49 protein-coding genes and 1 pseudogene (1 of these 50 running past the window's edge) are annotated in these 42,629 nt (G+C 63.6%); 29 read left to right on the top strand and 21 right to left on the bottom strand.

Translation table 11 applies throughout. The features are described from left to right. Positions 1-179: 179 nt before the first annotated feature. The 3 genes from NKI08_RS25670 to NKI08_RS25660 form a co-directional block, all read right to left on the bottom strand. Positions 180-1,196: an ABC transporter permease gene (locus tag NKI08_RS25670; protein WP_352685164.1), complete on the bottom strand. Its 1,017-nt coding sequence runs from the start codon at positions 1,194-1,196 to the stop codon at positions 180-182. After that, the gene (locus NKI08_RS25665; protein ID WP_352541163.1) at positions 1,193-2,767 is read right to left on the bottom strand and encodes a sugar ABC transporter ATP-binding protein; all 1,575 of its coding nucleotides are present in this window, start codon (positions 2,765-2,767) and stop codon (positions 1,193-1,195) included. Before NKI08_RS25665 ends, NKI08_RS25670 begins: the two co-directional genes overlap by 4 nt. A gap of 228 nt (positions 2,768-2,995) precedes the next feature. After that, positions 2,996-3,946 (bottom strand): substrate-binding domain-containing protein, encoded by a 951-nt coding sequence (locus NKI08_RS25660; protein ID WP_352472200.1) that lies wholly within the window; start codon positions 3,944-3,946, stop codon positions 2,996-2,998. Positions 3,947-4,263: 317 nt separating this feature from the next. Between NKI08_RS25660 and NKI08_RS25655 the strand changes: the two genes are divergently transcribed. The 6 genes from NKI08_RS25655 (at position 4,264) to NKI08_RS25630 (ending at position 10,904) form a co-directional block, all read left to right on the top strand. After that, positions 4,264-4,488, top strand: a complete 225-nt coding sequence (locus NKI08_RS25655; protein ID WP_352472112.1) for a hypothetical protein — start codon at positions 4,264-4,266, stop codon at positions 4,486-4,488. Positions 4,489-4,575: 87 nt separating this feature from the next. Then, a complete protein-coding gene (gene ligD, locus NKI08_RS25650) occupies positions 4,576-7,074 on the top strand; it encodes a DNA ligase D (protein ID WP_352501210.1) in 2,499 nt (832 codons plus the stop codon). A 218-nt stretch (positions 7,075-7,292) separates the two neighbouring features. Then, positions 7,293-8,207, top strand: coding sequence for a non-homologous end joining protein Ku (gene ku, locus NKI08_RS25645; protein ID WP_352773121.1), 915 nt, complete (start codon positions 7,293-7,295; stop codon positions 8,205-8,207). Beyond that, complete coding sequence (locus tag NKI08_RS25640; protein WP_352773118.1) at positions 8,204-9,298, top strand: tetratricopeptide repeat protein; 1,095 nt, start codon at positions 8,204-8,206, stop codon at positions 9,296-9,298. The genes ku and NKI08_RS25640 overlap by 4 nt, the downstream gene beginning before the upstream one ends. 181 nt (positions 9,299-9,479) lie before the next feature. Further along, the gene (locus NKI08_RS25635; RefSeq protein ID WP_352541160.1) at positions 9,480-10,124 is read left to right on the top strand and encodes an alpha/beta hydrolase family protein; all 645 of its coding nucleotides are present in this window, start codon (positions 9,480-9,482) and stop codon (positions 10,122-10,124) included. Positions 10,125-10,133: 9 nt separating this feature from the next. Beyond that, positions 10,134-10,904: an exodeoxyribonuclease III gene (locus NKI08_RS25630; RefSeq protein WP_352472106.1), complete on the top strand. Its 771-nt coding sequence runs from the start codon at positions 10,134-10,136 to the stop codon at positions 10,902-10,904. Between the two features lie 77 nt (positions 10,905-10,981). Here the strand turns inward: NKI08_RS25630 and NKI08_RS25625 are convergent, their stop codons facing one another. Continuing rightward, positions 10,982-11,407: a GFA family protein gene (locus NKI08_RS25625; RefSeq protein ID WP_352773114.1), complete on the bottom strand. Its 426-nt coding sequence runs from the start codon at positions 11,405-11,407 to the stop codon at positions 10,982-10,984. Positions 11,408-12,224: 817 nt separating this feature from the next. On the opposite strand from NKI08_RS25625, the gene NKI08_RS25620 reads away from it, so the two are divergent. Together NKI08_RS25620 and NKI08_RS25615 are read left to right on the top strand one after the other, a co-directional pair. Beyond that, positions 12,225-12,776 (top strand): isochorismatase family protein, encoded by a 552-nt coding sequence (locus NKI08_RS25620; RefSeq protein WP_352773111.1) that lies wholly within the window; start codon positions 12,225-12,227, stop codon positions 12,774-12,776. Positions 12,777-12,937: 161 nt separating this feature from the next. Continuing rightward, positions 12,938-14,560, top strand: coding sequence for an ABC-F family ATP-binding cassette domain-containing protein (locus NKI08_RS25615; RefSeq protein WP_352773108.1), 1,623 nt, complete (start codon positions 12,938-12,940; stop codon positions 14,558-14,560). Positions 14,561-14,621: 61 nt separating this feature from the next. Here the strand turns inward: NKI08_RS25615 and NKI08_RS25610 are convergent, their stop codons facing one another. Further along, entirely contained in the window at positions 14,622-15,053 is a 432-nt protein-coding gene (locus NKI08_RS25610) for an SAM-dependent methyltransferase (protein ID WP_352773105.1), read from the bottom strand. Between the two features lie 491 nt (positions 15,054-15,544). Here NKI08_RS25610 and NKI08_RS25605 point away from each other — a divergent pair, with 491 nt between their 5' ends. The 3 genes from NKI08_RS25605 to NKI08_RS25595 all read left to right on the top strand — a co-directional run bounded on the left by NKI08_RS25605 (position 15,545) and on the right by NKI08_RS25595 (position 18,245). After that, positions 15,545-16,666: a KamA family radical SAM protein gene (locus NKI08_RS25605; protein ID WP_502895695.1), complete on the top strand. Its 1,122-nt coding sequence runs from the start codon at positions 15,545-15,547 to the stop codon at positions 16,664-16,666. A gap of 195 nt (positions 16,667-16,861) precedes the next feature. Next, on the top strand, positions 16,862-17,116 hold the full coding sequence (locus tag NKI08_RS25600; protein ID WP_352472098.1) for an exopolysaccharide production repressor protein: 255 nt from the start codon (positions 16,862-16,864) through the stop codon (positions 17,114-17,116). A gap of 325 nt (positions 17,117-17,441) precedes the next feature. Next, the gene (locus NKI08_RS25595; protein ID WP_352773102.1) at positions 17,442-18,245 is read left to right on the top strand and encodes a hypothetical protein; all 804 of its coding nucleotides are present in this window, start codon (positions 17,442-17,444) and stop codon (positions 18,243-18,245) included. Here the strand turns inward: NKI08_RS25595 and yghU are convergent. After that, positions 18,242-19,129 (bottom strand): glutathione-dependent disulfide-bond oxidoreductase, encoded by an 888-nt coding sequence (gene yghU / locus NKI08_RS25590; protein ID WP_352453698.1) that lies wholly within the window; start codon positions 19,127-19,129, stop codon positions 18,242-18,244. The genes NKI08_RS25595 and yghU overlap by 4 nt on opposite strands. A gap of 248 nt (positions 19,130-19,377) precedes the next feature. On the opposite strand from yghU, the gene NKI08_RS25585 reads away from it, so the two are divergent. Next, on the top strand, positions 19,378-20,283 hold the full coding sequence (locus NKI08_RS25585) for a S1C family serine protease (RefSeq protein ID WP_023675699.1): 906 nt from the start codon (positions 19,378-19,380) through the stop codon (positions 20,281-20,283). A 15-nt stretch (positions 20,284-20,298) separates the two neighbouring features. Here NKI08_RS25585 and NKI08_RS25580 read toward each other — a convergent pair whose 3' ends face one another. From NKI08_RS25580 to NKI08_RS25560, 5 genes are all read right to left on the bottom strand, one after another. Then, the gene (locus NKI08_RS25580) at positions 20,299-20,910 is read right to left on the bottom strand and encodes a hypothetical protein (protein ID WP_352472095.1); all 612 of its coding nucleotides are present in this window, start codon (positions 20,908-20,910) and stop codon (positions 20,299-20,301) included. Positions 20,911-20,951: 41 nt separating this feature from the next. Beyond that, positions 20,952-21,149, bottom strand: a complete 198-nt coding sequence (locus tag NKI08_RS25575; RefSeq protein ID WP_352472094.1) for a hypothetical protein — start codon at positions 21,147-21,149, stop codon at positions 20,952-20,954. 209 nt (positions 21,150-21,358) lie between these two features. Then, positions 21,359-21,541, bottom strand: a complete 183-nt coding sequence (locus NKI08_RS25570; protein WP_023675702.1) for a DUF3606 domain-containing protein — start codon at positions 21,539-21,541, stop codon at positions 21,359-21,361. 11 nt (positions 21,542-21,552) lie between these two features. Next, entirely contained in the window at positions 21,553-21,861 is a 309-nt protein-coding gene (locus NKI08_RS25565; RefSeq protein WP_352472092.1) for a hypothetical protein, read from the bottom strand. Further along, positions 21,858-22,217 carry a hypothetical protein gene (locus tag NKI08_RS25560; protein WP_352773097.1) on the bottom strand — a complete coding sequence of 120 codons (360 nt, stop codon included), beginning with the start codon at positions 22,215-22,217 and terminating at the stop codon, positions 21,858-21,860. The genes NKI08_RS25565 and NKI08_RS25560 overlap by 4 nt, the downstream gene beginning before the upstream one ends. 226 nt (positions 22,218-22,443) lie before the next feature. Here NKI08_RS25560 and NKI08_RS25555 point away from each other — a divergent pair, with 226 nt between their 5' ends. After that, on the top strand, positions 22,444-23,403 hold the full coding sequence (locus NKI08_RS25555; protein WP_352773094.1) for a prohibitin family protein: 960 nt from the start codon (positions 22,444-22,446) through the stop codon (positions 23,401-23,403). Between the two features lie 52 nt (positions 23,404-23,455). Here NKI08_RS25555 and NKI08_RS25550 read toward each other — a convergent pair whose 3' ends face one another. After that, complete coding sequence (locus NKI08_RS25550) at positions 23,456-24,022, bottom strand: RBBP9/YdeN family alpha/beta hydrolase (RefSeq protein WP_352773092.1); 567 nt, start codon at positions 24,020-24,022, stop codon at positions 23,456-23,458. Positions 24,023-24,134: 112 nt separating this feature from the next. Between NKI08_RS25550 and NKI08_RS25545 the strand changes: the two genes are divergently transcribed. Continuing rightward, the gene (locus tag NKI08_RS25545; protein WP_352453704.1) at positions 24,135-24,608 is read left to right on the top strand and encodes an Lrp/AsnC family transcriptional regulator; all 474 of its coding nucleotides are present in this window, start codon (positions 24,135-24,137) and stop codon (positions 24,606-24,608) included. Positions 24,609-24,613: 5 nt separating this feature from the next. Here NKI08_RS25545 and NKI08_RS25540 read toward each other — a convergent pair whose 3' ends face one another. Continuing rightward, positions 24,614-25,090 carry an Lrp/AsnC family transcriptional regulator gene (locus tag NKI08_RS25540; RefSeq protein ID WP_502897310.1) on the bottom strand — a complete coding sequence of 159 codons (477 nt, stop codon included), beginning with the start codon at positions 25,088-25,090 and terminating at the stop codon, positions 24,614-24,616. Positions 25,091-25,245: 155 nt separating this feature from the next. Here NKI08_RS25540 and NKI08_RS25535 point away from each other — a divergent pair, with 155 nt between their 5' ends. Next, a complete protein-coding gene (locus NKI08_RS25535) occupies positions 25,246-25,998 on the top strand; it encodes a tryptophan 2,3-dioxygenase family protein (protein WP_352773089.1) in 753 nt (250 codons plus the stop codon). Positions 25,999-26,267: 269 nt separating this feature from the next. After that, positions 26,268-26,699, top strand: coding sequence for a DoxX family protein (locus NKI08_RS25530; protein WP_352773086.1), 432 nt, complete (start codon positions 26,268-26,270; stop codon positions 26,697-26,699). 38 nt (positions 26,700-26,737) lie between these two features. Here NKI08_RS25530 and NKI08_RS25525 read toward each other — a convergent pair whose 3' ends face one another. Beyond that, a complete protein-coding gene (locus NKI08_RS25525; protein WP_352472199.1) occupies positions 26,738-27,043 on the bottom strand; it encodes a hypothetical protein in 306 nt (101 codons plus the stop codon). A 713-nt stretch (positions 27,044-27,756) separates the two neighbouring features. Beyond that, complete coding sequence (locus NKI08_RS25520; RefSeq protein WP_352773083.1) at positions 27,757-28,575, bottom strand: class I SAM-dependent methyltransferase; 819 nt, start codon at positions 28,573-28,575, stop codon at positions 27,757-27,759. A gap of 599 nt (positions 28,576-29,174) precedes the next feature. Between NKI08_RS25520 and NKI08_RS25515 the strand changes: the two genes are divergently transcribed. The 11 genes and pseudogenes from NKI08_RS25515 to NKI08_RS25465 all read left to right on the top strand — a co-directional run bounded on the left by NKI08_RS25515 (position 29,175) and on the right by NKI08_RS25465 (position 38,452). Then, positions 29,175-29,579 (top strand): hypothetical protein, encoded by a 405-nt coding sequence (locus tag NKI08_RS25515; RefSeq protein ID WP_352773080.1) that lies wholly within the window; start codon positions 29,175-29,177, stop codon positions 29,577-29,579. Positions 29,580-29,582: 3 nt separating this feature from the next. Further along, positions 29,583-29,987, top strand: coding sequence for a hypothetical protein (locus tag NKI08_RS25510; RefSeq protein WP_352501189.1), 405 nt, complete (start codon positions 29,583-29,585; stop codon positions 29,985-29,987). Between the two features lie 79 nt (positions 29,988-30,066). After that, positions 30,067-30,618: a terminase large subunit domain-containing protein gene (locus NKI08_RS25505; protein ID WP_502899666.1), complete on the top strand. Its 552-nt coding sequence runs from the start codon at positions 30,067-30,069 to the stop codon at positions 30,616-30,618. A 276-nt stretch (positions 30,619-30,894) separates the two neighbouring features. After that, positions 30,895-31,650 (top strand): phage terminase large subunit family protein, encoded by a 756-nt coding sequence (locus tag NKI08_RS25500; RefSeq protein WP_502899665.1) that lies wholly within the window; start codon positions 30,895-30,897, stop codon positions 31,648-31,650. Between the two features lie 82 nt (positions 31,651-31,732). Then, on the top strand, positions 31,733-32,824 hold the full coding sequence (locus NKI08_RS25495; protein WP_352773078.1) for a methyltransferase: 1,092 nt from the start codon (positions 31,733-31,735) through the stop codon (positions 32,822-32,824). Positions 32,825-32,876: 52 nt separating this feature from the next. Then, positions 32,877-33,113, top strand: a pseudogene (locus NKI08_RS25490) (phage terminase large subunit family protein); the annotation flags it as partial. 71 nt (positions 33,114-33,184) lie between these two features. Then, positions 33,185-33,388 carry a hypothetical protein gene (locus NKI08_RS25485; protein WP_023675723.1) on the top strand — a complete coding sequence of 68 codons (204 nt, stop codon included), beginning with the start codon at positions 33,185-33,187 and terminating at the stop codon, positions 33,386-33,388. A 460-nt stretch (positions 33,389-33,848) separates the two neighbouring features. Next, positions 33,849-34,442, top strand: coding sequence for a hypothetical protein (locus NKI08_RS25480; RefSeq protein WP_352773076.1), 594 nt, complete (start codon positions 33,849-33,851; stop codon positions 34,440-34,442). Positions 34,443-34,806: 364 nt separating this feature from the next. Further along, positions 34,807-35,970 (top strand): acyltransferase family protein, encoded by a 1,164-nt coding sequence (locus NKI08_RS25475; protein ID WP_352773074.1) that lies wholly within the window; start codon positions 34,807-34,809, stop codon positions 35,968-35,970. A gap of 269 nt (positions 35,971-36,239) precedes the next feature. Beyond that, the gene (locus NKI08_RS25470) at positions 36,240-38,132 is read left to right on the top strand and encodes a portal protein (RefSeq protein WP_352773071.1); all 1,893 of its coding nucleotides are present in this window, start codon (positions 36,240-36,242) and stop codon (positions 38,130-38,132) included. After that, complete coding sequence (locus NKI08_RS25465) at positions 38,129-38,452, top strand: Bbp19 family protein (RefSeq protein ID WP_352638337.1); 324 nt, start codon at positions 38,129-38,131, stop codon at positions 38,450-38,452. Before NKI08_RS25470 ends, NKI08_RS25465 begins: the two co-directional genes overlap by 4 nt. A 15-nt stretch (positions 38,453-38,467) precedes the next feature. On the opposite strand, the gene NKI08_RS25460 is transcribed toward NKI08_RS25465, so the two are convergent. The 5 genes from NKI08_RS25460 to NKI08_RS25440 form a co-directional block, all read right to left on the bottom strand. After that, the gene (locus tag NKI08_RS25460) at positions 38,468-38,767 is read right to left on the bottom strand and encodes a hypothetical protein (protein WP_352638336.1); all 300 of its coding nucleotides are present in this window, start codon (positions 38,765-38,767) and stop codon (positions 38,468-38,470) included. Between the two features lie 152 nt (positions 38,768-38,919). Then, the gene (locus NKI08_RS25455; RefSeq protein ID WP_352773067.1) at positions 38,920-39,849 is read right to left on the bottom strand and encodes an IS110 family RNA-guided transposase; all 930 of its coding nucleotides are present in this window, start codon (positions 39,847-39,849) and stop codon (positions 38,920-38,922) included. 290 nt (positions 39,850-40,139) lie between these two features. Further along, positions 40,140-40,457 (bottom strand): YMGG-like glycine zipper-containing protein, encoded by a 318-nt coding sequence (locus NKI08_RS25450; RefSeq protein ID WP_352453776.1) that lies wholly within the window; start codon positions 40,455-40,457, stop codon positions 40,140-40,142. 194 nt (positions 40,458-40,651) lie between these two features. Then, positions 40,652-41,053: a type II toxin-antitoxin system HicB family antitoxin gene (locus tag NKI08_RS25445; protein WP_352773065.1), complete on the bottom strand. Its 402-nt coding sequence runs from the start codon at positions 41,051-41,053 to the stop codon at positions 40,652-40,654. Positions 41,054-41,057: 4 nt separating this feature from the next. Beyond that, a complete protein-coding gene (locus NKI08_RS25440) occupies positions 41,058-41,246 on the bottom strand; it encodes a type II toxin-antitoxin system HicA family toxin (protein WP_352773062.1) in 189 nt (62 codons plus the stop codon). Positions 41,247-41,356: 110 nt separating this feature from the next. Between NKI08_RS25440 and NKI08_RS25435 the strand changes: the two genes are divergently transcribed. Next, complete coding sequence (locus NKI08_RS25435) at positions 41,357-41,929, top strand: hypothetical protein (protein WP_352773059.1); 573 nt, start codon at positions 41,357-41,359, stop codon at positions 41,927-41,929. Positions 41,930-41,940: 11 nt separating this feature from the next. Here the strand turns inward: NKI08_RS25435 and NKI08_RS25430 are convergent, their stop codons facing one another. Continuing rightward, positions 41,941-42,363, bottom strand: a complete 423-nt coding sequence (locus NKI08_RS25430; RefSeq protein WP_352472071.1) for a DUF7674 family protein — start codon at positions 42,361-42,363, stop codon at positions 41,941-41,943. Between the two features lie 98 nt (positions 42,364-42,461). On the opposite strand from NKI08_RS25430, the gene NKI08_RS25425 reads away from it, so the two are divergent. Beyond that, positions 42,462-42,629, top strand: the 5' end (the start) of a protein-coding gene (locus NKI08_RS25425) for a hypothetical protein (RefSeq protein WP_352472070.1). It continues 741 nt past the right edge of the window; the window shows 168 of its 909 coding nt (coding positions 1-168); the start codon lies at positions 42,462-42,464; its stop codon lies off the right edge, out of view.

Raw genomic sequence — 42,629 nt, 5'->3', positions numbered from 1 at the left:
ATCAGAAAATCCAAACCATCGACCTCAACCTCGTCGAGAGATAGCATGGAGCACTGTTCGCGATGTCCTCGCACACCTGTTCGCGATGTCTCCGGTCCAAACACCCCCTTGAGGGGGAGATGTCCGGCAGGACAGAGGGGGGTGCTGGCCCGCCGACCTGGATAGGCATGGCACCTGTATCACCGCCTTACCCGCGATTTCAGCCAGCGGTCGAAGGCCACGGCGAGGATGAGGATCAGGCCGATGACGATGCTTTGCGTGTAGGACGAGACGTTGTTGAACTGCAGCCCGTTCTGCAAGACGCCGATCAGTCCTGCACCGACCACCGTGCCGCCGACGCTGCCGATGCCGCCGAACAACGAGGTGCCGCCGATGACGACAGCCGAGATCACCGTCAGCTCGTAGCCGATGCCGGCGACGGCTTCGGAGGAGTTGAGCCGCGCCGACAAAACGAAGGCGGCAAGGCCGGCGAAGAAGCCGACGATGATGTAGACCGAGATCAGGATGCGGTCGACACGCAGGCCGGAGAGTCGTGCCGCCTCGGCATTGCCGCCGACGGCATAGACCGCGCGGCCGTAACGTGTGTAGCGCAGCACGATATGGCAAAGGATCGCGGCAATCGCGAAGATGATCGCCGGCACCGGAACCGGGCCGATCAGGCCGGTACCGAACCAGCGCATCGAGGCGTCGAAGCCGGAGATCGGGCCGCCATTGGAAATCGTCAAGGTCAGGCCGCGAAACACGGTGAGGCCGCCAAGCGTGACGACGAAGGGCGGCACTTTCAGCCTGGTGATGGCAAAGCCCTGGACGCCGCCGGCTACGGCGCCGACGACGACGGCGGCGAGAAGGGCGGCGAACCAGCCATAGCCCTGCGTGCCCGACGTCGACAGCGACAGCGTGTTGGCGGTGCCGCCCTTGGCCACCACCGCCGCGACCATGCCGCAGAAGGCGAGCAGCGAGCCGACCGACAGGTCGATGCCGGCGGTGAGGATGACGAAGGTCATGCCGAGCGCGATCAAGCCGGTGATCGAGATCTGGCGCATGATGTTGAACAGGTTGATCGGGTCGATGAAGCTCGGCTTCAGCACGGTGAAGACGACGATCAGCAACCCCAGGAACATCAGCGGGCCGAAGCTCATCAGCAGGCGCGCAATATTGACGCCGCCGCGCTGGCTCCGTTCGGTCGTGCTGGTCATTGCGTTGCTTCCTGCTTCTGGTCGAGCGCCATCAGTTCCATCAGTTTCTCCTCGGTCGCCTCGACGCCGGGCATCTCGCCGGTAATGCGCCCGCGCCGCATGGTGACGATCCTGTCCGACACCGCAAGCACTTCGGGCAGCTCGGACGAGATCATCATGATGGCGATGCCGCGCGCGGCGAGCTCCACCAGGATCTGGTGCACTTCCGCCTTGGCGCCGACATCGACGCCGCGCGTCGGTTCATCGACGATCAGCACCTTGGGATCGCGCGCCAGCCAGCGGGCGAGGATCACCTTCTGCTGGTTGCCGCCGGACAGGCCCTCGATCGCCTGCTCGGGCGAAGCCATGCGGATCGACAGCATCTTCCTGTAGTTCGCCAGCGCCTCGCGTTCGCGCCGCTCGGCCATGAAGCCGACACTGGAGTAGCGGTCGAGCGCGGCGATCGAGAAATTGGTGAGGATGGCGAGTGCTGCGAAGATTGCCTGGTGCTTGCGGTCTTCCGGAACCAGCCCGATGCCGAGTTCGATGGCGTCGGCGGGTGAGGCGGGCGCGATCGGCTTGCCGTCGAGCCTGATGGTGCCGGCTGCAATGCGGTCGGCGCCGAAGATGGCGCGGGCGAGCTCGGTGCGGCCGGAGCCGACGAGCCCGGCGACGCCGAGGATTTCGCCCGCCTTGAGGTCGAGATCGACGCCTTCGAGCACGATGGCGTGCGGCGCCTGCGGATCGCGCACCGTGCGCAGGCCGCGCACCGAGAGCCGGACGTCGCCGGCGACGTCGCGCTGCGTCGGCCTGGCATAGAGCTCGGAAGCGGCGCGGCCGACCATCTTCTCGATGATCTTCGGCAGTTTGATCGGCCCGCCTTCGCGGTCGAGATGGCCGGCCAGCCTGCCGTCGCGCAGCACCGTCATGCGATCGCAGATCGCCGAGGCCTCCTCCAGCCGGTGGGTGACGAACATGATGGCGACGCCATCCTTGCGCAGCCGGTCCATGATCGACATCAGCCTGTGCACTTCGGTTTCGGTCAGCGCCGAGGTCGGCTCGTCCATGATAATCAAGCGGCTCTTCAGCGACAGCGCGCGGGCGATCTCGACCAGCTGCTGCTCGGCCACCGACAGCGCCGACACCGGCGTCGCCGGGTCGAGGTCGAGGCCGACGCGAGCGATGATCGCGCGTGAGTCTTCCACCATCTTTCGCCAGCTGACCAGCCCGAACCGGCCGAGCGGCGCGCGACCGATGAAGATGTTCTCCGCTACCGTCAGCGTCGGGATCAGGCTCAGTTCCTGGTAGATTGTTACGATGCCGTGGCGCTTGGCATCCTGCGGATTGTGCGGGCTGAATTCGACGCCGTCGAAGACGATGCGGCCGCTGGACGGCGGCATCACGCCGGAGAGTATCTTGAGCAGTGTCGACTTGCCGGCGCCGTTCTCGCCGAGCAGGCCGAGGATCTCGCCGGGGCGGACTTCAAGCGATACGTCGTTCAGCGCGGTGACGCCGGCAAAGCGCTTGGTCACGCCCTCGACGGTGAGCAGGGCGGGAGAGGGTGAAGGCGCTGCGGCTTCGGCTGCGGGCAAAGGTTGCTCCCAATTTGCGATTGATGGCGGGACAGCGCCCCCTCTGTCCTACCGGACATCTCCCCACGAGGGGGAGATTGGATGTCTTTCGCCAATCTTCCTGCGTTGCAGAAAAGGTGCCATCGGCGAAGCTCCCGATTTCCCCCCAAGTGGGGGGAGATGCCCGGCAGGGCAGAGGGGGGGCGCGACAGAATGCTACTTTTGCCGCTGCGCGCCCTTTGTGCAACCTTACTTCGTCTCGCCCAGCCTCTCCGCCTTGTCGAGATTGTCCTTGCCGATGACGATCGGCGTCAAAAGCACCAGCTTTTCCTTCGGCTCGGTCTTGTCCCTGGCGTAAGCGACCGCGATCTGCACCGCAGTGCGCGATTGTTCGCCGGGGAATTGCTCGACCGTTCCGGCCAGCTTGCCGTCGCGCACGGCGACCAGCGCTTCGGGAAGCGCGTCGAAGCCGTAGATCTTGACGTCGGTGAAGTTGCGCGCCGCGCAGGCTTCAACCGCGCCAAGCGCCATGTCGTCATTGGCGCAGATGATCGCGTCGGGCTTGCCGTTGGCGGCAAGGCCGGCCTCGGTGACGGACAGCGCCTCGGCGCGGGCGAAGTTGGCGGTCTGCTCGAAGATGATCTGGTACTTGTCCTTCATCGGATCGAGGACGTTGTGCACACCCTTGTTGCGGTCGATCGCCGGGCCGGCACCGGGCTGGCCCTGCAGATGGAAGATCTTGGCGCCGTTCGGGAATGCCGCCACCATGGCCTTCGCTTCGGCCTCGCCGCCCTTGACGTTGTCGGCGCCGACATGGGCAAGGATGCCCTCGACGCCTTCGACACGGCGGTCGATGGTGACGACGGGAACGCCGGCCTTGACCGCTTCCTCGATGGCTGGGGCCAGCGCATTGACGTCGAGCGGCGAGATGACGATGGCGTTGACCTTCTGCACGAGCGCCGCTTCGATATCGGCGGTCTGCTTGGGCGCCGAATTCTGGCCGTCGCTTTCGACCAGGTTGACGCCCTGCGCCTGGGCTTCCGCCTTGATCTGGTTCAGCATGTGCACGAAGAACGGAAAGCCGAGGCTCGGCACCGAACCCAGGATGGTCAGCTTGTCCTGGGCAAAAGCCAGTTGCGGAGCGGCCAGCGCCAAAGCGCCCATCGCCGCGGTCGACAGCAGGAATTCACGTCTGTTGATCAATTTAGTCTCCTCCCAGATGAGCGCACGACCCCGAAACCGGAATGGGTTTTCCGGAAGGTTCCTTGCGTCGATTCAAAAATGGAGTGTCCTTCGAGCGCCCAACTCGTGTTTGAAGGGACGCAACGGCGCTCCAGCCGGTCCACCGCGACGTTCTCCTCCGCTCGGTGCCTGCCGGCGGATGCTAGCCAAGGCCGGAGCTTTGCGCAAGAACGCGCTACCGCGCGCGGCTCGCAGCGACCGCCAAATTGACAGCCGACACGCTCTCGGCCATCCTTAAGGCACGCCGCCTTGCGGCTTGTGCGTGAGTAACCAGCATGGCCAGTTCCGTCGCCAGTCAGAAATCCAAGCGCGCCGCGGTGCGGAACGCGCTCGACCGCCACAAGGTGTACATCACCGCGCAGCGTTTTTCGGCCGGCAGCTACAGCGCGCGGGTGCTGGTCAACGGCGAGGCCTATTGGGTCGACGAATTCCGGCTCAGCCAGCTGCAGCAGGGCCTGTCGCCGGCCGAGCTCGAATTGACGCCGGCCACCGACGATTGAGCGGCATGACGCCGACCTGCCGCATGCTGACAAAATGATTCAAGACATGCGCATCAAGCCGTTGTTTTTGCGCAAGAGCATGTGGCCGTGACCGCCCCGCCAAAGCTCAAGGCCTATCGCGCCAAGCGCGAGTTCACGAGGACGCCGGAACCCGCCGGCGGGCTGGTTGCCGGGGAAGGTAACCGCTTCGTCGTTCACAAGCACCACGCCACCGCCGACCACTACGACCTTCGCCTGCAGGTCGGCGACGTGCTGAAGAGCTGGGCGGTGCCGCGCGGCCCGTCGCTCAACCCCGCCGACAAACGGCTGGCGGTCGAGACCGAGGACCATCCGCTCGAGTATATCGACTTCGAAGGTGTCATTCCCGAAGGCGAATATGGCGGCGGGCCGATGATCGTCTGGGACACCGGCGTCTGGGCGCCGATGGACGATGTCGAGAAGAGCCTGCGCACCGGTTCCTTCAAGTTCCGCCTCGCCGGCGAAAAGCTGAATGGCGGCTGGATGCTGACGCGGCTGAAACCGAAGCCCGGCGAGGATGCGGGCAAGAAGAACTGGCTGCTGTTCAAGGAGCGCGATCTCGCCGCCGACGCCAAGCTCGACATACTGGAAGCCCGGCCGGAAAGCGTCAAATCCGGACGCCGCATCGAGGAACTGGCGGCAACGCCGAAGCCGGCCGCCAAGCCTGCCAGGCCGGTGGTGCTGAAGCCAGGTGCTTTGCCGGGCGCCGTCAAGGCGCCGCTGCCCACCCGCATCGAGCCGCAACTGGCGACGCAGGTTTCGAAACCGCCGGGCGGCGATGACCCAGCGGCCCGAACGGGCGAAGTCTGGCTGCACGAGATCAAATTCGATGGCTACCGCACCATGGCGCATCTCGCTAACGGCGCAGTCAGGCTGATCACCCGCGCCGGCCTCGACTGGACGAAGCGCTATGGCGACCTGCCCCTTGCCTTCGCCAGGCTGCCGTGCCGCGAGGCGATCATCGACGGCGAGGTCGTCGCGCTCGACGCCAAGGGCATCAGCCGCTTTGCCCTTTTGCAGAATGCGCTGGCCGAAGGCGCCGGCAACAAGCTCCACTTCTACGCCTTCGATCTTCTGTATCTCGACGGCTGGGACCTGAGACAAGCGCCGCTCCGCCGGCGCAAGGCGCTGCTTTCGCAATTGCTGTCCGGTCTCGGCGCCAATTCGGCCATCCAGCTCAGCGATCATGTCGAAGGAGACGGCCAGGCACTTTATGACCAGGCGTCCGAGATGGGGCTCGAGGGTGTCGTCTCCAAGCGCGCCACGGCAATCTACCAGAGCGGCCGTACCAAGACCTGGACCAAGACCAAGGCGCTTCAGACCGGCGACTTCGTCATCGCCGGCTACACAGTTTCCGACGCGGCCGAGGGGCTGGCTGCACTTGGCCTCGGCGAATTCGAGGACGGCGAGCTGCACTATCGCGGCAAGGTCGGCACCGGCTTCGATGCGGGAACCGCCGGCGAATTGCTGGCCAGGCTGGAGCCGCTAAGGGCGGGTGCATCCGCGCCAGAAGGCGTTCCGCGCGAAATCATGCGCGAGATGAAATGGGTGCGGCCGCTGCTTTCGGCGCATATCCACTACGCCAACCGGACCACCGACAATGCGCTGCGCCATGCGGTGTTCCGCGGCCTGCGCGACGTCGGCCTGTCGACGCCGGTTTCGGCCAAGCGCAAGCGGCTGATCGCCGAGGCCGACCTCGCCACCATCTGGGTGACCAACCCGACGCGGCGGCTGTTCGGCAAGACCGGCCCGACCAAGCTCGACATTGCCGTCTATTATGCGCTGGTCGGCGATTTCATGCTGCCGCACATTCTCGGCCGGCCGGTGTCGCTGGTGCGCTGCCCGACCGGCAGGCCGCAGGACTGTTTCTTCCAGCGCCACGCCTTCACCGGCATGCCGTCATCCGTGGCGACTTTCGAAGCGACCAATTCGGAGGGCGAGACCAAATCCTATCTCTCGGTGGAAGACGCCAAGGGCTATCTGGCGCTGGCGCAGTTCGGTGTCGTCGAGTTCCACACCTGGGGCACCCATCGCACGCGGCTCGACAAGCCGGACCTGGTCGTTTTCGACCTCGACCCGGGCGAGGGGATCGCCTGGCGCGAGGTGGTTGAGGCGGCGGTGCACATTAAGGGCGAGCTGGAAGCGCTAGGGCTGGTGCCGTTCGCCAAGACGTCCGGCGGCCACGGCATCCACATATCAGTGCCGGTGACGCAAAAGCAGAACTGGAAGAAATTGCACCAGGCGACCAGCGCCATCTCGACGCATCTTGCCGCCACCGCGCCCGACACTTTCACCACCACCATGGGCAAGGATAACCGCAAGCGGCGCATCTTCATCGATTATCACCGCAATGCGCGCGGCCACACCTCGGCGGCTCCCTATTCGCTGCGCGCCCGCACCAATTTGCCGGCCTCGACACCGGTGAGCTGGAGCGACCTGGCGACCATCGATGCCCCGCAGGATCTGAATTATTCGTCACTGCCGGGCCTGCTGGCGACGTCAGGCGACCCTTGGGCCGACATGGAAGATTTCGCCCGGGATTTGCCGGTGATGGGCACTGCGAGATAGTCCCGCGGGCGCGGCCCCAGACTCCATCGACGCTCCGGAAAATTTGAATTATTCTTCGCCACGGACCTCTTACCTGCAGGGGCTCCGGCGGAGGAAGATTTCGCTAGGGATTTGCCGGTATTGTAAGGGCAATGTAGGATTTCGGCAGCCGCATTCGTCCTCCGGACGAATGAACGCTGCGAACAGTTCGACAGCACAAGGCCGCGTAGGAGTATTTCATGGCGCCCAGGGCAAGTTGGAAAGGTTACCTCAAGCTCAGTCTGGTCAGCTGTCCGGTCCGGCTCTATCCGGCGACGAGCGCCAGCGAGCGCATCAGCTTCAACCAGCTGCACAAGAAGACGCACAACCGCATCAACATGAAGCCGGTCGACCCCGAGCTCGGGCTGGTCGAGCGTTCGGACCTGGTCAAGGGCTACGAATACGAGGACAAGCAGTACATCATCATCGAGGACTCCGATCTCGATGCGGTGCGCATCGAATCCAACCATACGATGAACATCGAGGCTTTTGTCGACGAGCATTCGGTCGACGTCATCTATCAGGACGCGCCCTATTACCTGGCGCCGGACGGCGCAATGGCCGAGGAGACCTTTGCCGTGTTGCGCGAAGCGATGCGCAAATCCGGCAAGCTGGCGATCGCCCGCCTGGTGCTGTCCAGCCGCGAGCGCGTGGTGACGATCGGCGCGCGCGAGAACGGCATGTTCGTCTGCACCTTGAGGAATCCGAACGAAGTGCGTGGCACGGCTGAGTATTTCGGCAATATCCCGGCCGGAAACCCCGATCCCGAAATGCTGCAATTGGCCGAGGCGCTGATCAAGCAAAAGGAAACCACCTTCGATCCGAAGAATTACGAGGACCGCTACGAGATCGCGCTGATGGCGATGATCCGCGAGAAGCTGAAGGGCCATAAGCCGATCATCGCGGCGGCCCCCGAGCGCGGCAATGTCATCAATCTCATGGATGCGCTGAAGGCGAGCCTGTCGCAATCGGCCAAGCCGCCGGCCAAGTCGAAGAGCAAGGCCGATGAAACGGCCAAGCCCGCGGCGAAATCCGCCAAGGCCAGCGCCGCCGCGGTCAAGGAAAACCCGCTCAAGGCGAACCTTCTCAAAGCCGTCGGCAAGAGCAAGGCGTGACGGCTCTCGCCGGCACGGTCTTCGGCATCGTCGGCGCGCTGGCGGCCTTTCCGCTCAGGCTGGCGGCGCGCGAGGTCGAGCGCCAGTACGGCCAGTTGCGGCGCGGCGTCACTCGGCGCACCACACATGTCGTGTTGGGCCGCAAGTTGCTCGCCAAAGCCGGCGATGGCGAGATCGAGCGTCGCGCTGCTGCGGAGCGCGCGGCCGGGCGCAAGCTGGTCAGCGAGAACGGCTTCCTGCGCCTGCTCGGCCTGATGAAAGCGCCGGAGGCTTCGGCGCTGTCGCGGCAGTCGCTGATCGACCAGTCGCGGCTGACCGGCGAGGATCTCGACCTTTTGTCGCTGTTCGATGCCTTCGAGCATGATTGCGAACCGTATTCCTTTCGCGACCTGATCCTCGCCCGCAAATATGCCGGGCTGGTTGCCGGCGGCGCCTCGTGGGGGGCGATTGCGCGCTCGGTGCACCGCTCGGGCCCGGTCGCCTCGCTCACCGCCAAGTCGCTCGCCGTCGGCTCGCAGCACGGGCGGGCCGACGCGATCTATCTCGAGGGAGGCCAGAGCGAACTCGACGGCCAGCTGCTGTTCGATCTGGGAACGCAGGATGACGACACGCTGGAAGAGCTGTTCGCCGATGCCGAGGCGGCGGAAGGGGCTGAAGACCACGAGCAGGCGGCGGCGCTCTACCAGCGCTGCCTGGCCATCGACCCAAGCGATGCCATCGCCGCCTTCAACCGCGCCAACTGCCTGCGCGCCGCCGGCCACGCGGCCGAGGCGGCGCACGACTATGCCCGCGCCATAAAGCTCGATCCCGGCTTCGTCGAGGCCTGGTTCAATCTCGCCGGGCTGATGAGCGAAGAGGGGCGGGTAGCCTCGGCGCGCCGCCATTTGCTGAAGGCGATCGCACTCGATCCCAATTATGCCGACGCGGTGTTCAACCTTGCCAGGCTGGAGTTCGACGCCGGCAATCTCGCCGAGGCGCGGCGTCGCTGGGTGCGCTACCTCGAGCTCGACGCCAATTCCGAATGGGCGCGCACGGCGGGCAAGGGGATACAGTTCGTGGATTTGCAGCTGGCGCGGATGTCGGCGGGATAGGTGGTAGCGCCTCCTTCTCCCCTTGTGGGAGAAGGTGGATCGGCGCGCAGCGCCGAGACGGTTGAGGGGTGTTGGAAGAAATGAGGCGTCGGCGTTCCCTGGAACACCCCTCATCCGACCGAGCTTCGCTCGGTCACCTTCTCCCACAAGGGGAGAAGGGGTCACCAGCGTTGGAGTCCCCATGACAACCTTCCTCTTCGACGGCCCCGACACCGCCGCCATCATCATCCTGCTCGCCCATGGCGCAGGCGCTCCTATGGACTCGCCCTCGATGACCGCCACCGCCAAGGCGCTGGCCGCAGCCGGCTTCCGCGTCGCGCGCTTCGAATTCCACTACATGGCGGCTCGCCGCTACGGCCACCGCAAGCCGCCGCCGCGCGCCGAGACGGTTAACCCGGAATACGTCAAGGCGATCGCCGACCTCCGGGCGAAGGGCGTGAAGGGTCCGCTGATCATCGGCGGCAAGTCGATGGGCGGACGCGTCGCTTCGATGATCGCCGACGAGATGTTTTCGAAGGGCGAGATTTCAGGGCTGCTTTGTCTCGGCTATCCCTTCCATCCGCCTGACAAACCGACGCAGCTTCGGACAAAACACCTCGCCGATCTCAAGACGCCGACATTGATCTTCCAGGGCACGCGCGACGAGTTCGGGACCAAAGACGAGGTCGCGACCTATGCTCTGTCCGACGCAATCGAGATCTTCTGGCTGGAAGACGGCGACCATGATCTGAAGCCGCGCAAAAACATCTCCGGCTTCTCCACCGCCGATCATCTGAAGACGCTCGCTGATGCGGTGAAGGCGTGGACCGAACGCATCGTGCGCTGAAGCAGGCCGATGAAGATCGCCACCTTCAACGTCAACAACATCAACAGCCGGCTGCCGAACCTGCTCGCATGGCTGGCTGCCGCCAAACCCGACATCGCCTGCCTGCAGGAGCTCAAGGCGAGACAGACGCAGTTTCCGCGCACTGCGCTGGCGGCGGCCGGCTACGGCGCGGTTTGGGTCGGGCAGCCGACCTGGAACGGCGTCGCCATCCTTTCGCGTGGCGCAGAACCCGTTCTGACCCGCGAGGCGCTGCCCGGCGACGATAGCGACCAGCAGGCGCGCTACATCGAAGCGGCGGTCAACGGCATCGTCGTCGCCTGCCTCTACGCGCCGAACGGCAATCCGCAGCCCGGCCCGAAATTCCAGTACAAGCTCAACTGGCACGAAAGGCTGGAGGCGCATGCGGCGCAGTTGCTCGACACCGGACTGCCGGTGGTGCTGGCCGGCGACTACAACATCGTGCCCGAGCCGCGCGACATCTACCCGACCCGCTCCTATGACGACAACGCGCTGGTCCAGCCGGAAAGCCGCGCATCGTTCCAGCGGCTGCTCGACCAGGGCTGGCTTGACGCGCTGCGCAAGAAGCACCCGAACGAGACGCTCTACACATTCTGGGACTATCGCCGCAACCGCTGGCCGCGCGATGCCGGCCTGCGCCTCGACCATATCTTGCTCAGCAAGAAGCTGTCGCGCCGGCTGGTAGCGGCGGGCATCGACCGCGACGTGCGCGGCGAGACCGGCGCCAGCGATCATGCGCCGGTCTGGGTGGAGTTGAAGTGAGGCACGGAGGCTGGCGCCGCCTTTCCGGGCGGCAACCAGTCAAGTTGGCCGCGCCGCTTCGCGGGCGAACGCCTCGATCAGAGGTGCGTACCCTCAAGGTCGGGCTGCGTTGCGAAACTGTGGCTAGCGGCGGTCGAAGCCCAGGGCAGCTTTTCCGACGTGAAGACTTCGACGAAAGGCACATACCAATGATGTTCGTCCAGCATGGTCGCACGAACGTTGACGAAAAAGTCCAGTCCATGCGGACGCGTGAACATCCAGTTCTTGCAGTGCGGGCAATAGAGCTGCCGGTGCGGGCCGTGCAGGCCGCCGACCACCGGCTCGCCTTGCGTTATGGCGAAACCGTCGCTGGGCACGGCGATGGTCAGGGAATACGCGCTGGCGCTCAGCTTCTGGCAGCCGGTGCAGTGACACGCCATCGTCAGCAAGGGCGGGGCGCTGATGCGAAAGCGTATTCCGGTGCACAGGCAACCGCCGTCCCAAGGTAGCTTCCAATCGTCCATTGCTGGCCTCGAGCGAGATCCTCGGCGAGCGATCTAGCGCACGACTGGCCTCCGGCAACGCCGCGATGCCTGCGGCAGCTGCCTACGGGCTGGGGTAGACTTCGAGCCATCACCGACAAGCCAGGCGCCGAGCGCCATCATTGCAGAGCGGACAGATGAACAGGTTTGCTGACAGGCTGCTTGCAGCCCTCATGATCGTAATCGGCACGGCTTGCTTCATCGAGGCATATCTGGCGCTGGGCGAGGCGTGCTCGCGAGGTGCCGGACGGCCTCAGTTTCACCGCCGGCAGACCGGCAACCAGCTCGCCATGTTCGACAGCCAGTCCGGCCCGATCTATGCGGTTGCCTTTGCCGCGGGCGGCACGGTGCCGACCGGCGGCTACGACCGCAGCATCAGGGACTGGCCGGCTGGCGGCGCGATAGGATGGTGCTTTTCGCCGGCGCGCCGGATTGATTGCGGGATATCCAATTTCGTCGCCGGGGCTTGGACACCCCCACTGTTGCGCTGGGCAATCGCATTTGGATTCTTGCGAAGATGGACCCCCACCCTAACCCTCCCCACAAGGGGGAGGGAATGCTGCCGCGCGCCCTTACTTCCCCTTTGGCGCCGAAAGGCAGGCAATTTGCCGAGGTCAGCGCCAACGGAAGTCTCCCTCCCCCTTGTGGGGAGGGGTTAGGGGTGGGGGTCCATCGTAGAGCGAAAGCCTCGGCTTTCCACCTGCGATAGCCCTGCCCCACGAGGGGGAGATCAGCAGCTCCAGCGTCGGCTTCGGCGCGTATACTTGACCCGCCTACCACCAACGCTATGTTCGCGGCCATGTCAGAGACCAGCCCCGCGGCCACCGTGCCGCTCATCGTGATTGACCTTCAGACCGGCATGTTCGACGGTGTTGCCGAACCGCCGATCCATGATGCCGACGGCATCGTTGCCCGCACCCGCGCGCTGATCGAATGGGCACGGCGCAGCGGGCGCAAAGTCGCCTTCATCAGGCATGACGGGCCGCAGGGCGATCCTCTGGCGCCGGGTGAGCCGGGCTGGCCGGTGTGGCCGGCGCTCGGCCAGGCCGCGGACGAGCCGACCTTCGCCAAGTGTGTCGGCGATGCGTTCAGCAATGCCGCCCTTGCAGAATGGGTGGCCGGCCAGGGCGCCGGCGAGGTCGTTCTGATCGGCGCGCAGACCGATTTCTGCGTGGCGGCCACGGTGAAGGGCGCCTTTGCAGCGGGCCTGGGCGTCACCGTGGTTTCCGACGCCCACAGCACGCTCGACGCGGCCAGCGAGACCGCCGCGGAGATCATCGCCCGGCACAATGCGGCATTTGCCGCCGCCGGGGTCAAGCTGGCGACGACAAAAGCCCTGACCGATAGCTGATCCGCCGGCTCATCCCTACGCCGTCAAAGCCTGATCCAGCCGGGAAGCGACTGGCGGGTTCAGACAATTTGGCGCGGGGCGCCTCACTACTGCGGGCTTCCGCCGGCGCGGTCTATCGCGTATTGGCGCAGGAACTCTCCTTTGGCCTTCCCCGGAAAACCATGATTCGTCTCGAAAGCATCAGCAAGCAGAATGGCAGGCAGATCGTCTTCATCGAAGCCTCCGCCGCGTTGCAGAAGGGCGAGAAGGTCGGGCTGGTCGGGCCTAACGGCGCCGGCAAGACGACGCTGTTTCGCATGATCAACGGCGAGGAGCAGCCCGACGAAGGCCAGGTCTCGGTCGATCGCGGCGTCACCATCGGCTATTTCAGCCAGGATGTCGGCGACATGGAAGGCCGCAGTGCGGTGGCCGAAGTGATGGACGGCGCCGGACCGGTCAGCGAAGTGGCGGCCGAGATGCGCGAGCTCGAGCACGCCATGGGCGACCCTGACCAGGCCGACCAGATGGACGAGATCATCGCCCGCTACGGCGAGGCGCAGCACCGCTTCGAGGAGCTCGACGGCTACGCGCTGGATGGCCGGGCGCGCGAGGTGCTGGACGGCCTCGGCTTCAGCCAGGAGATGATGGACGGCGACGTCGGCAAGCTGTCCGGCGGCTGGAAAATGCGCGTGGCACTGGCCAGGATCCTTTTGATGCGGCCCGACGCCATGCTGCTCGACGAGCCGAGCAATCATCTCGACCTGGAAAGCCTGATCTGGCTGGAGCAGTTCCTGAAGAACTATGACGGCGCGCTGCTGATGACCTCGCACGACCGCGAGTTCATGAACCGCATCGTCAACAAGGTGGTCGAGATCGACGGCGGTTCGCTGACCGCTTACTCCGGCAACTACGAATTCTACCAGCAGCAGCGGGCGATTGCCGACAGGCAGCAGCAGGCGCAGTTCGAGCGCCAGCAGGCGATGCTGGCCAAGGAGACCGCCTTCATCGAGCGCTTCAAGGCGCGTGCCTCGCATGCCGCCCAGGTACAGAGCCGGGTGAAGAAGCTGGACAAGATCGACCGGGTCGAGCCGCCCAAGCGCCGCCAGAAGGTATCGTTCGACTTCCAGCCGGCGCCGCGCTGCGGCGAGGACGTGGTGACGCTGAAGAACGTGCACAAGGGCTATGGCAGCCGCTCGATCTACGAGGGATTGGATTTTCAGGTGCGCCGCCGCGAGCGCTGGTGCATCATGGGCGTCAACGGCGCCGGCAAGTCGACGCTGCTGAAGCTGGTCGCTGGCGCTTCCGAGCCGGACAATGGCACGGTGGCGCGCGGGCCCAGCGTCAAGATGGGCTATTTCGCCCAGCACGCCATGGAAGTGCTGGAGGGCGAGCGCACCGTGTTCCAGACGCTGGAAGATGCGTTTCCGCAGGCCGGCCAAGCACCGCTCAGGGCGCTGGCCGGCTGCTTCGGCTTTTCCGGCGACGAGATCGAGAAGAAATGCCGCGTGCTGTCGGGCGGCGAGAAGGCGCGGCTGGTGATGGCGCTGATGTTGTTCGATCCGCCCAATTTGCTGGTGCTGGACGAGCCGACCAACCACCTCGACATCGCCACCAAGGAGATGCTGATCACGGCACTGTCGCAGTACGAGGGAACCATGCTGTTCGTCTCGCACGACCGCCATTTCCTGGCGGCGCTGTCGAACCGGGTGCTGGAACTGACGCCCGAGGGCATCCACACCTATGGCGGCGGCTATACCGAATATGTCGAGCGCACCGGGCAGGAGGCGCCGGGGTTGCGGAGCTGAGGCCGGCTCTGCCGCGCACGGTCACGTAGACGCTCGATTCCGGGGGCCAAGCACGAGGTGCTCAGCCATGTATCGCAATTTCGCGCAGCGGATCGCCGCCGTCGATGAACAGCCGGCCTTGCGCGGTCAACGCCGCCTTGAGCCGTCGCAGGGCAATTTTTCCTGCTTCGGGATGACGCCCGTCCAGCGCGCCGACGCGCACCGCAACGGCAATGTCGAAGTGCTTCTCATCGGCCTCCAACTCGAAATCCTCGATGGCGATCTGGCGAAGGCTCAGCCGGCCTGCCGCAATCTCGGCGCGCAAGGCGGCCCCGGCCTGCGCGATGGCCTTGGCTGAGCGGTCGATCGCCAGCACGTGCCCGCCGCCGATCCGGCGCGCGATCTCGCGCGCTGCAGCACCCGGTCCGCAGCCGATCTCCAGCACTCGCATGCCCTGCCGCAAAGGCAGCGCATTGACGATCTCCAAAAGCCTTGGCGACAAGTCGTTCGCCATACGCTGTTCTCCAGCTTTTTCACAATCCGAGATTAGCGACCGCGGCCGGCGACGGGAAGGCCGAGAGACGCGGGCATCGCCGATGTGTTCAGCTGGCATGTTCAGCTGGGTGCTGCTTGAGCAGGGGGCATGATCGACATCGAAGAGGCCGACGATCCGGTCTCGACCGCGGGCGACCGGGCGGGCCCGAGCGGCCCGGCGTCGTTGACCTGAGGGGTAGGGAGGGAACTGGCGCCGAGCCTAACCGGTTGGGGGGTAGATCACCGGCCGTTTATGTGTATACGCTCAAGCTAATATAAGAGCAAGCTAATGTTTTGCGTCAGCGATGTTGGACGATTGTTCTGATCATGGCCGGTTGTGGCTTCCTGCCGCGCCCTCCAATCCGGCCAAACACCGCTTATTGCCTTCAAGTCCTGGCTTCAATGCTGTACCCCGGCCCGAAATTCAAGGAGCCTGCGATGACCTCACATCCCGACATCCCCGACGCCAGCATGGCGGTCGATGCGGCCGGCGTGGCAGCCGATGACCGGCGCGCTCGCGAGGCGGATGCCGCATGGCGGGACGATGTTCGCGAGGGCGTGCGGCAGGTGGGTGATCTGGATTCGCTGCCGCTGTCGCCAGCCGAGCGGGCGGCGGCCAAAGCCGCGGCCACGCGCCACAAGGTTCGCATTCCCAAGGCCTATCTCGACCTGATCGACTGGAACGACCCCGCCGATCCGATACGGCTTCAGGTCATCCCGTCGCCCGCCGAACTGGCAGAGCAGGAGGGCGAACTCGACGATCCGATCGCCGACCACGCCTTCAGTCCCGTGCCTAGATTGACGCATCGACATGCCGACCGGGTTCTGTTGTTCCCGACCTATCAATGCGCGGTCTATTGCCGGTTCTGCTTTCGCAAGGAGCAGCTGACCTCGATCGGCCGGGGTTTTTCGCGCGAGGCGCTGGAGCCGGCCTTCGCCTATATCGCGGCCCATCCGGAAATCCGCGAGGTGATCCTGACCGGCGGCGACCCGCTGTCGCTGCCGGACAGGGCGCTGGCGGAAATCCGCGCCCGTGTCGAGGCGATCCAGCATGTGCGGCTGTTGCGCATCCACACTCGCGTACCCGTCGCGCTGCCGTCGCGCGTCACCGGCGGGTTGATTCAAGCCTTGCAGGGCCGGCTGATGGTCACTGTCGTCACCCATTTCAACCACCCACGCGAAATCACGGAGGCGACCGAGCGGGCCTGCCGCACGTTGCGGCAGGGCGGCTTCGTGCTGCTGAACCAGAGCGTTCTGCTGAAAGGCGTGAACGATACGGTCGAGGTGCTGGAAGAACTGTGCCGCGAGCTGATGTATCGCCTTGGCGTCAAACCCTACTACCTGCACCACGGCGATCTCGTGCGCGGCATGGCGCACCGGCGCACCACGATCGCCGAGGGCCAGGCGCTGGTCAGCGCCTTGCGTGCGCGCCTGTCGGGCATCTGCAATCCCGTCTATGTGCTGGACCTGCCGGACGGCGGAGGGAAAGTCCCGCTCGGCCCGTCCTATCTCGAGGCGCGCGAAGGGGAGACGTGGCGAATACGTGGGCTTGATGGGGCGGTGAGGGCGTATAGGGAGGTTGCTGGGGAGTAGGGGACGCGCAGCCGCTGTCCAAGCCAGCCCACCTTGGTGACCTGACATGCAGCCCTTGATCACGGAAGCATGCGTTAACTGCTGTTCTATTTGGTGCTTGCGCAATTGCTAAAATAGTGAAAACGTTGGCCCGGGGTAATGGGTTAGGGGAGTTCGTCCCGGCTGTTGCGAGTTTCGGGGCGGCGCAGAAAAGTCATGAACTTTCCACAGTTCCTGGTGGGGCTGACCACCACATCGTCCATCGTGGCGATCTCGACTTACTTTGCGACGGGTTCAATCTGGAAGACGCTGGCCTGGACGATCTTGACCTTGATCGTCATGCAGGTTGGATATTTCCTGTTCGTCGTCCGGTTGATCTACGGATCCGGGGCGAAAGGCGCGGCGGCAAAGCCGCGGCGTCTGAGGGCTGTGCCGCCGAACCGTCGAGGTCGCATTCAGCTTATGCAGTAATGTCCCATATAGATATCATGGTCTAGACAGGACATGTTCGGTTCTGGGAATGTGCGTTGGACGTTCCGCTAGTTTAGCCAACTAATATATATCGCCCAACTCATATCGTCGTTTTTGGGCTAGCGGGAAAACCTGCCTGCTGCTTGTACGACTGTGCCTAAGGCCACATTTTACAACCGGCTGGCAAGCTCCCTTTCGTTGATGCAGCCTAAATCCGGCTGGTGTTTTCGATGGGCGGTTGAGGCTATAAAGCCGTTCACCCGGGCGGCATCGAGATGCATTTCGGCCGGTCGAGAGGGTTGTGGTGATCGACGGAACGCCAAACGTGATCTTGCTGATCGGCAGCGCCCCCGATGTCGTGCGTTGCGCCGCCTGGCCCAAGCAGGCCTTCGGCAAGATCGTCGCCATCAACAACGCCTGGCGCGTGCGGCCCGACTGGGATTTCCTGGTCCATGCCGGCGATTTCCCGGCGGAGCGGATGCCGCAAGGCGGTCCCCTGCAGCAGGCGCAGATCTTCAGCGCCTCGCATTACGTGCCGGCGCAAAACAGCTTTGGCGGCTTCGTCTATGCCGGGGGCACCATGTCGATGACGGCGGCCTACTGGACGATCCACAGTCAGAAGCCGGACGTGCTGGCATTCCTTGGCTGCGACATGATTTACGACCAGCCCGGCAACACGCATTTTTACGGCGTCGGCCGCGCCGATCCGCTGCGCAACGACGTCACCCTGCGCAACCTCGAGGCGAAGTCGGCCCGCCTGCTCATCCATGCGCTTCGGCGCGGCTGCCTGTGCGTCAACCTATCCGACCTGCCGCGCAGCCGGCTGGTCTTCCCGCGGCTGACGCTCGATGAAGTCGGCGCGCTTTCTTCCTCGCGGCTTTCGGAAATGAAGGCCGAGATGCTTGCCGGCCTGCGGCTCGATCAGGCGGAGGAGGCCGACAGGATCGAGAAGGAACTCGGCTATTTCTTCGAGGACGGCATGTACTGGAAGCACCTCGAAAAGCTCGACGAGAAATTCCTGGCCAACATCGACCGGCTGTGGATGGCGGCGGTGAAGGCGAGCTTGAGCAGTCGGCCGAAGCTGCCGATCTCCCCTACAAGGCGGGAGATCGGCGCGTCGTCCGCTTAGCTTTTGGCCGCCGCGAGCTTGTCTTGCGTCTTGGTCTCGAAATCGCTGGCGTCATGGCGCTCGTGCAGCTGCATCGAAGGCTCGCCGAAGGTGCGGTTGACCATGCGGCCGCGCTTGACCGCCGGCCGCGCGTCGATGGCGTCGGCCCAGCGCTGCACGTTCTTGTACTGCTCCACCTGCAGGAACTCGCCGGAATCGTCATACATACGGCCCTTGGCCAGCCCGCCATACCAGGGCCACACCGCAATGTCGGCAATCGTATAGTCGCTGCCGCCTAAATACTCGCTTTCGGCGAGGCGTCGGTCGAGCACGTCCATCTGCCGCTTGGTTTCCATGGCGAAGCGGTCGATGGCATATTCGATCTTCGTCGGCGCATAGGCGTAGAAATGGCCGAAGCCGCCACCGAGATAGGGCGCCGAGCCCATCTGCCAGAACAGCCATGACAGCGTCTCGGCGCGAGCCGGCTGCTCCGTCGGCAGGAATTCGCCGAATTTTTCGGCGAGGTAGAGCAGGATCGAGCCGGATTCGAAGATGCGGACCGGCTTTTTCCCACTGCGATCCATCATGGCCGGGATCTTCGAGTTGGGGTTGACCTCGACGAAGCCGCTGCCGAACTGGTCGCCGTCGTTGATCCTGATAAGCCAGGCGTCGTATTCGGCGCCGCTGTGGCCGAGCGCCAGAAGTTCCTCCAGCATGATCGTCACCTTGACGCCGTTCGGTGTCGCCAGCGAATAAAGCTGCAGCGGATGCTTGCCGACCGGCAGTTTCTTGTCGTGCGTCGGGCCCGCGATCGGCCGGTTGATGCTGGCGAAAGCGCCGCCATTTGCCTTGTTCCAGGTCCAGACTTTTGGCGGCGTGTATTGGTCCGTTGCGTAGTCGTTCATTTGGGAGGCCTTTGGAAGGGTTGGGTTGGGAGGATATCAGATATCAACGTGGGCAATGGCGGAGGAACTTTGCATAGGGCAGCTTGGGATAGCCGTAGGTACAGATAGGGCTGCCGGCGCTGTTGCAAAACCCCGGCGCGAACGGCGCGGCGCCGGTCCACGCCAAAGCCGGCGCCACCTCTTGCGCCTGATCACCTGCGCCATACCTATAGCCCATATCAGCTGCGAACATTGCCAGGAACCAAAGCATGAATATCGAACCCCTTTTGCGATCCATCGTGGCCGTCCGCGCCACCGTGCCAGAGGACGCCTTCACGGCAAATACACTTGGCACCCGCCGCGAGGGCAGTGGCGTGGTCATCCGCGGCGACGGGCTGGTACTCACCATCGGCTATCTCATCACCGAGGCCGAGGAGGTCTGGCTGGCCGACCAGGACGGGCGCGTGGTTCCCGCCCATGCGCTCGCCTACGACCAGGAGTCGGGCTTCGGCCTGGTGCAGGCGCTGGCGCCGCTCGGGCTGCCCGCCATTGCGCTCGGCGATGCGTCCAGGGCCAAGATCGGCGATCCCGTCGTGCTCGCCGACGGCGTCGGCCGCTCCGTGCGGGCGCGGATCGTCACCAAGCAGGAATTCGCCGGCTATTGGGAATATCTGCTCGACGAGGCGATCTTCACGGCGCCGGCTCACCCCTCATGGGGCGGCGCCGGCCTCATCGGCGCGGATGGCAGGCTGCTCGGCATCGGTTCACTGCGCCTGCAGATGAGCCGCAACGGCGAGGTCGCCGACATCAACATGGTGGTGCCGATCGATCTTCTGCCGCCCATCCTCGACGATCTGCTGACGCGCGGGCAGGTCGCCAGGCCGCCGCGGCCGTGGCTCGGCGCCTTCTCGGCCGAGAGCGACGGCAAGGTCGTGGTGATGAGCGTCGCCGAGGGCGGTCCAGCCGCCCAGGCGGGCCTTCGCCAAGGCGATGTCATCTCGGATGTCCGCGACACGGCGGTCGATGGGCTTGCCGATTTTTATCGCAAGCTTTGGAAGAGCGGCCCGGCGGGTGCCGAGATCCCGCTCCGGGTGCTGCGCGATGGCCGCGAAACCTGGCTGCGCGTCAAGTCCGCCGATCGCAACAGCCTGCTGTGGAAGCCGCCGCTGCAGTGAGGCAACCGAAACCTCTCACTCTCCGCAAGCGCTGAAGCCAGTGCCCGGGGTCCATTCCGCAAATGGGATGACCTTGCCTTCGACCGATACGGTCGCTTGCCTGGTGCTGCCGTCCGCCAGCTTCTTGCTGCTTTTGCCCTTGCCGGTCAGCACATTGTAGTCGCAGTCGCCGGCAACATTGTCGTCCATGTAATCCCAATAATCGTAGGCAAAACCGGCGACGACGAACGTGCCGTTGCGCCAGGCGAGCGTCAGCGTCTTATTGGTCCGCTCGCTGCCGATCTCCATCGCCGGAACATAGAGCTTGATCGAACCGTTGGGGAGCGCGGTGAGTTCGGGCTCGGTGTCGGATGTGGCGGGGCCCGGCCGGTCATAATCCTTCCATTCGCCGTAAATCTGTTCATGCACGACCCCGGCAGGTTTTAGAAAATCGCCATCGCGATCCTTGAGGAAAAAATACATGTCCATGGGATGGCCGGGCTCGGTCTCCACGATCATCGCCAGATCGGCGGCGCCGTCGCTGTTCCAGTCGCCGGTCGCCGCCGTGATGATCTTCTGCGTCTCGATCGGTTCTGCCAGGGCGGCGGCCGGCAGCAGCAGGACCAGACCGAATATTGTCGATCGCATGTAGATCCCCTCGCGCTTGGGCAGGCCTGAGATCATGCTTCTCAGGAGGCCCGGCTCTGCCGCGTCTCGGAACGGCTCGTCTCGTTGAGCAGCCGGCAGAGCGAAACCGCTTCACGACGGCTCAGGCCGATCAGCGCGATTTGCGAAAATTGCGCCGGCAGATCGTGAACGATGTCCCACACCATCCATCGGCCGTTCGGCTCCATGACACATTCGTAGCGCAATAATTGTTCCTGCATCCGACCCCCCGGCTTTGCTCATCGGACTGGTACAGCGTCGAGGTAAATGAGTTGTTGCGCCGCGAGAGTATTCCGCGGCTGTCAAAACCAGGCGTTGAATCCCCACAGGGGCGAACCCGACAGGTCACGGCTGACGGTGCCGATACTCTCGACAAGGCGGCAGGGCAGGGACGCTTCCGGCGTGAACGGCGGCCACCGCTAGAATTGGATCAGGCGTTGCGGCTCGCCATATGCGCGTCGAGCTTCCTCCTCGAGGGGCCGTAGCGCTTGATGATGGTCGCGGCCTCGCTTTGCGGTATGCCGTATTTGCGGGCAAAGGCAGCGACCTCGTAAGGCTCTTCGCCTGAGACCAGTTTGCGATCCTGCTTGGTCTTGGATTTGTCGTCGGCCATGGCGTCCTCCATCACATCTGGTCGTTATAGGGCTCCTTAGTCCGGCCGACCATCCTGGCCAGTTCGGCAAAGGACGGTACGCCGGTTTCACCCTGGGCATTGTTGGCCGCCTGCAGCAGCCTGAGCGGAAAGCAGACGGCGTCGCGGTTGGATGGCGACATGTCTTCATAGAGACGCTCCTCGCTGGTCATCGCCGCCTCGGCCCGGCGCAACGCCATGTCGACCTCGTCGACCGACAGCAGGCCCTTGTGGACCAGCGCGTTGTTGACGGCCGCGATCGCCATCATCAATCCTTCGAGCTGGAGATTGGCGACGTTCATCGTCTTGCGTCCTTGCCGGGCTTCTTGGCGGTGGCCTTGCCGTCTGGCCGGATCGCTGCGCGCGGCGGGTTCTGGCCCTCCGAATGCAGGGTCCTGTCGTCGAAATCGTCAGCCGGCCTGGTCAATCCCATGCCGCCGGGAGGTGGCTTGTTGCCGGCCGCATCCTGCGAAAATTCGTCGGCCGCGTCGGGGCTCGTCTTTGCCGGATATTTCCTCGCTCCGGTCTCGTAGCGGTTCGGGTCGTCGGCCATGTCCTGTGCTCCCGTTGCAATGAGCAGATAACTTTCATGCGGCGGCAGCGGTTCCGTGGCGAAATCGACCTTGCCGGTGCGCAAGCCTTCGCAATCTGCGACCACGACTACGAGGATTGCCCGAAGCGCAGAACCGATGCCGGACGGCAGAAGCAGACGCCAGGCAACGCGTCCCAGCCCGCAGCCGCGGCTGCAGGGGAAATCGGCTGGCCACCCTGAACCACCCGCCGGTCCGGCCGGCTGCCCCGAAGGTCTTTCCATATCCAGAGGATTGCAATGCCGCCACTATTGTGGGCAAAAGCAGCACGGGCAATCAGGTTGGGGTGGGGTGATGACCGAAACGCAAGGCAATTCAAGCCGTCCGCAGGGCAAGCCGGGGATGGCATCGGGGTCGATCGGTTCCGGCCTGATCGCACTTGTCATCGTGGCGCTCGGCGTCTCTGCGCTGTTTGGATCCTGGTACACGATCGATCAGGGCGACCGCGGCGTGCTCTTGACCAACGGAGCGCTGAGTTCGGTCGTTGATCCCGGACTGCATTTCAAGCTGCCGTGGTTACAGCGTGTCGAGAAGATCAGCCTGCGCCAGCAGGTGCTCAAATGGGGCTGCGAGAACCAGAACGATTGCAGCGGCCTGCCGGCCATGCAGGCCTATTCGCGCGACCAGCAACCGGCCGACATGCGCGTCACCGTCAATTTCCACGTGCCGGCCGCCGAAGTCAGCAACGTCTACACCAATTATGGATCGATCGAGGCACTGGCCGACCGCGTCATTGCCAGGAAAGCACCGCAGGAGATCAAGACGGTGTTCGGCCAGTACGACGCGGTGTCGGTTATCCAGAACCGGGCGAAGTTCAACAAGGACGTCGCCGAGGCCATCGCGGCGGTAACCGACGGCCCGGTGATGATCGACAGCGTGCAGGTCGAGAACATCGACTTCTCCGACGCCTACGAGCAGGCGGTCGAAGCCAGGATGACGGCGCAGGTCGAGGTGCAGAAGCAGGAACAGAACCTGCAGCAGGAAAAGATCAAGGCCGATATCGCCGTCACCCAGGCCAAGGGCCGCGCCGACAGCGTCAAGGCCGAAGCCGAGGCCAGCGCCTACAAGACCAGGGTCGAAGGCGATGCGACCGCGGGCGCCATCAAGGCTCGCGCCGCCGCAATCGCCAACAATCCGCTGCTGGTCGAACTGACCAAGGCGGAGAGATGGAACGGCGAATTGCCGAAGTCGATGATCCCGGGCTCGACCGTACCGTTCCTCGAACTCAGCACGCCTGCCGCAGCATCGAACTGAGGCGCGGCGCAAACCAGATCAGGGCGGCGGCGCGATAGCCGTCCTGGTGCGGTTACGGCTGAAGCACGGCGCCTCGGGCGATTGCCTGCGTTTGACCTGGAAAAGCTGTCAGCAGCTCCATTCCCGCCGGCCAGTCGCCGAGCCCGCTGTCGCCATTGATGTGGCCAAGCGGTCCGGCGATATGGAGATCGCTGCCCCATCGCTCGGATTTCGCCCTGGCATGGTCCAGCGAGCCGTAGGGATCGTTGGTGCTGGCGACAATCAGCGACGGAAAGCGAAGCCGTTGTTGCGGTGCGTCGGCGAAGGCCCGGGCGGAGGAGGGGAAGGCCGGCGACGCAGGGTCCGGAACCGCGACCAGCAACGCGCCGCCGATAGAGCGGGGGGAGATCCGCTGCCAGTGTACGACCAGCAGACAGCCGAGGCTATGGGCGACGAGCACCGGCGGTGTCCTTGCCTGGCATACAGCGGTTTCCAGCGCAGCCACCCAGTCGTCGACGTCCGGCGCGTCCCAACTCGCCGGGTTGAACCGCCGCATCGCCGGGTTTGCCTGCTGCCAACGTGTCTGCCAGTGGGCTTCGCCCGATCCGCCGATGCCCGGCACAATGATGAAGTCGGTCATGCGAAGCCCTTCTTTCCTGATGCAGCGCGTGCAATTCTAGGTCTTCTCCCAGGTGGCGGAATGAGAGATCATCGGAAAGCAGCGACGAAATCCGATGGATTAAAGGGCGATCATGCGGAACGGCGATTATCGGCCAAGGCTCGATCCCACCGATCTGGCGATCATTGAGATCATGCAGGAGGATGGCCGCATCGGCATCTCCGAGCTTGGCCGCCGCGTCGGACTGTCCCAGCCCGCCACCTCGGAACGGGTGAAGCGGCTGGAGGAGCGCGGCGTCATCACCGGTTACAAGGCGGTGATCAATTCGGCAGCGCTCGGGCTCGGCACCATGGCGGTCATCCGCCTGCGCACCACGCATGAGCATATCCAGGCCTGCCTGAAGAAGTTCGCCCAATTGCCGGAGGTGGTCGAGGTGCTGCGGGTGACCGGCGAGGATTGTTTTCTGGTCAAGGTCGTGGTCCCGTCACCGCCCGATCTTGAAAGCATCGTCGACAGCATCGGCCACTACGGCACGGTGACGACAAATGTGGTTCTGCGCGCCGAGCAACCGAAGCGGCTGGGACGCGAATTGATGACCAGGGCCTGACCGGTCTATCGCTTGGTCTGCGTATGCCCGACGGCATTGGCGAACGAGATGCCGCCCTTGATCTCGCGCATCGCCATCGAGGTGATCGTGCGCCGCACGCCGGGCAGCCGGCTGAGCTCCTCGCGCAGCATCCTGTCGAGCGCCATCATGTCGACGGTGACGATCTGCAGGAGATAGTCGGCCTCGCCAGTCGTGGCGTGGCAGCGGCGGATCAGCGGATGCTTCTGCACTGCCGCCTCGAAGGCGTCCGACAGTTCGAAATCGATCGACACCTGGATGAAGGCCTCGATGCCGAAGCCGAGCTTGGCCGGGTCGATCCGGGTCGAGTAACCGCGGATGACGCCGGCGTCCTCAAGCGCCTTGACCCGCTTCCAGCACGGCGTCTTGCTCAAGCCGACCTCGTCGGCGAGCGCGGCAAAGGAGATGCGGGCCTCACGTTCGAGCGCCGCGACGATCTTCCGGTCGACCGCATCCAGCATCATTCGTTCTTCCTATCCGCTTCAGATGCAGTGTTTGTCCTTCATTTTGCGCTAATCGAATAACAGAAAGGGACAATGTTCGGCAAGAAAGCGATTAGACTCGGGAACGGGATCCAACAAGCGCCTGCGGCCCAACGGCCGCGGCAAGGAGCATGGCCATGGACAAGCAGGATTATTATGCCCGCATCGAAACGCCTGAGATGCGCGACTATGGCGTCTACCTCAAATGCGACAGGCTGCTGGCCTGCCAGAAGCCGCTGGCCGAGATGGTGAATGCCGACGAGTTGCAGTTCCAGATCGTGCATCAGGTCGAGGAGCTGTGGATGAAGCTCATCGCCTATACGCTGGTCGATGTCGTTGATTTCCTGGAAAAGCAGGACACGCATCGCATCGTCACGCTGATGGGGCGCGTGCATCGGCTGATCCGGCTGATGACGGCGCAGCTCGACCTGCTCGAAACCATGTCGCCCAAGGAGTACCAGCAGATCCGGCTGCAGCTCGGCAATGGCAGCGGTCAGGAATCGCCGGGTTTCAAGCAGCTGCTGCGTCTGCCGCCCGATCTGTGGCTGGCCTTCAAGGCGTCGTACCTCGACGACCGCGGCCTTTCGGTCGAGGATGTCTACGATACCGGCTACGATCACGGCGACAGCTATGTCGTTGCCGAAGCGCTGATCGAGTTCGACGAGCTGTTCCAGAAATTCCGTGCCAACCACCTCTATCTCATCCACCGCACGATCGGCCTCGGCGCGAAATCGCTGAAGGGCCGGCCGGTCGAATTGCTGGAAGCCGGCGCCCGCCACCGCTTCTTCCCGGAACTCTGGGACATACGCTGGGCGATGACCGACCGCTGGGGCAGCCAGTATGGAACGGTACGGGAGCCGATCAGCAAGCCGGGGGTCAAGGTGGGGTAGTACAACCTTCCTTCTCCCCTTGTGGGAGAAGGTGGATCGGCGCGCAGCGCCGAGACGGATGAGGGGTGTTGGACGGAGTGCCGCCGGTGCCAAGCTGGAGCACCCCTCATCCGTCGCCTTCGGCGACACCTTCTCCCACAAGGGGAGAAGGGAAGGCGCCACTTTGGTGCCGGCGCTTGTATCTCTCAGGTTTTTCGGGGGATGATGTCGGGCTTGCGGCTGGTGGTGCGTCCTTGGGGCACAACCACCGTAACTCTTGGGAGGACATCATGACCTTGGAAACCGCTCAATCATCCGTTCAGTCGCCGTGGCAGATCGCGGCAATCCTTATCGCCCGCCTGATCTTTGCCGCCGTCTTCCTGATGGCCGTGATCTTCAAATTCGTCGATATCGGCGCCACCGCCGGCTATATCGCGGCGGCCGGGTTTCCATTCCCGCTCTTCCTGGCCTGGTGCGCAGCCCTGCTCGAGGTCGTCCTCGTTCTATGCTTCCTGACCGGCGCCTTCTTCTCATGGGCAGCACTTGTCGCCGCCGCCTATGTGCTGTTCCTCGGCATTGCCTTCCACGGGCCGTCGCACTGGGCCGGCAACCAGGCCGAGTTCGGCTTCTTCGTCGATCACTTCACCTTCCTGGCCGGGCTGCTGTTCGCCGCCGTGCACGGGCCGGGCCGCGTCCTGGCGCTGAGGCTTGGCAGGGGGTGATGCCAAGCTTGCTGCGGCGGTCATCCTCGGTCGCCGCGTCACATCTGGTCGTTGTAAGGTTCCTTGATCTGACCGACCATGCGCGCCAGTTTCGAGAAGGACGGCATGTCCGTCTCCGGCTGACATTGATTGGCCAACTCCAGCAACCGGATCGGGAAGTTGACGGCATCGCGGCTCGACGCCGACATGCCTTCGGACCTTTCCTCGTTGGTCTCGCTGGCTTCGGCCTTGCGCAAGGCGATGTCTATCTCTTCGACGGAGACCACGCCCTTGCGGACCAGGACCTGATTGATCGATGCGATGGCCATCAGCAGGCCTTCGAGTTGCAGATTGGCGACGTTCATGGCTTTTGCTCCCATTGGCTGGGGTTCAAACGCGCGAATGCCTGTTCTGATCCGCGGCTGCGGCTGCTCGTCGGCCGGTGAGATGCCTCGGCAAATGGAGGAAGCGCCAATTGCCGACGCTGCGTTCGCGCCCACAAAGTGGCTGGCGGGCAACGCGAGGCGCCGAAGAGAATTCGGTTCTTTTGTCGCAACGCCACATTTTGTTCTTGCTTTGTGCCGGCAGCTATGCTACTAATCTGGGTATGGTGCTAATTGGCTCCAACGACCCGCCCACAGAGGCGGGTTTTTGTTTTCAGGCTTCTTTTTGATCGAACGTTGCTTGTGTTGCCGGCTTTAAGTCGGCGGGACAGCGCCCGGGACAGTACCCCCCTCTGGCCTGCCGGCCATCTCCCCCTCAAGTGGGGAGATTGGCGGTTTCGGCGTTGCGCTCTTCCTGCAACGTTGGAGATTGGCGAAAGCCGGCGCGAAAGCCGATCTCCCCCCAAGTGGGGGAGATGTCCGGCAGGACAGAGAGGGGCGCGAAGGAATGCAGCCTAGCGGTCTTCTTGGAAGGTCAATCGGGAGGCGGACAAGGCGAGGCGCTGAACGGAATTCGCATTTTTCTGCCGCCGTGCCACATTTTGTTCTTGCTTTGTGCCGGCAGCTATGCTATTAATTTGGGTATGGTGCCAATTGGCTCCAACGACCCGCCCGCCGAGGCGGGTTTTTTGTTTTCAGGCCGGTTCGGAGACGATCACGGCGAGCGAGGCGAGCTTTCCGTCACTCAGGCTTCGGATATAGTTGCGGCGGCGCTGCAGGAATTCCGCGCCCATGACGACTTCATTTGCCTGCTGCTGCGCCGGCGAGGGCACGACGCCGGAATTGGCCCTCTTCAGCGCCAGCTCAACATGTTCGCCGGTTTCGTCGACGATTTCGTCGATGCGAAATCCGGCATCGACAAACAGGGTTTTCAATTTTTCCCGATCGGCGAGGTGGCTGGTCGCCGCAGAAACCGCCCAGGGCATGGGATAGTAGGGCTCGCCGCCGGCGAGCACGGCTTCGGTCCAGATCAGCCTGCCTCGCGGTTTCAGCACGCGCCAGGCCTCGTCGATGACCGCGGCTTTGTTCTCGATGTTCATGCCCACATAGAAGCAGATCGCCGCATCGAAGGTGCTGTCGCCAAAAGGCAGTTTCGTTGCGTCGGCCTGATGGAAGCGAACTTTGTCTGCCAGTCCGCTGAGTGCGGTCAGTCGGCTCGACGCGGCGACAAAGGCTGGTGTCAGGTCGATGCCGTCGACCTCGCAGCCATAGGCCGAGGCCAGAAACCTTGCCGGCCCGCCAATGCCGCTGCCGATATCCAGGATTCGATCTGTCGGCGAAGGAGCAAGACGGGCCGCATGCTCCTGCGTGGCGGTCAGTTCGCGGCCATGGAACTGATCGAACGGATAGAGTTGCGCGGCCGCGAGTTTTCCGGCCGGGTCGGCGTCCGGGATCGCGGCCAATATGCGATCGACGATGCCGTCGCTGCCGTAGTGACTGGTGACATTGCCCATGACGCGTTCCCCTCAAGCGCAACCACCATCCCATCAACGCAAGTCTCACGCAATGCCCGCCCTTTTCGCCCCTCCTTCCAGCCGTTCACCGACGAGGGTGCGAGGTCGTCAGTGCATTTTCTGCCGCCGCGCCACATTTTGTTCTTGCTTTGTGCCGGCAGCTATGCTACTAATTTGGGTATGGTGCCAATTGGCTCCAACGACCCGCCCGCCGAGGCGGGTTTTTCATTCAGGCCTCTTCGTGCCCGTAAGTTCCCCTACCTGGGTGGCGTGGAAAGCATAGAAGCGATAAGCCAGACAATTCCGACCAAAACCAAGACAGAGACTCGAAACCAACCGAGCAGGCCATGCTTGCGTAGATGATCCTCGACTTTTCTGGGCGGTTCGAAAAAACCTATCTTTGGCCGGTCGACGAAGCAAAGTTTGACCCGGTCCAGCAAGCTCAATTCGGTCTTTTTGTCCAACTCTACCTCGCAACTGGCGCCATTCCTCAAGGCATCAGTTCGCCGCGCTGTGGCGATCATCTCGCGTCAGGTCCAGAATCGCAAGCCAGCTATTATCCGCAAATTCCATCACGCGCCCATTTCAGAGAACACCCCATGTCCAACCGTTACGCCACCATCATCACCGACGATGACGGCCGAGAGGTCGTCAGCGCTATTGGCGAGTTCGCCGGCGCCGCACCCTATGCCCGCCATGGCCGCTTCGAGCAGGTGGCCGCCGGCGTGCGGATCGGCATGGTGCGCGGCGGTACCGTCGATGCGGTCGGCGGCTTCGGCTTCCCGTCGGGAGCACTCGACGACAAGGCGGTGGCAATTCTCAGGGCAAGGCTGAATGCCTTGCCCGACGCCGGTGCGATGAAGCCCGGCACGACGACTGATGCGAAACCGGCAAGCCAGCTGCGGAAGCCGAAGTCCGCACTCGCCGGCAAGAAGGCCAGGCCGCGCAAGCGCATCGTGCGGCCAGGCAACAAGAAGCCGATGTCCGCCGGGACGGCGGAGTAGGGCATGGCCAAGGCTCCTTCTACCGGCGATCCGCAGCCGCACGATCAAGCACCCGGCAAGCCCGGCCGAACCAGGCGGGCGAAGAAGACGCTGGCCGACGGCTTTCTCGAAGCGATCCGCGCCGATTTTCGCGCCCATGGCGCCGGCGTCATCGCCGAGGTGCGCGCCGAAAAGCCCGATCAGTATCTGAAGCTCGTGCTGTCGGTGCTGCCCAAGGATCTTAATGTCAACATCAACAATCTGGATGCATTGAGCGATGACGAAATCAGGCAGCGCATCCGCGGCCTCGAAGCCGTCCTTAGGCCGTTCCTCGAGAAGCCGGGCTTCGCAAAAGGCCTCGCAGAGCCGGGCGGCAAGGACGGAATATCTCAGCCTGCTGGCGGAGCTGGACCGCAGGCGCCGCACTAACCAGCTTGCCGCCTATCGGCCCTATCCCCGGCAGGCCGAGTTCCATGCAGCCGGCGCGACCAATCGCGAGCGCCTGTTCATGGCCGGCAACCAGCTCGGCAAGACCAGGGCCGGCGGCGCCGAATGGGCGATGCATCTCACCGGCCGCTATCCCGACTCGTGGCAAGGCAAGGTTTTCGATTGTCCGGTTCGGATGTGGGCGGCCGGCGTCACCGGCGAAAGCACGCGCGACAACCCGCAGCGCATCCTGATCGGCCCGCCGCAGCAGCAGGCGGCCTGGGGCACCGGCATGATCCCGGCCGACGCCCTCGTCAGCACGATGGCGGGACGGGCGCCGGGCGCGCTCGACAGCGTCGTGGTGCGCTGGGGCGGCGGCGGCGACGTCCAGGCCGGTGAATCGGTGCTGTCGTTCAAGAGCTACGAGAAGGGTCGCGAGAAATGGCAGGGCGAAACGCTGCACGGCGTCTGGTTCGACGAGGAACCGCCGCTCGACATCTATTCCGAAGGGCTGACCCGCACCAACGCCACCGGCGGCATCACCATCGTCACCTTCACGCCGTTGCTCGGCATGAGCGATGTGGTGCTGTTGTTCTTGTCGGCGGAGGAGGTGGGAGGGATGGGGAGGGGGTGAGGCGCACACTCGCACAACTCGCGTTCCTTCGCGCCCCCCTCTGTCCTGCCGGACATCTCCCCCACTTGGGGGGAGATTGGCAGTTTCCGCGTCCCGCCTGCCTGCAACCGTTGAAGATTGGCGAAAGCTGGAGTGGCATCCGATCTCCCCCCTTGTGGGGGAGATGTCCGGCAGGACAGAGAGGGGCACGGTCCCGCCATCGGAAAGTTCCTTGTCAAACAACACCATACGTCCAGCGCCTGCCACTACGATTCAATGCCGCGAGGGTGAAAAACAATGACCCGTCACGTCACCTTCATGACCATCGACGATGCCGAGCACTATACGCCGCAGCAGCGCGCCGAGATCGTTGCCGCCTATCCGGCGCATGAGCGGGAAGCCAGGGCAAAAGGCATTCCGGTGCTCGGCTCCGGCCGCATCTTTCCGGTGGCCGAGGAGCTGATCGCCTGCGAACCGTTCCCGCTGCCGCGCTATTGGCCACGGCTCGGCGCGCTCGATTTCGGTTGGGACCATCCCTCGGCCGCCGTCGAACTTGCCTGGGATACCGAGGCCGATGTCGTCTATGTCACAAAGGCCTGCCGGGCTTCGCAGCAGACGCCGGCCATGCAGGCGCTGACGTTGAAACCATGGGGCGAATGGCTGCCCTGGGCCTGGCCGCGCGACGGCCGCCGCGAGACGCTGGAAGGTGCCGGCACCGCGCTTGCGAGGCAGTATTCCGCACATGGGCTGAACATGCTCGCCAGCCATGCGCAGTTCGCCGACGGTTCGGTCTCCGTCGAAGCCGGGCTGATGGAGATGCTCGACCGCATGCAATCAGGCCGCTTCAAGGTGTTTGCGACGCTTTTGCCGTGGTTCGAGGAGTTCCGGCTCTATCACCGCCGGGACGGCCAGGTGGTGAAGCTGCGCGACGATTTGATGGCGGCGACCCGCTACGGCGTGATGATGCTGAGGGAAGCGGTGGTCGACCCGGTGGTGTTCAAGGCCGCGCGGCGGAAGGCCGGGCAGGCCGATCCGCTGGGGGCGTTTCGGTGAGGAAAATCGGGGAGGGAGGCAATGCGCTCCGGCTCCGATTGGAAAACTGTAGTGAACGTCCGTGGACGTGGTGTAGCATCGAATGATCCCGCTCAAGGGACGCATCGGCGTGGCCTCACGGGGGCATTCGCCGATAGGGGAGGATCAGATGCAAAACGGAATTTCTCCAGACCACATACTGCAAATTGGCTTTGGGTTCTGGCCAGCCAAGACATTGTTGAGCGCCGTGGAACTGAGACTCTTCTCGCTGCTTGCGGACGGCCCCAAAACGGGCCTCGAACTGCAAGGCGCGATGGGGCTGCATCCGCGCGCAACGTATGATTTTCTCGACACCCTCGTCGCGCTCGGATTGCTGCAGAGGGACGGCGCCGGTGAAACCGGCAAATACGGCAATACGCCATCGACCGCGCTGTTCCTGGTCAAGCGGAGCCCCCAATACATCGGGGGAATCCTTGAGATGGCGAACGCACGACTGTATCGGTTCTGGGGCGATCTCACACCGGCATTGCAAACCGGAAAGCCTCAAAACGAGATCAAGGAGACAGGCAAGTCGATGTTCGGCGAGCTCTATGCGGACCCGGCGCGCCTGGAGCAGTTCATGGACGCGATGAGCGGCATCTCCATGGGCAATTTCACGGCGTTTGCCGAGAAATTCGACTTTTCCAAATATAAGACGCTGGCCGATATAGGCGGCGCAACCGGGCAGCTTTCGGCCATCGTCGCGGCGCGGCATCCGCACATGCAATGCCGGACGTGCGATCTCGCCGATGTGCAGCCGATCGCCGAACGGCGCTTGAGGGAGCGCAATCTCGGCGGCCGGGTCATCGCCGAGGCGATCGACTTCTTCGCGGACGAATTCCCCAAGGCGGACATCATCACGATGGGAATGATCCTTCACGACTGGAATCTCGAGAACAAGAAAATGCTGATCGCCAAGGCCTATCGTGCATTGCCGACCGGCGGCGCGCTGGTCGCCATCGAGAACATCATCGACGATGAACGCAGGCAAAACGGCTTCGGTCTCATGATGTCGCTGAACATGCTGATCGAATTTGGCGAGGCGTTTGACTTCACCGGCGCCCAGTTCACCGAGTGGTGCAAAGAGGCAGGGTTTAGTCGCTGCGAGATTATTCCGTTGGCGGGACCTGCAAGCGCAGCAGTGGCTTACAAGTAGAGGCTCGGCACCCGCGCGCAGTTCGCCGACGGTTCGGTATCGGTCGAGGCCGATGCTCGGCCGCATGCAATCAGGCCGCTTCAAGGTGGTTTCGACGCTTTTGCCCTGGTTCGAGGAGTTCCGTCTCTATCATCGCAGGGACGGCCAGGTAGTGAAGCTGCGCGACGATTTGATGGCGGCGACCCGCTACGGCGTGATGATGCTGAGGGAAGCGGTGGTCGACCCGGCTCTGTTCAAGGCCGCGCGGCGGAAGGCGGGGCAGAGCGATCCGCTGGGGACGTTTCGGTGACGATGCTTGCGTTTATGCACGCCCGGCGGCAAAACGACGATGTAGCGGCAACATCATATTAGGGGGGCAATATGGAATCGGAAAACTCGCTGCTCGGGATATTCATCTCCTGGATGCCGATGCTGATTTATCTCGCAGCAAGCCTTTGGGTAACGATCTGGCTCACCTTCAAGCTGATCCGCGTTCAACAGGCGATGGTGCAGGCGCAGGAAGGCATTCTCGCCAAGCTGACCGAGATCGACAGCCGGATGTCCGCGAAGATACGCCAGGACTGAGATTCGCGGCGGACGCATAGGACGAAGCGCCGAAAAGCTTAGCCGGGCTCCTTAGCCCATTCGCCGCCGCTGCCATGATAGGTCTCTGCGGAGAGCAAGAAAACCTGTGCGCAGGTCGTGCACCGAAAGCGGTAACGAAGCAGATCGTCCCATGGTCCATCCGGGTTGAGATCCGAAAACGGGATGACACTCGACATAGGACCACCCGGTACTTCCTGCAGAATACCGTCGCGTATGGCCTCTTTGGCCATCGTGATCGCCGCCGCGAGACGACCGGTGCTAAAGATCGTACGGGTCTCCTCGATCGGCGCGCAGTTACTACAAGTCATGCGCTTGTTCCCATAGGTACATCCACAAGTCACAGGCCAAGGAAATCCAGACGGCAAAGAGAGTCAATCTAGCTTGGCGCCTCGTTTCCCTAGGGCTCTCCGCTTCGCAGCGTGCCGGAAAGTGACCCAACATGATCCTCCGCATCATTCCCGCCACTTTGCGCGACCTCTCCTACATCGCTGCCAACCTCCGGCTCGAGGACCGGGCCGAGATCGATTGCCAGTTCGACCACTGGTCGCCGGCGCTGCTGGCGCTGACGGCGCTGCAGGGGTTTGCCTATGTCGCCGAGCTCGACGGCAATCCGGAGGCCGGCTTCGGCGCTGCCGAGCAGCGCAGCGGGCTGTGGATCGCCTGGAGCTGGGGCACGCGCCGCATGAGGCGCTGCGTCCCTGGGATTACGGAATTCTTTCATGCCGTGCTCGGGCCTGAAGTTGCCGCGCGCGGCGCCTGGCGTGTCGAGGCCCGCGCCTTGGCCGCCAATGATTTGGCGCTGCGCTGGCTAGGCCGGCTCGGCGCGACGCAACGCTGCCGCCTGCCGGGCTATGGCAGGAACGGCGAGGATTTTCTGCTCTACGACTGGACAAGAGCCTCTCACTTTGTAGAAAACTATGTGCCTTTTTCAAAAGCCGCCGGCGCTGAAGCCGTTGCCGCCGACACCGACCATTGCCGACAAGGACGTGCAGGCGCGCGAAGCCGCCTTGCGGGCCCAGCTTGCGGCCAATGACGGCACCGCAGGAACGGTGAAGACCGATCTGTCGCCCAGTGAGCTCACCGGCCAGCGCCGCGTGCTGCTGGGGGTGTGACATGGGCGCCATGAGAAGAGTGTTCCGCAACCGGGTGCTGGCCTGGTGGTACTGGCGCCGGCACGCGCGGTTGGTGAAGAAGAGATAGACGGGAGCTTGTCTGCCGGGATCACAAAAGCCGCGATCCTTCGCGCCCCGGGTGTTCAAGTGCATGCCTCTACAATTGCCCTGCGGTGTTCCGCGTTTTCCGTAACAGCACAGCGCAAATCGTGTTCCTTCCGCACGGTTGACATTCCTCCCTCAGCCGCCATGCTGCATTGCAACATGGCTACCGAGGAGTTCGGCATGACAGAAGCCCGGTCATCGCGCATCGAGTGCCTGGACGGGCTTCGGGCGCTTGCCGCGATCTGGGTGCTCATCGGGCACTGCCTGCTGTTGACCGGCTGGCAGATTCCTATTCTTGGCGAACCGGACCTCGGCGTCGATCTGTTCATCATGCTGTCCGGCTTCCTGATGGTGTTCCACTACCAGCTGCGCCAGGACAAGGAGCCCTGGCAAAGGCCGGAAACCTGGCTGAAATTCTGGACCCGCCGCTATTTCAGGATAGCGCCGCTGTTCTACGTCATGCTGTTCGCTGCCCTGGCGCTTGGCCCCTATCTCTACGGGTCGAGAATGGTCATCGACGAGTTCCTGCTGAGGTCGCCGCAGGCGCCCGAGCGTTATCTCGACAGCGGCCTGAAGAATATCGGCGCCCATCTGCTGTTCCTGTTCGGCCTGGTGCCGAATTTCGCCTATCGCACGCCGCTGCCCGACTGGAGCCTTGGCTTGGAGATGCAGTTCTACGCACTGTTTCCGGCCATTATGCTGCTGGTGCGCAGGTTTGACTGGCTATGGGCGGCCATGCTGGTCGCGGCGACCGGCAGCGCGATCGTGTTCTTGATGGGACAATTATCGGTGCATTTTCCGATGCCGTCGTTCCTGCCGCTGAAGATGCAGATTTTCCTGTGCGGGATGCTGCTGGCGGGCGTCGTCCATCAAAGGCAGAAGCGGCCTTTCGCGCATCTGGCACTGGCCATGCTGCTGGCGGCGCTGCCCTTCGGCGGCGGCTATGGGCTGGGCAAGCTGTTGATGCGCGAAGCGCTCGTCCTGGGGTTCTTTGCCCTGGTTCTCTACCGGATGCTGCCGGGAACGATGGGCATCGTGGCCAGAAAGATCGCCATGACGCTCGCCAACAGGTTCTTTCATTTGATGGGTGAGCTTTCCTTCAGCATCTATTTGATCCATCTGCTGGTTCTCCAGCCGGTGGCGGCTCTGGTCATCACCCAGTTCGGCCACGAGCTGTCGGCGCCGCTGCGCTTCGCGGTCGTTGTTGTCGTCGTCTTGCCGGTGGTGTGCCTGCTGTCCTGGATCACCTACACGCTGATCGAAGTGCCCGGCCAGAAGATGGGGCGTTTCGTGGTGCAGCGCTTTGGGCGCAAAGCCGCGCTGGAGACGACGCCGGCGCAATAAGGCGCTGCCGATCTCCCCCCTTGAGGGCAGGGCTATCGCAGATGGAAAGCCGAGGCTTTCGCTCTACGACGTACCCCCACCCCTAGCCCCTCCCCACAAGGGGGAGGGAGACTTTCGTTGGCGCTGACCTCGGCAAATTGCCTGCCTTTCGGCGCCAAAAGGGGAAGTAAGGGCGGGCGGCAGCGTTCCCTCCCCCTTGTGGGGAGGGTTAGGGTGGGGGTCCATCTTCGTAAGAATCCAAATGCGATTGCCCTGCCCTTGAGGGGGAGATGTCGCCGAAGGCGACAGAGGGGGTCGCCGATCCACGCGAGACGACCCCCTCTGTCCTGCCGGACATCTCCCCCTCAAGTGGGGAGATCGGCAGCTTCGGCGTGCCGCCATTCTTTCTTTTCCCATTTATCCATGAAGCGAGGCTGACCATGAGCGATTCCCGTGCTCGCGATATTCTGTCGCGACAGGCTGAACTGGAGAGCGAACGCAGCCAGTACGAGCATGTCTGGGAGGCGGTGTCCGAATTCTGCGATCCCGACGCGCCCGACATGTGGAGCGGCAGCCGAAAGGCCGGCTTCGATTCGCAGGCCGAGCGGCAGGAGCGGCGCGGTGCGCGGGTCTACGCCAACACCATAAACTCGGCCGCCAACCGGCTGGCCGCGGGGCTGGAAAGCCTGATCATCCCGCAGTCGGAGAAATGGCATGGGTTGTCGACCGCGGCCATCAACGACGAGGAGACCGACGAGGAGAAGGAATGGGCGGAAGCGCTGCGCGATTTCCTTTTCTCGCTGCGCTACTCCGCCAATTCGAACTTCGTGCCGGCAACGCAGGCCTGCCTGCGCAACGTCGTGCGCTATGGCCCGGCGTATCTCTATGCCGAGGAAGGTTTTGGCGGCACGCTGATCCGCTATGCCTCGATCCCGGTGGTCGAGGGCTATCTCTCCCGCAACCGCTGGGGGCAGGTCGATATTTTCCACCGCCGCTACGAGCGCACGGCAAGACAGGCCGCGCAATTGCTCGGCTACGACAGACTGCCGGCGCGGATCAAGATTCTGGTCGACGACCCCGCCAAATGCGAGACGAAGATCTCGCTGATCCAGTGCATCCAGCCGCGCGACGAGCGCAAGATGTACAGTCTGAGCGGCTCCTACCAGTATCTCGATACGGCGTTCGCTTCCTATCACGTCATCGAGGACGAGGAGGCGATCGTCAGGGAAAGCGGTTTTCGCTCGTTCCCGGTGTCGTGCTTCAACTGGCGCCGCTACGAGGGCGATCCGTACGGCATCTCGCCGACCATCGAGGCGCTGACGACGGTGCGCGAGGAGAACGCGGTGCGGCGCTCCGGCCTGCGCGCGCTGCAGCAGATCACCGATCCGGCGACCGCCTCCAAGGCCAGGCTCGACTATGTGCCGGTGCTCAATCCCGGCGAGAACTATCCCGGCCTCATCGACGATGCCGGCCGGCCGCTGATCGCGCCGATCGCCACCGGCCAGAACCCGACCTATGCGTTCAATTATGCCGACAGCCGGGCCGAGGAGATCCGCGACATGATGTTCGTCAATCTGTTCCAGACGCTGGTACAGAACCCGCAGATGACGGCGACCGAAGCCTTGATCCGGCAGGAGGAGAAGGGCGCGCTGCTCGGGCCGTCCGGTTCGATCATCCAGGCCGGCTTTGCCTCTAATCTCGACCGCGAGCTGGGCATTCTCGAGGACAAGGGACTTTACGAGGAAGATAGCCGCTTCCTGCCGCCGGCGAGCCTTGCCGGCAAGGCGCTGCGGCCGACCTTCACCGGTCCGCTCGACGTGCTGCGCCGTTCGGCCGAGGCGCGCGACACCATCCAGGTTGTCACCACGGCCATGCAGATGGCGCAGTTCGACCCCGGCGTGATGGACAATATCGACGGCGACGAGGCGCTGAAGATCGTTCAGGGCGCCGGCCGCAGCCCGCAGCGCATTTTTCGCCGCCAGGACGAGGTGGCGGGCATCCGCGATGCCCGCGCCAAGGCTCAAGCTGAACAGGCCGGCATGGCGGCGATGGCTGCCGCCGGCAAGGTCGCCAGGGATGCCGTGCCGGCGGCAGTGCAGGCGCGCGACAGCGGCCTGCTCGACGGGCTCGGCGGGCTGATGCCGCAGGCTGCGCAAGATGCTTCGGGCGGGCAGGGCGCATGAGCGGCAAACGCTTCGCCCATTCCAGCCAGGCCGGCGGCCCGGCCAAGGCGCAGGATGCCCTGGCCAAGGCCTATCTCAGAGTGTTCTCAGGCCAGGACGGCGAAATGGTGCTGGCCGACCTGGCGGCCGCAACCGGTTATTACCGCCGCCCGTCCTATGGCGAGTGGCTGGCCAAGACGAAAACGCCGAACGGCTTCGAGCTGCACAGCGCGCTGAGCAATGCGCGGGCCGAAGTGGTGCAGCATATTATGGGGTTTTTGATGCTGGACGAGGCGCAACTGGCGGCACTGGAGAAGGCGGCGAGACTGGAGGGGAGGTAGGACGATGAAGCTGCCCTATTTGCTCAGATCTACGGTGAGTCGCATCGGGCTGGTTTTGACACCCGGCGGCCAACACCTCTGGATCGATTTCGTAAGTTGCTGGGCCGCTTCCGCCGCCGCCTCTGAACGCGGATCATACGATACAACGGTAACCGACTTGACCTTGCCGGCCTTGTCCAATGTCACCTCGTAAGTGGCTTTGACGTGATTGTCGACAGCGGCCACCGGCAAGACCAGGCAATCGCCGATCCGCTCAACACTGACAGCCTGTCTGGCGTGTGCGGAAACCGAACAAACAACCAGCAGTGAGGTCATCAAAAATCGCATCGTCGCCCCCCTTTGGTAAGAGACAATAGCGTCGAACTGCTCTGAGGGTAAGGATTAAAACAATCGAGTAAGGTGAGAGTGCGCCGACGCCGAAACTGCGCCCCTCTCCCCGTTCTACGGGAGAGCGACTGTCTTGGCTGTCAAGTTGTTTGCCACGGTTTTTGATCCCGGACGATAGCGTTGAGAATGGTGAGAAGCTTGCGCATTGTGGCGACGACGGCGACGATCTTCGGCTTGCCGGCCTCGACCAGGCGGTCGCGGAAAGCCTTGAGCACGGGGTTGTGCCTGATGGCGACGAGGGCGGCCATGAAGAGGGCGGCGCGCACGTGGCTCCTGCCGCCGCCAATGAAGCTCTTGCCACGCCATTTTCCGGACTGCCTCGTCCATGGCGCAAGGCCGGCGAGCGCGGCGATCTGGCGGCGGTCGAGGCTGCCCAGTTCCGGCATTTCGGCGATCAGGCTGCGGGCAACGACAGGACCGACACCCGGCACGGAGGAAAGCAGCTTTTCGTTGACCCGCCAGACTGGGGACTTGCGGATATGATCGTCCATGCCCGCATCGAGGCTTGCCAGCTCACGCCGAAGCGCGACGAGCAGCCGGTGGATGCTCTTTTGCGCCTGTTTCGCGATGACCGTGCGAGCACGGTTCTCCTCCGCCACGATCATCTGCACGATCTGACGCCGGCGGGCGACGAGCTCGGCCAGGGCCTCGGTTTCGGCGTCGCGCAATGGCCGCAATTGTGGCTTGGTCGCAGCGATGAAAGCGGCAATGACGGCGGCATCGATCGGGTCGGTCTTGGCCCGCTTGCCGAGTGCATTGGCATAGGCGCGCACCTGCGCCGGATTGACCACGACAATCGCCAGGCCGGCGCCTGCCAAGGCGGCGACCGCCAGTCTCTCGAAGCTGCCTGTCGACTCCAATCCGACAACGGTCGGCGAAAGGGCTGCCAGCCGCCGAACCAGATCCTCCACCCCGGCGTGGTCATTCTCCACCGAGAACGCCTCGCCCGACGGCAAAACATGCACGTCGAGCCGATCCTTGGAAACGTCGATGCCAACAATGATTTCCATCCTGTCCCATCCTTGCCTAATCGGGCTTCGCTTGCGGCCCAGGCGACTGTTCGGGTTCGATGGAACGGCGGACGAAGACCCTTGCTCTCCCACGGGCTCGATCACCCAAAGATGCTCCGGTCTCCCGTCCGCCACCGCACCTGCCTTCATAGCAGAGTCGGCAAGAAACAAGTTACAAGGATGCCGGCAGGCAGGTGAGGGGCGGTGCCGGCATTTCAGACGTTTGCGCTGCCCCTCATCCCCCTACCGGGACCTTCTCCCCGTATAGTGACGGGGAGAAGAGGCTACGCTCAATAGTCGCCGTTGTAGTACCGGTCGTCGCAGGGGGCGGTGTAGATGCGGCCGCTGGTGCGATCCTGATAGCGGCAAAGCTGTTCGCTGCGCGGCTGCGGCGTGGTGGCATTGCCGACGACGGCGCCCAGCAAGGCGCCAGCTCCGGCACCGATGACCGTGCTCTTGGTGTTGCCGCCGATCGCCTGGCCGGCAAGCGCGCCGGCGCCGGCGCCGAGCAGCGCACCGGTGCTGGTTCTCTGCTGTGCTTCGGTCTGCGCGCAGCCTGCCAATGCGGCAGTCACCAGCATGGCGGCAATGGCTCTGGACATGGTCATCGTCTGGTACTCCCTTGAAACCTATGAGCTAATACACGGGCCGATTTTGCCAAGTACGGTCGCATTTGCGGCGGAACATAGGCACCGTGCCTCACGAAATAAGACATGGTTGTTTTTGTCTGACGGCCTGATCCGCAAAGAAAGTAACCGAACAAGACCCAAAGAGCTTCATCTCCAGTCGACCTTAGAGAGCGCTACGCTGCCTCGATCTGCATTACCTTTTTCGCCGCAGCGGCCAGAAATCCGGATCGGCTGTAGCCGTGGCGCTCCGCATATCGGTCAATCTGATCGAGGACATCTTCCGGAATGGTGACATTGACACGCACGACCTTCGCAGCTTCAGCTTTCAAGGGAACCAGGATGGCGACACCGCTTAGATTGTCCTTGTCCGACATCACTTCCTCCAGGGACGACGGTTCGGGAATGGCCTCGCCATCCTCGACCAGCCCCTCGACATGAAAGGCCAGTGCTTCCCCGGCCATGGCACGGGCATCATCCAGGTTGACGCCGGCTGTCACCAGGCCCGGAAAATCGGGAAAGGAGACGCCGAAGTCGCTGCCCGCTTGCTTGTGGATCAATCCGATATAGTTCCGCATTTCTCTACCTCAGCTTCACGCCGGATTGTTTTTCAATACTCTTGAGAGTGCCGATCGGGATGTCGCGCTTGGGATGCGGAACTGTCACCCGGCCCGGCTTGGATTTGTGCTTGAACTGGGCGTGACTTCCTTTTCGAGCCACTTCGTACCAGCCATCCGCCAACAGCCTGTGAATGACATCGGCGCTCTTCATGTTGTGTATAGATACACATAACTGATCCAAATGTCCATGAGCTTTTGCCGCTGTTGCGTGCGGCGGCCCAGCCGATCCCGTTTTCAATCCCGCAAGAATGGAGAAATCAAATGACCCGAGGTCTTGCCCGGACGCTTTCGCGTGCCGCCGCCAGAGAAGCCGGCCTTGCCCCACCCAGGGCAGGGCTGATAGCCAGGACGACCGGACAGGGCGGCGCCTACCGCACCGTCTTCTCCTTTTATGCCATGCCGGTGCCGGTCACCGATGCGCTGGCCTATGCCAGCCAGAAGCTCTTTGACTTTCTCGATGGCAAGGTGCGGATCAAGGGCGGCACGGCAAGATTGCAGTTCGCTGTGCTGACGCCGCGCGCCTCGACCATCAACGACAATGCCGCGCTGACCTGGTCGCTCGGCTCGGCGGCAGCGTCGAGCGCGGCGCTCGCCGGCACCATGGTCAATGTGCTGGGCGCCACCGGCCGTACACTGGATGGCGCGGGTGCCGCACTGTCGAGCGCGTCGATTGCCGATGTTGCCGCAGCCTTGACGCTCGACGGCACCGTGACGCCGGTCGACCTCTATCTCAACCTGGCGTTTGCGACCGGCACCGATATCGACGCCGACGGCACACTGGCGGTGTCGGGCACCATCACGCTGCTCTGGGAGAACTGGGGCGATAATGCCTGAGGCCGGCCGGCTTAGACCAGTGGCGTTCCGTCGGACCAGAATGCGTAGAGTTTCGCCCACCAGATAGCCGACTGAGGCCGCAGCCATGGCTTGAAATGGTCGGGGTGTGTGCTGCGATGCAGGCTCGGGTTCTGCAGATCTTCGAGCAGCCCGACGATCGCGGCTTCCCGCACGTGGCGATTGCCTTCGACGATCCAGCGCTCGACGACATCGAAAATGTCGCTGAAGCGATCTGTCTTTCCAGCTTCGAGATGGTGAATCAGGTGGAGAGCCAGCTCCGACAAGGCAAGATACAGCGGCTCTTCCGCCTCATCGCGCCATTCATCGTGGAATCTGTCCCATTGCCCACGGAACGACGGATCGGCCGCCATGAGCGGCTCGAACATGTTCGAGCCGTCGAAGGCGAAATCTGCGGCCTCGTTCTCTCCGGTCATGCTGCCTCTTTTCGCGCGGCAGCTCCGGACTGGCAAGCTTTAAGCCCGGCTGAACCAGCCGGCACTTTTCATTGAACCCTAAGTAAAGGAATCTTCTCATGACAGATCTGGCAGACGCCGGGTCCGTGGTGGCGGCGCCACCGGCGGGCAACCTTGCACGGCCACCGGCCAACGGGGACAATGGGTCCGCCCCGCCTGCGGCCAAAAGTTGGTTTGACGGTCTTTCCGAAGGCAACCGCAAGCTTGCTGAAACCAAGGGCTGGACC

Origin of the sequence: Mesorhizobium sp. M0768, from assembly GCF_040320195.1 — a bacterium.
In the GTDB taxonomy this organism is placed as follows: Bacteria; Pseudomonadota; Alphaproteobacteria; order Rhizobiales; family Rhizobiaceae; genus Mesorhizobium.
Note: the sequence above shows the minus strand (reverse complement) of the source record. Positions and strands in the feature narration are given on the sequence as shown.

What these genes read in the sequence shown, in the direction of transcription:
- NKI08_RS25475 (WP_352773074.1), top strand. Translation starts at nt 34,807, where the DNA reads ATGACAGAAGCCCGGTCATCGCGCATCGAGTGCCTGGACGGGCTTCGG.
- NKI08_RS25485 (WP_023675723.1), top strand. Translation starts at nt 33,185, where the DNA reads ATGGAATCGGAAAACTCGCTGCTCGGGATATTCATCTCCTGGATGCCG.
- NKI08_RS25575 (WP_352472094.1), bottom strand. Translation starts at nt 21,149, where the DNA reads ATGCAGGAACAATTATTGCGCTACGAATGTGTCATGGAGCCGAACGGC.
- NKI08_RS25460 (WP_352638336.1), bottom strand. Translation starts at nt 38,767, where the DNA reads ATGACCTCACTGCTGGTTGTTTGTTCGGTTTCCGCACACGCCAGACAG.
- NKI08_RS25600 (WP_352472098.1), top strand. Translation starts at nt 16,862, where the DNA reads ATGAACTTTCCACAGTTCCTGGTGGGGCTGACCACCACATCGTCCATC.
- NKI08_RS25480 (WP_352773076.1), top strand. Translation starts at nt 33,849, where the DNA reads ATGATCCTCCGCATCATTCCCGCCACTTTGCGCGACCTCTCCTACATC.
- NKI08_RS25625 (WP_352773114.1), bottom strand. Translation starts at nt 11,407, where the DNA reads ATGGACGATTGGAAGCTACCTTGGGACGGCGGTTGCCTGTGCACCGGA.
- NKI08_RS25500 (WP_502899665.1), top strand. Translation starts at nt 30,895, where the DNA reads ATGACCCGTCACGTCACCTTCATGACCATCGACGATGCCGAGCACTAT.
- NKI08_RS25455 (WP_352773067.1), bottom strand. Translation starts at nt 39,849, where the DNA reads ATGGAAATCATTGTTGGCATCGACGTTTCCAAGGATCGGCTCGACGTG.
- ku (WP_352773121.1), top strand. Translation starts at nt 7,293, where the DNA reads ATGGCGCCCAGGGCAAGTTGGAAAGGTTACCTCAAGCTCAGTCTGGTC.
- NKI08_RS25510 (WP_352501189.1), top strand. Translation starts at nt 29,583, where the DNA reads ATGGCCAAGGCTCCTTCTACCGGCGATCCGCAGCCGCACGATCAAGCA.
- NKI08_RS25580 (WP_352472095.1), bottom strand. Translation starts at nt 20,910, where the DNA reads ATGCGATCGACAATATTCGGTCTGGTCCTGCTGCTGCCGGCCGCCGCC.
- NKI08_RS25465 (WP_352638337.1), top strand. Translation starts at nt 38,129, where the DNA reads ATGAGCGGCAAACGCTTCGCCCATTCCAGCCAGGCCGGCGGCCCGGCC.
- NKI08_RS25570 (WP_023675702.1), bottom strand. Translation starts at nt 21,541, where the DNA reads ATGGCCGACGACAAATCCAAGACCAAGCAGGATCGCAAACTGGTCTCA.
- NKI08_RS25555 (WP_352773094.1), top strand. Translation starts at nt 22,444, where the DNA reads ATGACCGAAACGCAAGGCAATTCAAGCCGTCCGCAGGGCAAGCCGGGG.
- NKI08_RS25545 (WP_352453704.1), top strand. Translation starts at nt 24,135, where the DNA reads ATGCGGAACGGCGATTATCGGCCAAGGCTCGATCCCACCGATCTGGCG.
- NKI08_RS25655 (WP_352472112.1), top strand. Translation starts at nt 4,264, where the DNA reads ATGGCCAGTTCCGTCGCCAGTCAGAAATCCAAGCGCGCCGCGGTGCGG.
- NKI08_RS25505 (WP_502899666.1), top strand. Translation starts at nt 30,067, where the DNA reads ATGGCCGGCAACCAGCTCGGCAAGACCAGGGCCGGCGGCGCCGAATGG.
- NKI08_RS25450 (WP_352453776.1), bottom strand. Translation starts at nt 40,457, where the DNA reads ATGACCATGTCCAGAGCCATTGCCGCCATGCTGGTGACTGCCGCATTG.
- NKI08_RS25470 (WP_352773071.1), top strand. Translation starts at nt 36,240, where the DNA reads ATGTCGCCGAAGGCGACAGAGGGGGTCGCCGATCCACGCGAGACGACC.
- NKI08_RS25605 (WP_502895695.1), top strand. Translation starts at nt 15,545, where the DNA reads ATGGCGGTCGATGCGGCCGGCGTGGCAGCCGATGACCGGCGCGCTCGC.
- NKI08_RS25620 (WP_352773111.1), top strand. Translation starts at nt 12,225, where the DNA reads ATGTCAGAGACCAGCCCCGCGGCCACCGTGCCGCTCATCGTGATTGAC.
- NKI08_RS25635 (WP_352541160.1), top strand. Translation starts at nt 9,480, where the DNA reads ATGACAACCTTCCTCTTCGACGGCCCCGACACCGCCGCCATCATCATC.
- NKI08_RS25535 (WP_352773089.1), top strand. Translation starts at nt 25,246, where the DNA reads ATGGACAAGCAGGATTATTATGCCCGCATCGAAACGCCTGAGATGCGC.
- NKI08_RS25615 (WP_352773108.1), top strand. Translation starts at nt 12,938, where the DNA reads ATGATTCGTCTCGAAAGCATCAGCAAGCAGAATGGCAGGCAGATCGTC.
- NKI08_RS25515 (WP_352773080.1), top strand. Translation starts at nt 29,175, where the DNA reads ATGTCCAACCGTTACGCCACCATCATCACCGACGATGACGGCCGAGAG.
- NKI08_RS25430 (WP_352472071.1), bottom strand. Translation starts at nt 42,363, where the DNA reads ATGACCGGAGAGAACGAGGCCGCAGATTTCGCCTTCGACGGCTCGAAC.
- NKI08_RS25585 (WP_023675699.1), top strand. Translation starts at nt 19,378, where the DNA reads ATGAATATCGAACCCCTTTTGCGATCCATCGTGGCCGTCCGCGCCACC.
- NKI08_RS25440 (WP_352773062.1), bottom strand. Translation starts at nt 41,246, where the DNA reads ATGAAGAGCGCCGATGTCATTCACAGGCTGTTGGCGGATGGCTGGTAC.
- NKI08_RS25540 (WP_502897310.1), bottom strand. Translation starts at nt 25,090, where the DNA reads ATGATGCTGGATGCGGTCGACCGGAAGATCGTCGCGGCGCTCGAACGT.
- NKI08_RS25550 (WP_352773092.1), bottom strand. Translation starts at nt 24,022, where the DNA reads ATGACCGACTTCATCATTGTGCCGGGCATCGGCGGATCGGGCGAAGCC.
- yghU (WP_352453698.1), bottom strand. Translation starts at nt 19,129, where the DNA reads ATGAACGACTACGCAACGGACCAATACACGCCGCCAAAAGTCTGGACC.
- NKI08_RS25530 (WP_352773086.1), top strand. Translation starts at nt 26,268, where the DNA reads ATGACCTTGGAAACCGCTCAATCATCCGTTCAGTCGCCGTGGCAGATC.
- NKI08_RS25670 (WP_352685164.1), bottom strand. Translation starts at nt 1,196, where the DNA reads ATGACCAGCACGACCGAACGGAGCCAGCGCGGCGGCGTCAATATTGCG.
- NKI08_RS25445 (WP_352773065.1), bottom strand. Translation starts at nt 41,053, where the DNA reads ATGCGGAACTATATCGGATTGATCCACAAGCAAGCGGGCAGCGACTTC.
- NKI08_RS25565 (WP_352472092.1), bottom strand. Translation starts at nt 21,861, where the DNA reads ATGAACGTCGCCAATCTCCAGCTCGAAGGATTGATGATGGCGATCGCG.
- NKI08_RS25525 (WP_352472199.1), bottom strand. Translation starts at nt 27,043, where the DNA reads ATGAACGTCGCCAATCTGCAACTCGAAGGCCTGCTGATGGCCATCGCA.
- NKI08_RS25520 (WP_352773083.1), bottom strand. Translation starts at nt 28,575, where the DNA reads ATGGGCAATGTCACCAGTCACTACGGCAGCGACGGCATCGTCGATCGC.
- NKI08_RS25610 (WP_352773105.1), bottom strand. Translation starts at nt 15,053, where the DNA reads ATGGCGAACGACTTGTCGCCAAGGCTTTTGGAGATCGTCAATGCGCTG.
- NKI08_RS25495 (WP_352773078.1), top strand. Translation starts at nt 31,733, where the DNA reads ATGATCCCGCTCAAGGGACGCATCGGCGTGGCCTCACGGGGGCATTCG.
- NKI08_RS25435 (WP_352773059.1), top strand. Translation starts at nt 41,357, where the DNA reads ATGACCCGAGGTCTTGCCCGGACGCTTTCGCGTGCCGCCGCCAGAGAA.
- NKI08_RS25630 (WP_352472106.1), top strand. Translation starts at nt 10,134, where the DNA reads ATGAAGATCGCCACCTTCAACGTCAACAACATCAACAGCCGGCTGCCG.